The organism is Myroides sp. N17-2 (assembly GCF_002286775.1).
In the GTDB taxonomy this organism is placed as follows: domain Bacteria; phylum Bacteroidota; class Bacteroidia; order Flavobacteriales; family Flavobacteriaceae; genus Flavobacterium.
This window is the reverse complement of the sequence record NZ_NSGJ01000028.1, coordinates 1-57671: the sequence shown is the minus strand read 5'-3', so window position 1 is coordinate 57671 and position 57671 is coordinate 1. Positions and strand designations below refer to the sequence as shown.

Sequence of the window (57671 nt, the reverse complement as noted above, 5' to 3'; positions counted from 1 at the left end):
AAGGATGAAGATCTTGTAAAATCTGTGGATCGATTGCGATAAACCTAACATCTTAGTTTATTAGTGCGTTAAAAAAGCCGAACTTATAGTTCGGCTTTTTTGTTTTTAGACCATTCTATAACTTCCATATCTTTTATATTTCCATTATCTATCGTAAAGCGAATCATCGTTCTCACCTGATGAAATCCACTGATACCCGCTGCTCCTGGGTTAATATGCAATACATTCATCTCCTGATCAAACTGTACTTTAAGGATATGTGAGTGCCCACAGATATAAATATTAGGTTTCTCTCTGCGAATTCTATCCCTAACTATCGTTCTATACTTACCTGGATATCCGCCGATATGTATCATATACACCTTCATCCCTTCACATTCAAATACTATCTCTTCAGGAAATTCAAGCCTCGCCTCATTCCCATCTATATTGCCATATACTGCTTTAAGTGGTTTTAAAGATTTAATGGTATCTGTCACCACTAAATCTCCGATATCTCCAGCATGCCACACTTCATCTGCTTGGCGCACATACTTCAAGATAGACTCATCTATACAACTGTGTGTATCTGATAACAATAATATTTTCTTCATTTCTTTTTCTATCTTTAAAAAGAAGAGCCTCCCAAAAATGAAAGGCTCTACTTACTTTATTTTGTATAGAACAAAATTAACTCTTCTACTGCATTCTGACAAACTGGACAGAACTCAGGATATTGATTAGTCTTCATTCTACAATCTAATGTTCCTTTATATACCTTACGTCCTTCTAGTCCTTCATACGCTCCCACAGGATATTTCTTACTATCCTTTGCTAACGTTGGAATAGGAGTTCCTTTTTTCAACATCTTTTTCCACTTGCTATCGAAATCTACTAACGTAGTGATATTCTGTTCCCACGGCTCAGTCTGATTAGATATCAAGTCACTCAACACATCATTAGGATAAAAATACTCATCTGCTAATCCTGCGAAACTATGCCCAAACTCGTGTACCACCACTGGTTTAAAATCTTTATGCCCTGTAGTCGTTAACGTATAAGAGTTATAAATACCTCCTCCACCATATACATCTGTATTGGCTAAGATAATAATATGCTCATAAGGAATACCTGCTAATACATCATGTAGTTTCTTAATTCTATTGGTAGTCAAATAGCGCTCTGAGTAGAACGTATCGAAGTTAGACTCTACAGCTGTCTTCTTCCATTCTCCAGTACGTGGAACGCTCACTCCAGAATCTTTAGAAGCACTCTCCACTGCGATGAAGTTAAAGTTATCAGCAAATTTATCAAATGGCTTATGTGCTAATATCTCTTGTATAGACACCTTAACTGCATCTGTAAACTTACCCATCTCTTCTTCTTTAAATCCCTCTGCTACGAACACTACATTAATTGCTTTAGCATTGTCTTTAGCTTTATGTACATACGAGTGTTTCGTCACATCCTTAGTTCCCTTAGCATGTATTAAGATATCTTTAGGATCTACCTGGTGTACTAATTTATCTTTCTCTTTTCCATTTTCGTCAAATAACACTAGCTCTATACGCACTTTCTCTTTTGGGAAAGGCACTAAGAACACATTCTCAAAACTCTTCGTATGATTCTTAGCCTCATCTGTAGACAGCCACTCTTGGAACAGTGTACTAAAGCTATTCGTGTAAATCAGCACATTTGTTTGCTGATCATATACTTTCACTTGTCCATTTCCCTTTAAGGCATTCTCCCCAAGGTTATGCGTACGCCCAGCCCAAGTAGGTAAAGAGACTAGCTCATCTAGTAGAATAAATTGTCTATCGTTAGTTCCTCCGAACACATAATCTAGACGCAACGTCTTATTCTCAAAATACTGATTAAAGTCCTGTGCCTGAACCCACGTGCTCACACACAAGCTTAGCAATACTAGTAATTTCTTCATTTTTAATATAGTTAGGTTTATTGGTTAGTCTTTGCTTATAATCACAAAGTCGTAAAAATAGACATTTTGAATTACTCTGATAAACAATGCATCTTTTAAATCTCTATTAAATTAGCTTCAACTCCTCTCCTTTTTCTCCTAATTTCCCTTCCGAATCCAATCACCTTCCCAAAACAGCACAATAAAACAGGTATTCTTGAGAAGGATTTAAGAGTAAATACATTTTTAGGGTAATTATAAAAATATAACCTCCTCTTGCTGATAGTTGCTAAAAAAGTGCAGTTTCACTGCCCAATTCCTGCTCAGGAGGTCTGATTCAGCAAGCGTACCGCATACATACCTCACGCATTGCCCAATAAAATAGTATTCCAAATAACGGAAATAAACCTCTGCTTAAATTTGATAAGGATTATAAAACCTAATTTGCTAGCGCAGATTTGTAATCTGTACCTCCTCCCTTTTCAAATCTTTTGCAAAGATCAGAAGAGTAAAAATGAAATTTTAAGCAAAGGGAAGAAAACGCCACTTTTTACCATTTTTTGCCTAATTTTACTTATGCTGTCTTAAACAGTACATAATTACATAAAACCGTCAATCCCTTATAAACAAAAGGGCGAGAAGGGTACTTTGAAGAGTTTGTTCGGGAGGGATTGTAGAAGGCTTTTGTAGTTCTTCGGAAAACAGCCCCTCTTTCCGAACAATTGTTGGATTCTTCCGCAGCCCTTCCGAAGAAAAGGGTGCACCAATATTAACAAAATACTACAAATCAACACATTATATTATTACTAAATGCCCTTTTAGGCAAAAAGTGGTCTTTTTCGGTCTTTTTTGCCCAAAAGTTCCTTCCTATCAAAAAAAGAAATTCTGTAAGCGTAGTTTTGTCATGTAGTTAAATGTAGTAATAATTTTTTACTTCCTAAAAATTGAAACACCCCATAATAGAATTACAATGAACGAAAACTCATCACCCATTATCGATTACTAATTCCTAATTTTATAATAACATAATCTGCCTAATGGCGTTTTTAAAGTATATTTGCCTTTTACAAAACAAAGAGAATTACATTGAGATATTTTTTAGAATTTGCATATAATGGAACGCATTATCACGGATGGCAGTTACAACCAGATGCTATATCAGTACAGGAAGTCCTTACGAAGGCTATTTCCACCCTACTGCGCACCCCTATAGAACTTGTAGGAGCAGGTAGAACTGATGCTGGAGTACACGCTAGACAGATGTATGCACACTTCGATTACGATATGCCCTTTGACAAGGATTCTTTAATCAAGCGAATGAATTCTTATTTACCTGAAGACATTGCTGTTTTTGATATACACCTTGTGGCAGATGATGCACACGCACGTTTTGATGCTACAGCACGTACTTATGATTATCACATACACCAGTATAAAGATGCTTTCTGCAATGCCGGAAGCTACTATCACTTCAGACCTCTTAATGTAGAACTGATGAATCAGGCTGCCCAAATCTTATTTGAGTACGAAGATTTCGAATGTTTCTCTAAGACGCATACTGATGTGTTTACTTTTAACTGTACCATATATAAAGCCCACTGGACAGTACTACCTGATAATAAACTTGTCTTCACAGTCTCTGCTAACAGATTCTTGCGAAACATGGTTAGAGCTATCGTCGGTACTTTAGTCAGTGTAGGCTTAGAAAAAATAACATTAGATGACTTCAGAACAATAATAGAGAGCAAAGACAGAGGCCAAGCTGGCTTCTCTGTTCCTGGAAAAGGCCTTTATTTAACTCAAGTTAGTTACCCTTACTTATGAAACCATTAAAATCTATATCACTCCAAAAAATATTAGACTACGCAAAGCCTTATAAAAGTCGCTTTAATTGGGTAGTCGCATTCGCTATATCCCTTTCTATCTTTGCGGCTATACGTCCTTATATGCTAAAAATAACAGTAGATGAGTATGTACAGAAACAAGATAAAACAGGGCTGTTAGTCTATATCGGATTAATGGGATTAGTCCTGTTATTCGAAGTGTTATCTCAATTCTTCTTTACCTACTGGGCGAACTGGCTTGGGCAAGATATCGTAAAGGATATGCGTGAGAAGCTATTCGATAAGATTATCAACTTCAGAATGCGTTACTTCGATAACGAACCTGTGGGTAAACTGGTAACTCGTGCTGTATCAGATATCGAATCTATAGCAAGTATCTTTAGTCAAGGGTTATTTATGATTGTCAGTGACTTGCTTAAGATGTTCGTGGTACTGTGTATTATGTTCTATATGAACTGGAAACTGAGTTGTATTGTATTAATAGCGATGCCTATCTTACTTTATGCAACACGTGTATTCCAAATGCATATGAAAACAGCGTTCCAAGAAGTGCGTACACAGATTTCTAATTTAAACACCTTCGTACAAGAGCGTTTGACAGGAATGAAGATCGTACAGCTATTCTCTAGAGAAGAAATAGAATATGAGAAGTTTAAAGAGATAAACAACAAGCACAATGTCGCTTGGTTAAAGAATATCTTATATAACTCTATCTTCTTCCCTATCGCAGATATCGTGTCATCACTGACATTGGGGTTTGTGATATGGTATGGGGGAATGTCTATCGTACAGGGAGATAACCTAACTTCTTTTGGAGATTTGTTTGCTTATACGATGTTGATTACGATGTTATTCAACCCACTGAGACAGATAGCAGATAAGTTTAACGTGATGCAGATGGGAATAATCGCTGCAGAACGTGTATTCGATGTATTAGAAACAGAAGAACAGATCAACGATAGCGGAACAATAGAAGCGCCTCAGTTCAAAGGAAAAATAGAACTAAAGGATGTGAGATTTAGTTATATCGAAGATCACGAAGTACTAAAGGGAATCAACCTTAATATAGAATCTGGTAGTACGATAGCTATCGTCGGTAGCTCTGGTGCTGGTAAATCTACAATCATTAATCTACTAAATAGATTCTATGACATAGACAGCGGATCTATCTGTATAGACGGAACAGACATCAATGAATATAAACTAGCTACACTGCGCAAACAAGTAGCAGTGGTACTTCAAGATGTGTTCTTATTTAGTGATACCATCTATAACAACATTACACTACACGATCCTGCTATATCAAGAGAGACTGTCATCGAAGCTGCTAAAAAGATAGGTATTCACGACTTTATCTTACAGTTACCAGGAGGATATGACTACAACGTAAAAGAGCGTGGTGTGATGCTGTCTTCAGGACAACGTCAGCTTATCGCCTTCTTACGTGCGTATGTAAGTAATCCGAGTATCCTAATCTTAGATGAAGCTACTTCGTCTATCGATACGCACTCAGAAGAATTGTTACAAAAAGCTACTGAATATCTAACAAAGGATAGAACGTCTATCATCATCGCACACCGATTAGCAACAATCGTTAATGCAGATCAAATCATCGTGATGGATAAAGGTCAGATAGTAGAAAAAGGAACACATAAAGACTTGTTAGAATTAGAAGGAGGTTATTATAAAAACCTGTATGATTCTCAATTCGGCAAAGAAGTTGAAAATATATAATCCTTCAAAAGGATAACTCTTAAAGCGATAGGCATTTCACCTATCGCTTTTTTTTGTACTCTTTCTTGTAAGTAATTATAGTCTATTCCCTTATATTTCTTTTATATTACTTCACAATTTTTAAAATACTCAATATTTTTTCCTTTCTATATAGCGCGTACTTTTTTAGAAGATTATCAATAAATATATCTATTTGATAGTAAATGTCAGTATACATTAGCCAAATAAGCTTCCTACCTTACAAATCCCTTACTCACAAGGTATCAACTTTTCAGAGTGAAACTTTCAATAACAGAAATAAATGATTATTTTCGTAGCATAAAATATAGAAATATATACATATATGAAATTCGATATTATTGTTTTAGGAAGTGGCCCTGGAGGTTACGTTACTGCGATTAGAGCTTCTCAGCTAGGTTTTAAAGTTGCAGTTGTTGAAAAAGAAAATTTAGGAGGTATCTGCTTAAACTGGGGATGTATCCCAACGAAAGCACTTCTTAAATCGGCACAGGTGTTTGAGTACCTTAAACACGCTTCTGACTACGGATTGACTATTAGTGGTGAAGTAGATAAAGATTTTGATGCTGTTATTGCACGTTCTCGTAGCGTAGCTGATGGAATGAGCAAAGGTGTTCAATTCTTAATGAAAAAGAACAAAATCGAAGTTATCGACGGATTCGGAAAAGTAAAACCAGGTAAGAAAGTTGACGTTACTGATAAAGATGGTAAGGTTACTGAACTTTCTGCTGATCATATTATTATCGCTACAGGTGCTCGTTCTAGAGAATTACCTAACTTACCACAAGATGGTAAAAAAGTAATCGGATATAGACAAGCATTAACATTACCTCAACAACCTAAGAAAATGATTGTTGTTGGTTCTGGAGCTATTGGAGTTGAGTTCGCTTACTTCTATAAATCTATGGGTACTGATGTTACTATCGTAGAGTTTATGCCTAACATCGTTCCTGTGGAAGATGAGGATATCTCAAAACAATTTGAGCGTTCTTTAAAGAAAACAGGTATCAACATTATGACTAACTCTTCTGTAGAGCGTATAGACACTACAGGTGAAGGAGTAAAAGCTTATGTTAAGACTGCTAAAGGTGAAGAAGTATTAGAAGCTGATGTTTTATTATCTGCTGTAGGTATCAAAACTAATATCGAGAACATCGGATTAGAAGAAGTGGGTATCGCTACGGATAGAGATAAAATCTTAGTAAACGATTTCTACCAAACTAATGTACCTGGATACTACGCTATCGGAGATGTAGTACCTGGACAGTCATTAGCACACGTAGCTTCTGCTGAAGGTATCTTATGTGTTGAGAAAATAGCTGGACACCATGTAGAGCCATTAGACTATGGTAATATCCCTGGATGTACATATGCTACTCCTGAGATCGCGTCTGTAGGTATGACTGAAGCAAAAGCAATCGAGGCTGGATACGAAATCAAAGTTGGTAAATTCCCATTCTCTGCATCTGGTAAAGCGAAAGCTGCTGGTACTCCTGATGGATTCGTTAAAGTTATCTTTGACGCTAAATACGGTGAGTGGTTAGGATGCCATATGATCGGAGCTGGTGTTACAGATATGATTGCTGAGGCAGTTGTAGCTCGTAAGTTAGAAACTACTGGATACGAAATCCTTAAAGCTGTTCATCCACACCCTACTATGAGTGAGGCTGTGATGGAAGCTGTAGCGATGGCTTATGGTGAAGTAATCCACTTATAAGAAATCACTAGATTTAAATATACTAAAAAGGCTACTCGAGGGTAGCCTTTTTTTATACATTTAATACAGATTAAGAGCAAATCTACTTTTAAACTAATAATAACCATATGAAAAAACTTTACCTATTTTTAATTTCTATTTTATGCTTAGCAATATTTAGCTCTTGTTCTTCTAATGATGATATCTCTCAAAGTCAATACAACTTAAAACTACAAAACACAGAGTGGGAGTTGACAAACATAGAGATAAATAAAGAAAGTAAAAATCCAGCAGCTATATGTCCAGAAAAAATAATCTTCAAAACAGATAATGTTACTTTTGACTTCTCATCAGCTGACATTAAAGAGTGGGATAACAACACAGGATGTATTCCTCGAAAAGGATTTTCTAACACGTATAAAATAAAAAAAAACAAGTTGATCTTAATTGATAGTGATAGTGAGCATGAAATAATTTCTTTAACAAAAAACAAACTGATTTTAAAAAATTCACTACACATTTTTATATCTACAGGTTCTGGAGAGTCTATAGATACAGAAGTTTTAAAAACATATAAATTAATAAAAAGAGAAATTCATTAACTCTTTGTCAAATAACAAAAGCCTCCCAAATGAGAGGCTTTTCTTATTATATTATCAACTGTATACTAATTACAGAATATCTACTCCTAAGTAATTAGCTGGTGTGATCGCTTTAAGTTCTGCTTTAATTGCATCAGATACATTTAATGTTTCAATGAAGTTGTGCATTGCTTCTTTATTAATCACAGTATTCGTTCTAGTCAAATCTTTTAATGCTTCATACGGGTTAGGGTATGCTTCTCTTCTTAAGATAGTCTGGATAGCCTCAGCTACTACAGCCCAATTATTCTCAAGGTCTTGAGCAAACTTGTCAGCATTAAGCAATAACTTACTTAATCCCTTTAACGTAGATTCAAAAGCGATAAGTGTATGTCCAAATGGCACTCCTACATTACGAAGTACTGTACTGTCTGTCAAGTCACGTTGAAGACGAGATAATGGTAGCTTAGCGGCTAAGTGCTCGAAGATTGCATTTGCGATACCTAAGTTCCCCTCTGAGTTCTCAAAGTCAATAGGGTTAACCTTATGTGGCATAGCTGAAGAACCTATCTCTCCTGCTTTAATCTTTTGCTTGAAGTAATCCATTGACACATACGTCCAGATATCTCTGTCTAGGTCAATAAGAATAGTATTGATGCGTTTTAATCCGTCAAAGAAAGCTGCGAAGTGATCATAGTGCTCGATCTGAGTCGTAGGGAATGAATGCTTTAACCCTAAAGTTAATTCTACGAAATTAGTACCAAACTGTTTCCAGTCTTGTTTTGGATATGCTACATGGTGTGCATTAAAGTTCCCTGTAGCTCCACCAAACTTAGCTGCGAAAGGTACTTGCTCTAATAAAGCTAACTGTTGTTCTAGACGCTCTACGAATACGTATATCTCTTTTCCTAAACGAGTAGGAGAAGCAGGTTGTCCGTGTGTACGAGCTAACATAGGTACATCTTTCCACTCTTGGCTAAGTTCTTTTAATCTATCTATAACAGATAATAAAGATGGCTTATATACATCATCATAAGCTTCTTTCGTCAATAGAGGAATAGAAGTATTATTAATATCTTGAGAAGTAAGTCCGAAGTGGATAAACTCCTTATACTCTTCTAATTTTAAAATATCGAATGCGCTTTTCAGAAAGTATTCCACTGCTTTCACATCGTGATTCGTAGTTTTCTCCATTTCCTTAATCCACAGGGCGTCTTCTGTAGAAAACTCTTGGTAAATCTTACGCAACTCAGGAAAAACTGAAGCGGGTACATTAGCTAATTGAGGTACATTGTGCTCACATAGAGAGATAAAATATTCTACTTCTACTAGTACACGGTATTTAATTAATGCCTCTTCTGAGAAATAATTAGCTAGTGCATTGGTCTTACCTCTATAACGTCCATCGATAGGCGAAATAGCATTTAATTCTGTTAGCATATTTTAGATTGTGTTGTTAAGGCACAAAGATAAAGTATTCAAAATAGAATCGGAAAAACTTAAATAAAAAAATGGTTGATAGTGGTTTTGTTTTTTTGTGATGGTGTGAAGTTCTTTTTTTGTTGTTTGCCTTCGGCATAGGGTAACAAGAATTGGGGATATATACAGTTTACAGCTTCACGACTCGAGACCTCCGCATAAGGTACAGACGCATTATTATGTGTGTCACCCACGACACCACCGTAATAAAAAAAGATAGCCCATAAGGACTATCTTTCTTTATATATTTAGCTATAAGCATCCAATAATCAGTATTTTAAGTACAATCTTAATTCCTAATTAATTACTTGCTCCACTCTCTGATAGCATCTTTATTAATCTTGATATAGTCAAGGTTATTCGCTTTTTCAGCTAAGTCTAAAGCCCATTTAGCAGTATCTACAGCTGCTAATTTATCTCCTGCTTTAGCTTGGATCTGAGATTTAAGGCGTACAAAATAATATGGTACTTTATCCGCAGACTTCTCTATTGCTTTATTTACCCAGTTTAAAGCTTTTGCAAGATCTTTTGACGTTAAATAGTAATATTCAGCTGCTCCATAATAATCAACGATAGTTGGTCCTTCAAAAGTCTCATCAATACTCTGCATCGCTAATTGATCTGTAGGAACAGTAACGCGAATAGGTACAATAGTCTTCTCCCACATAATCTCTAAATCAGCACAATCAATATTCACATTATTGATCGCCACAGTAAGTGTTTCAAACTTGCGGTCTGAACCAACAGGCTTAACTTTAGTAGATAATGCTATTTTACTCTCATCCCACTTCTCTGGTAATCCCCAGTTATTCGTATCTGCATAGAAGATAATCTCCCATTCCTCTACTTTGGGAATTGAGTATAACGCATAAGAACCTTTCTTTAATTTCTTACCCCCAATCTCTACATCATTACCAAAAGTAACAATGGTATTCATATTCGCTCCTGTTCTCCAAAGTCTTCCATAAGGAACCAGATCACCGAATACTAAACGACCTCTCATATTAGGTCTTGAGTAATCAATCTTCATATCTGTAAGACCTACTACTTGATGTACCTCAGACTTCGTACTAGTCGGCGGGGTATGTACTTGTGCTTGTGTGCAAAGAGCAAACATAGCAAATGATAATGCAACTAAACTTCTTTTCATTTTTCTTAGCTTATTTTTAATCTAATAATAGCTTGCAACTATATGCTGAATTAGACAACTATATATGATGATTAATACTAATTTATTTTCCTACATAAGGAGGTTATCAAATGTATTAACTTTCTTCTTAAAATTTTCTCAAAAGGACTGTGTTTTTTTATCCTAGAATACGCGATAGACCTATTAACAAGAGTAAATTATACAAAACAGCTCTGAATTTATGAAAAAAGCATACTATAGCATGGTTTTAGAAGAAATGAAAGAGGTGTAAAGTAGAATTTATTCGCAGTATTGGGCGAGTGCGGAATCTGGGTTTATCTTACCTACTTAATGTCATCTCTATAAACAATAAAAAAAGCCACGTGAAGTTCACGTGGCTTGTCTTTAAATATACTAGTAAATATTATTTTACTTTATTAATTCCGCTTTCTAACCAAGTCTTATACTCAGCTACATCAGGAGTATATCCTACTGCTTCGTTAAGACGGTTACCCTCTTTATCTAATACGATATAGTAAGGCTGAGCGTTAGCGTGGTAATGCTTCATTTGGAAATCACTCCATTTGTTACCTACTGTTTTTACTTTCTTACCTGTAGTCTCAGAGATGTATTGTTCATTCTCTGGCAACTCTTTTTTATCATCTACATAAAGAGAAATAAGTACAATATCATTCTTTAAGATTGATAATACAGAAGGATCTGACCACACATAATCTTCCATCTTACGACAGTTCACACATGCATATCCAGTAAAGTCAAGTAATACAGGTTTATTTACTGACTTCGCATACGCCATCCCTTTTTCATAATCAGTAAAAGCAATGATATCATGTGCCCCTAATTTAGCTCCATCAGGTAACGCTCCTAGATCAACAGATGCTCCACTACCTCCTTTTCCTCCTACTCCATACGGACTTTCAGAATAAGTCATTGGCGGTGGGAAACCTGAGATAATCTTAAGCGGTGCTCCCCATAAACCAGGAATCATATAAACCGTAAATATAGATACAAACAACGCCATAAATAATCTACCTACTGATATACTGTCTGTAGGGCTATCATGTGGTAATCTGATTTTACCTAATAAATATAGTGCCCATGCTCCGAAGATTACTATCCAGATCGCTAAGAACACTTCTCTCTCTAACCAATGCGCTTGTAATACAAGGTCAGCATTAGATAAGAATTTGAATGCTAAAGCTAGCTCTAAAAACCCTAAAGATACCTTCACTGTATTTAACCATCCTCCTGAACGTGGCATAGAATTTAACCACCCTGGGAACATAGCGAATAACATAAATGGCAACGCTAATGCTAATGAGAATCCTAACATTCCTACGATAGGCGCTATTCCTCCCTTAGATGCTGCCTCTACTAATAGTGTTCCTACGATAGGTCCTGTACATGAGAATGACACAATAGCTAGTGCTAATGCCATAAATAATATACCTACCATACCACCTCTATCTGCCTGTGAGTCTACTTTATTAGCCCACGAGTTAGGTAACATAATCTCAAATGCTCCTAGGAATGAAGTAGCGAATATCACTAATAACAAGAAGAAGATAATATTAAAATACACATTCGTAGAAAGTGCATTTAATGAATCTGCACCAAATACGGCAGTCACTATCGTTCCTAATATCACATAGATAAGGATAATAGAAAGTCCATATATAATGGCATTCTTAATTCCCTTAGCTCTAGTCTTAGACTGTTTAGTAAAGAAACTTACAGTCATAGGAATCATAGGGAATACACATGGTGTAAGTAAGGCTGCAAATCCAGATAAGAATGCCAAGAAGAATATTGTGAATAAACCTTTCTTCTCTTCTTTATTAACAGGAGTTGCTGTTGCTTTTACTTCTCCTGAAGTATCCTCTGTAGCCTTAGTATCTACTGTTGTAGTTGCTAAATCCTCGAAGTTCTTTACTTCTTTTGTAGTAAGTGTTTTTAAGTCATATACAAAAAAGTTGCTCTGACTGATACACATCTCATCACACACCTGAAAAGCAACCTCTACTTGGATATTCTCTGTTGTTCCCTTCGTTATCTTAACGTTCTGAACAAGTCTTGCTGTATCTACAAAGTAAATCTCATCTACTCCAAATACGTCATTAAATGAAGTCTTTGTTTCACTTTCCTTTGCTTTACCATTTAACGTATAATTCCCTTCTAGGTTATTATAGATAAACTCTAACGGTAGAGATCCTCCTTCTGGATTATACTGTGAGTATAAGTGCCAGTTTTTCTCTATCACAGCATCCCATGTGATCGTATATTCTGTGTCAGACTTTTTCTCTATTTTAGATTGCCATTTAACTGGATCAGCATTTAACTGCGCTTGAACCGATATAAATGACAATAAAAAAAGTAGCAAATAAGCTAATTTTCTCATAGTTTAATTTGAATTTTAATAATGTTTGTTGTTGTATCTTTTACCTTAAATCGTTCATCCATTCGACTACCGATAACCCATACAATATTCTCATTAGTGCACAAAAGCCAAGTGTTCTCTTTGTCAAATTGACTAAACTTTTCGTCTTTAAAGAACTTACTCACTTTCTTCGTGCCATGCATCCCAAAAGGGATAAACTTATCACCACTTCTATATTTGCGTATTATCAATGGAAATTCTAATAGATCTCCATCTACATAAATAATCGAAGTATCTGTTATTAACTCTTTCTCTTCATAAGGTGTCGTACTGATCGTTAGTGGTTGGGTTAATGTTTGTTTGTTCTCTAAATAATATATTTGTTCTTTATTCTCTTTTTCTACAGAACGAGGTTTTACTATAAACTCTCCTCTGTTCTTTAACAACACATGCGTAGGTGAATAAATCATCTTCCCTGAGGTAGCCTCTATCAACTCTACTATGTCTTGCCATGCTGTAAATCCCAATGGTGATAACCACTTATATAAATAAGCTTTAGGATTAGACAGTGCTTTTAATTTCTCTAAGTCTATACTTAGCTCTCCACCTCCCTTCTCTGTGATTACCTGACTATAATAATATTTACTCGCATCTTCGCTTAAATCTACTGACTGCTGTAAATACTCCATCGTCTGCATAAACGATTGGTTAAAATGTGCATTTGTATCCTTAAGCAAAGGCAATATATTCTTGCGAATCTTGTTGCGCAAATATTTAGTTTGACTATTGGTAATATCTTCCCTCCAGCCTATCTGATGTTCACTTTCATAATTAACAATATCCTCTCTCGTAAATGGCAATAGCGGTCTTCTGATATACCCATTCCTTGCAGGTATTCCTAACAACCCTTCTATTCCAGTCCCCCTAGATAAGTTGATTAAGAATGTCTCCATCGAATCATCTAAGTGATGCGCTGTCAGTAAATAGGATTTATTCTCCTGCTCAGCTAACTCCTTAAACCAGTTATAACGCAATTCACGTGCTGCTATCTGTATAGAGACTTTATGCTTTTCGGCATACTGTTCTGTATCAAACTCTGCTACGAAAACAGGAACACCTAATTGAGCTCCAAACTCTTCTACGAACTTTTGATCGCCATTACTATCTTCTCCTCTCAAATGAAAGTTACAATGTGCAATAGTTATATCTAGTCCTAATCTATGACATAAATGTACTAAGACTATACTATCTATTCCCCCACTGACAGCTAATAACAATGGATGATCTAATAACTCTGCGAAGTTATTCTCTACGTGCTCTTTAAATTGATTAAACATTTTATCCTAAAGTCAACAAAGTAACTAAAATAATTTAATTACTCTTCCCTATTTTATATTTTTTTAACCCAGAATAAGACTATCTACAACATTTTAGAATAGATTTTACAATACAATAGTTTGAATTGTATAAAAACAAAAATAGCCTCATCGTCTGATGAGGCTATTTTTGTTTGTATTCCTTAAATATGTATTACACATATAAAGAGTAAATTACATATTATCTACTTTGTTACCGAAGTTAGAAGCTTGCGCATACGTTCTCCATTTCTCGATACACTCTACCATATCTGTAGGTACTTCAGAGTTAAATGTCATTCTCTCTTTAGTAATAGGGTGTGTAAATCCAAGTGTTTTAGCATGTAGAGCCTGTCTCGGTAATACAGAGAAACAATTATCTACAAACTGCTTATACTTAGTAAATGTAGTTCCTTTCAAGATCATATTCCCTCCATAACGCTCATCATTAAATAAGGTATGTCCGATGTATTTCATATGAACACGAATCTGATGTGTACGTCCTGTCTCTAATCTACATGATACTAATGTCACATATCCTAGGCGCTCTAATACCTTATAGTGCGTTACAGCCCATTTACCCATACTCTCATCTTCGAAAGCAGCCATCTGCATTCTATCCTTAACGTGACGTCCGATGTAGCTTTCTATAGTTCCTTCTTCCTCTTCTACGTTACCCCATACCATCGCTACATACTCACGCTCTGATGTCTTCTCAGCAAATTGCTTTTGAAGTTCTGTCATCGCCCATTCTGTCTTCGCTACTACTAATAGTCCACTTGTATCTTTATCGATACGGTGTACTAATCCTGGTCTCTCACTACTGTTAAGTGGTAAGTTCTCGAAGTGGTATGCTAGCGCATTCACTAACGTTCCAGTATAGTTACCATGTCCTGGATGAACTACTAGTCCTGCAGGTTTATTCACCACTAATAACGAATCATCTTCATATACGATATCTAATGGAATATTCTCAGGTATAATGATATTCTCGAATGGTGGTTGTTTCATCAACACACGCACTACATCATTTGCCTTCACTTTATGGTTAGACTTTACCGGCTCTTCATTCACGAATATATTACCATTCGCAGCAGCTTGTTGGATCTTATTACGAGTAGCATTCTCTACTAAATTCATAAGGAACTTATCTACTCGTAAAGGTGCTTGTCCTTTACCTGCTTCAAATCTATGATGTTCAAACAACTCATTCTCTAAGTCATCGAACATCTCTACATTATCTTCTTGCATTAATCTTATTTAAATCTTTTTAAAAATCAAACTCATTAGAGCTATTAGAGCTGCTATTAGAATCATCTACTGCTGGAGCTTCATCAAGTTCTTCTTCTGACATTCCAGCTCTACCATCACCTAGTACGAAGTCTATTCTAGAATCCTTTGCCACTTTATCACCTTCGTTTAAAACTCTACCATTCTGGTACACTTTTAATACAACATCCTTGCCAATAAAAGTTTGGTACGTAATAGTTCCTTCTTTTAGCCCTAGTGCCTGAATAGTAGATAATGCCTGACGATGTGTCAACTCTTCTAGTCTAGGTAACTTCACACTACCATAACCAGAGGCATTTATCTTTACATATATTTTTCTATTTGTCTTAACTCCTGTCTTAGGTGCAGGATCTTGTTCAATGATGCTCAATGGAGGAAAATCCTTATCGTAGTCCAATGTATCCAAGATCACCATATCTAAATCGTTCTTCTGTAACAACTGTATTGCTTGGTCTGTATCTAATTTTATCAAGTTAGGAACCTCTATCTTTTCTCCGTGGTTAGTAGTGTGTGCTAACCATTTAAGTGTTAAAAACACACCTAGTATCACGATAATAAGTGCCGCAGCTAGAGAGACGAAAAAAGGTTTACTTTTTAAAAAATCAGTTAATTTCATATCTATTAATTTTGAGCAAAGATATAAAATCGAAAACATTTTTTGTTTCTATGTTTTATTATAAATTTGTTTTAAACAAATACAACGTACCAAAACGTAGTAAAGTATTAAAATTTAGCTCTATATGAAGCACGTAGCAGTAATAATGGGAGGATATTCTAGTGAGTATAAAATCTCATTAAATAGTGGTAAAGTAGTATGCAGTACACTTGACCGTTCTAAGTACATCCCTTACCCTATCCATATATTTGAAGATAAATGGGTATATGTAGATGAAAACAATGAAGAGTTCGCTATCGATAAGAATGATTTCTCTGTACAATACAAGGGAAACAAAATAACTTTTGATGTCGTATTTAATGCAATACACGGTACTCCAGGTGAAGATGGACTAATGCAAGCTTACTTTGCATTAATTAATATGCCTCACACTTCTTGTGATTATTACCAAGCAGCCCTTACAATGAACAAAAGAGATATGCTATCGGTATTAAAACCTTTTGGGATCAAAACAGCTATTTCATATTACTTAAACCAAGGTGATGTTATCAATACAGAAGATATTATTCAACGTGTAGGATTACCTTGTTTCGTAAAGCCAAACCGTTCAGGTTCTAGTTTCGGAATCTCTAAAGCAAAATCTACTGAAGAACTTCTTACTGCTATAGAAGTAGCTTATAAAGAAGACAACGAGATTATTATCGAAAGCTTCTTAAACGGAACAGAAGTATCTGTTGGTGTGATTAATTACAAAGGAGAAATCAAAGTATTACCGATGACGGAAATAGTATCTGAGAATGACTTCTTTGATTACGAAGCAAAATACTTAGGTAAGTCTCAAGAGATCACTCCTGCTAGAATAGACGATACCACTAGAGATGCCATAGCTGAAATAGCGGGTAGAATATACAGAATACTTAATATGTCAGGATTCTCTCGTAGTGAGTTTATCATCGTAGATGGCGTACCATTCTTATTAGAGATGAATACAGTACCTGGACTTACGAATGAAAGTATCTTACCTCAACAGTCAAAAGCAGCTGATATCCCATTAGCAGATTTGTTTGACAATGCAATTGTTTTAGCTTTACAGAAGCAAACTAAATAATATAGTATTATGAGAAGAGCAGTCTTACCAGGTTCGTTTGATCCTATTACTAACGGACACTGTGATATAATAAGAAGAGCTATCCCACTATTTGACGAAATCATCGTCGCTATAGGTGTTAACTCTGATAAGAAATATATGTTCACTCTAGAAGAGAGAAAGAAGTTTATCGAAGATACTTTTAAAGATGAACCGAAGATTAAAGTGGCTACATATGAGGGATTGACTACTGACTTCTGCTTTAAAGTTGATGCACAGTTTATCCTTAGAGGACTAAGAAATCCTGCAGACTTTGAGTTCGAGAAGGCGATAGCACATACTAATCGATTTTTAACGAAGTTAGAGACCGTATTCTTACTTACAGCGGCTAGTACTTCATTTATTAGCTCAAGTATCGTTAGAGATGTTATACGAAACAAAGGCGACTATTCTAAATTAGTCCCTTCTACAGTAAAATTATAACCCAAAATATCAAAAAAGCCTATCTATTTTAAAGTAGATAGGCTTTTTTGATTTATGACACTAAAATCTGTGGTCATTCAAATTTATTGCACAATAGCTGCAGATTACTTGATGTTTACTACCCAGACAAGTACTTTTCAGCAAGAATACCTCTAGTATTGGGCAAGTATACTTCTATATAATTCAAAATGGATTGATTATATCGATTATATGCTCTAATCTAAAATACCCAACTCATCTACTAGCAATTTAATATTCTCATAAGAGTTATTCATTGCTTCTCTGATTTGCTCTTTATTTAACCAAGCTACTTGCTCTATATCTTCTTCTATCTGCCCTACTAATGGACCATCGAAGTCAGAAGTCATCTCATACCAAGTGGTAATCTTAAGCCTATATTTGCCATTTCTTTTAAAGATGTGATAGGTCTTAGGTAGCTTACGCACTATCTTTAATTGAGATACCCTAGTTTCTTCTTCCACTTCACGGATAGCAGTTTCTTCCATCTCTTCGTGTTTCTCGATACCACCTTTAGGCAGATCCCATTTACCACTGCGAAGAATAAATAATACTTCTCCCTTAGGATTAAACACAACTCCTCCTCCTGCTTTCTGTACTGGAATCTTCTCTTTTATCTTTTTTAGAATCTCTTTTTCGTCTGGATGATATAAAAAAGCCTTATCAATTTTATTTTGAAAATATTTAATGATAATTTTGTCAATATCGACGCTATCTAATAAGAACAGTTGAAAATCGGTTTCTTTCTCGATTTTATCTGTTAAGAACAATGGTTTGTCGTTTACAAAAACTTTATACATTTGTATTATGATTTTTAATAAAGAAACAGCACACAAAACTGCCGAGTCACTTCTGCAAATTAACGCAATTAAATTAAATCCTAAAAATCCTTTTACATGGGCTTCAGGATGGAAATCTCCAATTTATTGTGATAACCGTATTACATTGTCTTATCCTGAGATTAGAAAATTCTTACAAAAAGAGTTTGCTGAGAACATTGTAGCCAAATATGGCAAGCCAGATGTTATCGCTGGTGTAGCTACTGGAGCTATCGGTATCGGATTATTAGTAGCAGAAGCTTTAGAATTACCTTTCGTATATGTACGCCCTGAACCTAAAAAACACGGTAGACAAAACCAAATCGAAGGACAATTAGAAGCTGGTAAATCAGTAATCGTCATCGAAGACCTTATCAGTACTGGTAAAAGTAGCTTACAAGCTGTAGAAGCATTAAAAGAAAATGGAGCGAATATCTTAGGAATGGCTGCTATCTTCACATACGAATTTCAAGTAGCGGAAGACAACTTTAAACATGCTGGTGTAGAACTTACTACACTAAGTAACTATACTTCTTTATTAGAAAATGCAGTAAACCAAAAATACATTTCAGACAGTGATCTTGAAACTCTACAGGAGTGGAGAAAGAATCCTGCTGAATGGAACCAATAATAATATCCTAAAAACAGAATATATGAACTTAGAAAGCCCAAAAGTAAACGTAGCTAAATCAGCTGAATATATCTTTAATGCGTTGACTGATGTTAAAAACTTCGAGAAGTTAATGCCTGAGTCTATTGCTAAATTTGAAGTAACTGGTGATGATTCTTTTATATTCGCACTTAAAGGAATGCCTGAAATCAAATTAAAGCAAAAAGAACAAACTCCTAACTCTAAAGTTGTTTTAGGTGCTGCTAGTGAAAAACTTCCTTTTACGTTAACTGGGAATATCACTGAAGTAGATGCTAATAATTCGGAAGTACAACTTACTTTTGAAGGTAGCTTTAACCCGATGATGGCGATGATGGTAAAAGGACCTATCGGTAAATTTATCGAAGCTTTAGCTGGAAATATGAATAAACTATAGTTATCTAGTTTAACCTAATAGAAAAGAGCTGTCTCTAATTTAGATGACAGCTCTTTTTATTTTTACATAGGTCTAAGTTCTACTTAAACTCTACTTGATATTCTAATACCTTAGGATTAGCAGCTATCTCCGTCATAGAGAAAGTCTTTTCAAACGATTTATTATCGCTACTTATCTTAGCATCTTTAATAGACACAGATTTGATAGGTTTGTCAAAGCTTACTTTTAGCACATAGCTAAACATACCCGCCATAGCTCCTAACTCTCCCATATCTTTTGTCTTATCCTCTCCTTTAGTCACTACTTTACGCTCAAATTGCTTAGAGCTAAGACTGTATTTACTTTCAACTAGTAAAGGAGGTTGCTTCTTACTGTCCTTTTTCTTATCGAACTCATTAGACTTCTCCGTAATCTTATTAATGTTAATCAATGATTGGTTTAGATCAGCGATATCTTTTGCATTAACCTTCATATTAAAATCAGCTAGAGAATCCTTCATGTTAACCATAAAACGGACATTTTTCGTATTGTCAAACAGCTCTTTATTGGCTTTGATAATACTATCTTTCTTAAAGGCACCATTCTTCTCCTTAAGCATTGCGAAGTCTAATATCTGATCGATACTTAGTTCTTGACCACTAATTAGGGCTATCTTATCCGCATCTCCTTTAAAAATAGCGTTCTTATCAGGCACACTCTGAAGTAACTCCTTAAAGTCCATCTTAAACGTATAATCTATTGCTCCATTATCTTTTACATATAATTCTTCTTTCGTCACACATGACTGAAGCGATAAGGTCAATCCTAATAAAAATAAATAAATCTTTTTCATCTTTCTAATTTTTAAACAAATATACTAGATTTATTAAAAACAATTTCAAATCATAAATTCACTCTAAAATAAAATTAGCCAAAATTATTTGCATAATCCAAATCTTTTATGCAACATTTGCAACGAATTAAGGTTTAACCATTTAAAAACGAAGAACAATGTTTGTACTAAATTATACTTCTACATCATTCACATCAGCAGGAATTGCTGGGGTGTGTCTTCGCGCTACTCTTATTTAAAATATCACAATTTTACATATAATAGAAAAGCCCGAAGATTGATTCGGGCTTTTTTTGTTTATTCCGGACCCTTAACAAAATCAAACTTAGAATCCGCATAGCCATCGACTACTAGCTAGTTCTACTTCACAGATCTTTCACTTGTTCTAAAACCATACTTCAGTATGTTTTTTGGACTAATTAAGAGCTATCCTGTATAACTAACTATTATTACGATATCGAGTGCATATTCTTAGTTTGCCCGAATTGACTGATAGATGCTAAAGATCATCAGTAAAAATTAAATCAATTGTAGTATATACAATTGATCATATTAGTCAATTTAAATTTTACATCATGGGAAGGAAACTTTCTGGGAAAGACTTTATTAAAATAGGTTTTCCTCAAAACAATACAATAAACATCGCCTTAGGGCAAGTAAATAGATACAAGAAAAAAGAGAATAAAAACAACATACTAGAAGAAGCTAAATTAGTACTACAGAACCCCGAGTCCTATATGGGAGACGGTATCTGGGGCAAAGTAGCAGAGAGTATGATAAAGCAAGTAGAAGTCAAAAAACATCAACTCAATACCAATAGAGTACCATTCTCTATCTATGGGGAAGATGCAATAGACGAACAGACTAAGTATCAACTGTATACTGCTTTAAAACTACCTGTAGCAGTACAGGGTGCATTAATGCCTGACGCTCATTATGGTTATGGTCTACCTATCGGAGGTGTACTAGCTACTGATAATGCGGTCATTCCTTACGGAGTAGGTGTAGATATAGGCTGTCGAATGAGTCTATCGGTATTTAATCTACCTGCCAACTTTCTAAAAGGAAAAGACCATCAGTTGCTAAACATCTTATCAGAACACACAAAGTTCGGTATGTATGACACACATAAGATTAAAGCGGACCATGAAGTCTTTAGTAGAGAGGAGTTTAAGAACATTCCTTTTGTCAAGAGTTTATTAGATAAGGCATATAAACAATTAGGAACATCTGGTGGAGGTAACCACTTCGTAGAGTTTGGTATCGTTAGATTAACAGAGACTAAACCTGAGTGGAAACTAGAACCGGGAGAATATATTGCAGTTCTTTCACATAGTGGATCGAGAGGTTTAGGGGCTAATATTGCTAAGCACTATACATATTTAGCGACCAAGCAATGTCCTCTACCAAGTAATGCACAGCATCTAGCTTGGTTAGACCTCAACACACATGATGGCCAAGAGTATTGGTTAGCGATGAATCTAGCGGGTGATTACGCAAAGGCATGTCACGATGACATCCATCGTCGTATCGCAAAAGCTTTAGGTAAGCACATTGCTTTTACCATAGAAAACCATCATAACTTCGCTTGGAAAGAGGTGATAGATAATAAAGAACTAATCGTTCACCGCAAAGGAGCTACTCCTGCAGCGAAAGGACAATTGGGAATTATACCTGGATCGATGACTACGAATGGCTTTATAGTCGAAGGTCTAGGGAATACAGAGAGCTTAAATTCAGCTTCTCATGGTGTAGGACGCTTACACTCTCGTGCGGCATGTAAACAAAGGTTTACAAAGAGTGATATTAAGAAAGAGCTTAGCTCTTCTGGCGTTCAGCTCATCGGAGGGGGTATTGATGAAGCCCCAATGGCTTATAAAGACATCAATGCTGTGATGCAAGCTCAAAGTGAATTAGTAAAAGTATTGGGAAGTTTTACTCCTAAGTTTGTAAGAATGGATAAGTAGTTATGGCAAGATTTATTCAGATTACAGCAGGTAGAGGTCCCAAGGAGTGTGATTTTGCCGTTGAGAAGATCGCACAACTTTTTATAGACGACGCAGTCAAATCCAATATTAAAGTTGATCCAATACAGGATGATACCGACGCACATGGCGCGTCGGTCATTATCCAAATCGTCGAAACGTCTAAAGAAGTTGAAACTTTTTTGAGTACATGGTTAGGTACTATACAATGGATTTGTGAAAGTCCATTTAGACCTAAACACAAAAGGAAGAATTGGTACATCGGTATCTTTGAAAGCACTAGAACAAATGATGCTATCATCCGTGACAGTGATATTCAATACCAAGCTGTACGCAGTTCGGGAGCTGGCGGACAAAATGTCAATAAAGTTAGCTCAGCTGTGAGAGCTACTCACCTACCTACAGGTATTACTGTACTAGCAATGGATAGCAGATCTCAGCACCAAAACAAAAAATTAGCTACCGAAAGAATACTAGAAAAACTTCAGAATATGGCATTAAATGAAGTCAAACTAGAAGAAAAGAATACGTGGCTAAACCAAACGAAAGTAGAAAGGGGTAACCCTACTCGTACTTTCATTGGTCTAAAGTTTAAAAACAAATAATTACCCTAAAGGGCTATCTTAAACCGATAGCCCTTTTATATTTTAACAGATCTCCACACTAGAGTTATGCTAATCACATGATACTACACCCTGTATATTAAACATTTAATATAAATATCGTATCTTGCACTCATCTAATTAATTCTATTCTATTAGAAATAATTCACTTGTATTATAAAGGATAAAATTCTAATATCAACCTTATATACATAGAAAGACATTATCCCTACGATTACATCTTACCAAAAAATCTTACACTATCTCTTTTAATAAGCATTCATTCTTAATGAAGTTGCTATTTGCTTTTATATGAATGTATATTGACTGCATAGTAAATACATAGTGACTCCATTAAAAAGCTTATTTCAATGGAGTCACTATGGACTCATTATGGACTCACTATGGACTCACTCAAAACAAAACACAAAAAAAACAGGTTATTTCCATTGGGAAACAACCTGTTTTATATAATTTTCAAAATACTCCTTTTTTTTTAAGTATTTTCACTAATCTACTTACATAATCTCAGCGCTCAGACCTGCGTCTAGCAACTGTAAACATTGAGATTTAAGTTTTTTAAACTCTCCCGTTTTCACTGTGCACTTACCTGTATAATGTACTAGCATTGCACATTGTTCGGCCTGTTCTGATGTATGATCACATACACGGATAAGAGTTTCAATAACGTGATCAAATGTATTAACATCATCATTGTATAGAATAATTTCACTATTTCCATTCAATAACTCCGCTACATCTACCTTCTCTTGAATCTGTTCTTGTGTACTCATAATATATATCTAATAATGTTTTAAAAAAATTAAGCCTTTATGAACTTCAAAGATACCCAATTATTCTTTTCAAAATTGTTTTCAAAAACTAAACCATTCTTATCTGCGCAATTTTTAATTGCATTCATATCTTCAGTATAGAATCCACTGAAGTATATCGCTCCACCTTTATGTAAACTAGCAACATACTTATCCATATCGTTTAATAAGATATTTCTATTAATATTCGCTAAGATTACATCATACTTAGGTGTAGTCGTAATAATAGAAGCATCTCCTTCGAACACGTCTATATTAGTACAGTTATTTCTACTTGCGTTCTCTATAGAGTTTTGATAACACCAATTGTCAATATCGATAGCATCTACATGTTTAGCACCACGCATAGCAGCTAGTATAGCCAAAATAGCTGTACCACATCCCATATCTAATACCTCCTTATCTTGCATATCATTATTTAAGATTTGGCGTATCATCATAAATGTTGTCTCGTGATGTCCTGTACCGAAGCTCATTTTAGGTTCGATTACGATATCATACTGAGCGCTTGTTTTCTCATGAAAAGGAGCTCTTACATAACATATACCTTCTACATCAATAGGATCAAAGTTTTTCTCCCACTCTTCATTCCAATTTACCTGTTCGATATCTTCTTTTCTATAGGTAATAGTAAACTGATCAGACTGCAAGATAAATATATCTTCTAATATTTCTTCAGTCCACATTCCTTTCTGTACATAAGCACTTACTCCTGTAGCAGTCTCTTCAAAACTTTCAAATGCTTTCTCTCCTAACTCCGCTATAAGTATTTCTGTACCTAAATCTCTTGGCTCTATATTAAAATGATACCCTATATATTCCATATTCTTCTATTAATTTCCTATTACTTAACCTTTTGGTAACATTAATTTTACACTTAAGTAACTGTGCTACTTATCCAATTGCAAAACTAATGCTATTTTTGCTAATTAAATACAACACACTATGAAAAAACTATTACACCTTTTATTTTTGCTTTTGCCGACGTTAATGATAGCGCAGGATTTAAAGCTTGATACAAAAAGTAATGAATTAAAATTAGAACAACTTCCTTATTACAGCTATGGTAAGGGGTTAGGAATGACTTCAGCTGATAGTATATTCCAACTAAACATTCGCTTCAGAATGCAAAACCGATTAACGTTTAATAATAATGAAGACGAAAAGAGTACTTATGAAGGAGAAATCCGAAGACTTCGTTTGCGATTAGATGGTTTTGTGGGGAACCCAAAGTTCCTATATGTTATCCAACTATCATTTGCTCCTAAAGATATGGGAACAACTAAAGAGGGCGAACCTATTAATATCATACGTGATGCTGCATTAACTTATCGTCCTAACGAACATTGGAACTTTATCTTCGGACAAACTAAACTACCTGGTAACAGACAACGTATTAACTCTTCTGGAGCACTTCAGTTGACTGACCGCTCTATTAACAATGCTAAGTTTAATATAGACCGTGACTTTGGTATTCAGGCTTACTATCTACAAGAAAAGAAAAATGCTTTCGGATATAATATTAAGACAGCTGTATCTACAGGTAGAGGGCGTAACTTCTCAGGGAGTGAAAGTGATAGTTATGCATTAACAGGTAGAGTAGAACTATTTCCTTTAGGTAGTTTCTCTAAGAATGGAGCATTCTTTGAAGGAGATTTAGCGAGAGAACAAACACCTAAACTAATGTTATCAGGTACATTCCACCGCAATAACAAAGCACAGAATTCTCAAGGGCAAACAGGTAGTAAACTAGTAGAACCAAAATCATTTAACTCTCTGATGCTAGATGGTATCGTGAAATATAATGGATGGGCGGGGATGATCTCGTATATGAACAGAACACTAGACGATGCTTTATCTCTAAAAGATTTAGAAAATACTGCTAGTGGATATAACTATGTATTTGCTGGTCAAGGAATGGATTACCAATTAAGTTACTTATTCCCGAGCAACTATGAAGTTATTGGTCGTGTATCAACACAAAAGATGAAAGACCAATTATACGAACACACTGACTTTAAATTACCAAATACGACACAATTCTCTTTAGGTGCAAACAAGTATTTATGGGAACATACCTTTAAATTACAAGCTGAGATAACGTATGACAAACAAAGCTTTTATCAAGGGTCTACTAAGGACAACTGGTACTTCCGTTTACAGTTCGAAATAGGAATTTAATCAAAAAAAAGCTAAAAACTTACACTATTTAAAATCATTATCTGTAAATAATTAACGATTATTTATCAGTATACCCAACCTACTATAACCTAACTTTAAGTACTTATTGATTACTTTTGACCCATAGTCTAAAGCTAAAATCAAATGAGTATGAAAAAGATAGTCGTTGTAGTGGGTTTTATTTTTGCTTTCATATCAATGGGTTGTGGAAATAATACTGCTACTGCAGGTAATACACCTATAGATGCACCTAACTTATTAACGTCAATGACTGCAGAGGATAGGGAATTCAAAATAATCAATCAAGAAGAGATCAATACTCTTAACAAATCTATCATAGATCACAAATTAAACTCTATAGAAATGGTTATGCAAGAGTATGCTCCTGAAGATGTAGATGCAGAAGGAAACTATACTTATATCATCACTACTGCTAGTACTACTGATCCGAATAAATGTACATTGACTTTATTAGAAGATGGTATTAATGATGATTCTCTTAAAGCACTAAAAGTCATCATGACTGTTGAGAAAAAGAAAGACTCTTTTAGAGTTATAGATATTAAAGAGAGTTACCAATGTTGGAAAAACAGAGGGCATCAAGATTGGGGGGCAGACTACTGCCATTAATCTAATACTACACGTTAATTTGCTCACAAGACATTTAAATCCATAAAAAAAGCCAATCAATCGATTGGCTTTTTTATTATGCTTCTACTTGCTCTGTTTGAGCTTCTCCTTCTTCTCCTTCTTTTCTTCCAATGTTCATATTTGGAAATTTCTTTTGAATAGATTTTAAAGCGAATTCATTGATCTCATTCATTGCTTCTGGTGAAGGCAATTTCATTGTTTCAGAATTGTGTTTTAAAACTTCTTCTAATAAAATTTGTGTTCTTAATAATTGAAAGTTTAAATCAATTAATTCTCCTGCTACATCGATGTCTCCTAATGTCATTACTAGTATTTTTAAAATTTATAATTTCTTTTGTTCGAAATCAAATTTAACAAACTATTCTTAATATGAAACTATTTCGTGTGTTATTCTTTGAAAAAATATTGCAACTCTTGTCTTAAGTTATAACGTGACGACATTACTTCTCCGTAAGCACCTGCCGATCGGACAGCGATAAGATCACCTCTCTTTAACTTAGGTAATATAATATCTTTACCAAAGCAGTCACTACTCTCACAGATAGGCCCTACTACATCATACCTTACCTCTTCTTTAGCTGTAGTGTCTTCTGTATGTTTATCAGATAATAATTCTACTTTGTGATATGCTTGATATAGTGCAGGTCTAAGAAGCTCTGTCATACCTGCATCTAGGATAGCGAAGTTCTTCTTGATTCCCTCTTTGATATACAATACTCGGCTAACTAATGTACCACTATTAGCAATAATAGAACGTCCTAACTCAAAGTGTATCTGCTGATGCGCTCTAACTTCTAAGAATTCGTGAAACAAATAAAAGAAATTAGAGAAGTTAACAATCGCTTCTTCATCAGGCTCCATATAGTTTATTCCTAAACCACCACCTAGGTTTAACACAGGCACATCATATCCACGCTCATAAAACCAAGTATTCCATTCGTTCACCTTTAAACATAAACTCTTAAATACATTAAGGTCCGTAATCTGAGAACCTACGTGAAAGTGAAGTCCTATCAACTCTAAGTACTCATTCGCATTGATAATCTCTATACAGCTCATCAACTCATGCTTCATAATACCGAACTTATTCTCATCAAGTCCTGTAGTAATATAGTGATGTGTCTTAGCATCTACATTGGGATTAATACGCAATGCTATACGTCCTTTTAACTGATGTTTAGCTGCCAACTCTCCTATCACTTCTAACTCCTGTACTGACTCAACGTTAAAAGACATAATCTGATTTTCTAATCCGATTAGTATCTCTCTATCTGTCTTCCCTACACCTGCGAATACTACATCTGACGCTGAGAAACCATTAGCGATAGAACGCTCTATCTCTAATCCACTCACACAGTCAGCTCCATACCCGTGAGCACTTACCTCTCTTAGGATACGCGGATTATTATTCGCTTTAATAGCGTAGTGTATATGGTATCCGAATCGGTCAGCAGCACTCTTAGCTACAGATAAAGTCTCTCTTAGTAGAGGTAAATCATAGTAATAAAGAGGAGTCTCTAGTCCCTCTAATTCTTTAATTATATCTTGTGTCATCATGATTACATCCTTAGTTAAAACAATCTATTGTGTAGTGATCTCATCGCTTCTAATTTGTGATTAGCAGGAACTAATATTGAGATATTATGCTCACTTCCACCATATGATATCATACGTACTGGCAGATGCTTTACTGCCTCTGATACGATCGTAGCATGCCCTAATTTATTGTTCCTAAAATCTCCAACAATACATAAAATAGCTTGATCTGTGTCTACCTCAACGTTACCAAAGTAGTTTAGTTCTTCTATAATCTCTTTTAAATGCTGTGTATTATCTATTGTCAACGATACTGCTACTTCTGAAGTAGTAATCATATCTATAGGTGTTTTATATCGTTCGAATACCTCAAATACTCGTCTTAAGAATCCATAAGCTAATAACATACGTGATGAATGAATACGTATAGCCGTAATACCGTCTTTAGCAGCTATCGCTACAATCTGATCATTACTCTGCGTATGATCAGAGATTAGAGTACCTGGAGCACTAAGTTCCATCGTATCTAATAGACGTACAGGTACATTAAAACGCTTAGCAGGGAATACACTCTGTGGGTGTAATATCTTCGCGCCGAAGTATGCTAACTCAGCTGCCTCATCAAAACTTAGATTAGCAATAGGCTTAGTATTCGGTACATAACGAGGGTCGTTATTATGGAAGCCATCTATATCTGTCCATATCTGAATCTCCTCTACCTGAAGTACAGCTCCTATAAGCGAGGCTGTATAATCAGAACCTCCACGTCTTAAGTTATCTATCTCACCGAAAGCGTTGCGACAGATATATCCTTGAGTAATAAATAATACCTCATCAGCGTGCTGTTCTAATAATGCAGTAGCCTGTGTACGGATATACTCTAAGTTAGGCTCTTGCTCTTCGTCTATACGCATAAAATCAAGTGCAGGAAGAAGTACAGAACTCACTCCTATCTCTTTTAGATAAAAATGAAATAGCGTAGTAGATAGTAATTCACCTTGTGCTAAAGTGATGCGCTCCTCTACTGAAGTAAATAAATCGTTGCTAAATGACGTTAACAAATTAAAGTGATGATCTATTACGTCTGTCGCCATCCGCAGTCCATCCTCTGTTTTAAATAATTGCTTTATGAAAGTTTTATAAGTAGCGTATAGGTTATCGATTAGTGTTTTTGCCTCCTCCTTTTTGCCATTAGTATAAGCATCAGCTATACCTACTAAAGCATTAGTAGTACCTGATACTGCAGATAAAACTACTAAATGACGATCACTCTGCTGTGAATTAATAATCGGCAACAACTGTTGCATCCTTTCTGGACTTCCTACTGAAGTACCACCAAATTTTAAAACTTTCATATAAAATTAATTTGTTAATAATTAAACCAAAAAAAAGGGGCTTGTCGTGATGACAAGCCCCTTTAGTATATTTTAGTTGATATCCATAGGAAGACTGCTCACGATGTTGGACGTAAGTACTGTTTCTTCCCCTTCTTTATGATAGATATAAACATTTTGTTCATTGATTTGCGACAAATATAAATACTTTATTTAATAATCCTCATCTTTTATAACTTTTTTTGAATTAAAAATAACTGGATCATATTATTAATCATCAATAAAATAGCTATCACTAATTATCAGCCCTCAAGTTTTAAGTTAATCTTCACTCTTAAAAATACAGCTCGTCAAAATCTTTAATCTTAGACAGCTTTAAAAGTTGTGATAAGTCAATAGTTGACCACTTATCCACAAACTTCTCCTCCATATCATCTCCTTTATCTGCATTAATATTCTCTCTATCTAATCTCTTCTTAGTAGAGAAGTTAATACTCCTCTCAGACTGAACTATCGGTCCATGATGACTAGCACTATCATAACCTATTAATTCCATATCACCATTCTGATATCTAAATACATATCCCCAATGACCATAGCGCCCATGAGCATAGTTTATATAGAGTACATTCTTTGCTATACTAATATATAATTCGGGTGCGTAATACACCCCTCCATCTTCATTCTCTGATGAAAAACACGAATAATTCCTAACGGCTACTTCATAACTATCTCCTTTTTTAAAGAGAATAATAATACCTCTTCTATTCTTATCTACGATATCAGTATCCCATTGATTTGGCAGCAACATATCTTTATCAGTCCCCTTTATAATCAAGACAACATCCTCTACACCATCTTTATTTAAGTCCCCCTTGATTACCTCATTTAAGCTATATCCCTTAGGGACATACTTCTTAAAAGAGTTATCTATCTTAGTCTGTGCTGATACTATTATTGTAGATAGTATCACTACTATTGTTAGTATTTTATTCATTGTCATCATTTTACATAGCTAATTTACATATAATTACACTTACTTGTATATTCATAACTGTACACATCTGTACAGTTCAGTTCACTCCATAAAAAAAGACAAGAACGAATATATCCGCCTTGTCTTCTCTAGTCATATTTATGGAAAACTAATTATTTCTTCGCTAAGATATAGTCACCTGACTCATTCTCATTTACTACATCACCCTCACTGTCTAAGAAGTGTAGCTTATCGCCTTTTATAAGGAATGCCTTAGCAGCACTGTATTTATCTTCTCTCAAGTATAATCTATCACCTTCTAATTCCCATTCACCCGTTTCATTATGTTCACTATCTTCTGTCACTACCTTATACGTATACACATTACCATCTTTAATGACAGTAGTGATGTTAAGCACCTGCATATTCTGACCTTCTTCTTCCCAAGGATATACTCCCTGATAAGTACCTAAGAAGGCTATTTGAGTAGGTTCTTCTTGAACAGGCTCTCCTTTTGGTGTGATAGTAGTATCAACAGATTCATTAGTAATTGACTCTTGATTATCCTTACATTGAGCCATGAATACACCTAATAAAATCAATGATAAAACAGCAATACCTTTTTTCATAATTCTATATTGTTAAGAGTACAAAAGTGAAATAAATATATGTAATGCTAAAATATATTTCTATTACTCTGCACTATCTTTCTCTGCTCTACGATCTGCTTCAGATGCAGACTCTGCTTTACCGAACTTCCAGTACGAGTATGCATAAAGTTCATCCTTCGTCCACTTCAATTCTTTGCGTAGGAAGTTTCTCAACTCTTTTACTGTATCAAACTCTGTAGCTACATATCCAAACTTAGATACCTCAGCACTGTGGTCTGCTACTATCTCACGTACTCTCTTAGCAACAGTAGAGTTTTGTCCAGAAGTAGGATTAATAATCCACTCTATATTCATCTGTGCTTTAGTATAAAGCTCTTGAATATCCTCAGCACTCTCTACTTCTATTACCACATTCACTCTCGCTTCAGTAGGTAATGTCTCAAGTATAGACCCCAATACAGGAATAGCTGTACCGTCCCCTACTAACATATACCAGTCTGCAGTAGGATATAGCTCACTAGGATCACAGCCCATCGCTACACCTAATGAATCTCCTATCTGTGCGTTAATCGCCCAGTTAGACGCAGGACCTTCATCTCCATGAGCAACGAAGTCTATGTATAGTTCGTTCTTCTCTAAGTCAATCCCTCTGTGAGTGTATGTACGGACATAAGGTTTGATAGACTCTTCCATCGGCTTCCAAGCCCCTTTTTCGAAGTCAAACTCTGGTAAGTGTACCTCTGTGCATCCCTCTGGTGCGATGAATATCTTATTATTTACTCCAATAGTTGTGTCTTTAAAGTCAGACACATCATTTCCACTTAATGTGATACGAATATAATGAGGAGTGATATACTCTCTATTTTTTAACGTAAATACCTTGCGTTGTATGTTACCTTTCTTTGCCATATTGTTTTTTATTCTTTTATTCTAAGTCTGACAAATATAGCTTATTTATTTAGATTCAATATAAACTAAGTAGTTAATCACTTAATTATCCAATACAGACCACGCATTGTCCAATCATGGCAACTTCAAAAAAAGATTCTTAAGATATTCTGATATGGTATTCCGTTAAAAGCCCAATCTATTTAAATAATTCCAACTAAAAACAAACACCCTATAAACTACAATGTAGTATTATTTGATTTCATTTGCTATTTTAAGCATTTGCAAGGAGTGATTTATAACAACCTATTAAACTAAGCCAAGTACACATCATAGATATGCCTTAAAACGTCATTAAACTTTTGATAATAAAAGCTAAAAAAGAGTCATTCCTTAAAAAATGTTTCTATGCAAGATTATTAATTTATACTTTTGCTAAAAATATATTACAACATGCTTATTATAGGAATTGCAGGAGGTACAGGAAGTGGTAAAACAACAGTAGTTCACCAGATTATGACTGAATTACCAGAGACAGAAGTCGGTGTTATATCACAAGATTCATACTACAAGGCTACTGATAATCTTTCGTTAGAGGAGAGATTATTAATCAACTTTGACCATCCACGTTCAATAGACTTTGAATTATTGGTTCAGCACCTAAAAGAATTAAAACAAGGTGACAGTATAAACCAACCTGTTTATTCATTCGTAAAACACAATCGCACTGATGATTATGTATTAACGCATCCTCGAAAAGTAATGATCGTTGAGGGAATTCTTATCTTATGTCACCCTGAGTTACGTGAGTTATGTGATATCAAAATATTCGTACACGCTGATTCTGATGAACGTCTTATCCGTAGATTAAAAAGAGATATCGCTGACAGAGGTAGAGATATGATGGAGGTAGTCAACAGATATCAGACGACTCTAAAGCCTATGCATGATCAATTTATCGAGCCATCTAAGGCATTCGCTGACATCATTATCCCTAATGATACTTATAATACTGTAGCAATCGATATTGTTCGTACAGTTATTAATGAAAAAATCGGTTAATTTACTATCTTTAGACTATGAAAATAGTTGATACACTAAAAAACTACAATTACATAAGCCTACTAAAAAATCCTTTTTTTTTAGTAGGTATTTTATTTGTAATTTGGATAACTTTCTTTGATAGTTCTTCTTATCTTGAACAGCAAGTTATTAATGCAGAAATAGACAAGCTCGAAGACAATAAAAAATACTTCGAAAAAGAAATAGAAAAGGACAAAAAAGCAATCAAAGGATTAAAAAGTGGTGACGCTACTGAAAAATATGCTCGTGAGAATTATTATATGAAACGCGAGAATGAGGATGTGTTCATCATAGAGTTTGATTCATTGCCTGCGAAATAAGTTTCACTACCAACCAAAAATTATGACTAACCAATTATTTGAAGAATTTGATAAAGTTTCTTCTAAAGCGTGGAAAAATCAAATACAATTTGAGCTAAAAGGCGCTGACTATAATGAAACACTTGTTTGGGAAAGTCTTGAAGGTATCAAGGTTAAGCCGTTCTATCACAACGATGCGGATAATAGACCATTGCCTATAGAGACTCATACAAGCGAATTCAATATAGTACAACGTATCTACGTTTTTGATATTGAGAAATCAATAGCTAAGACTATTGACACTCTTAATAGAGGAGCTGAAGTAATCTATTTCACAATAGACAATCCTTCATTAGATGCTACTACCCTATTAAATGCACTACCTAAGACTCACCGTTATCTATTCGTATGTAACTTCTTAGATACTGCATATACTCGTCATCTATCTACTTATGCTAGTAGTAATGGATATGAAATATCTATACTATTAGACCCTATACATCGTTTGACTACTGATGGTAACTGGTATACTAACCTAAACAGTGACTTCAGTATAGTAAACGAGTGTGTGAAGATCACTAATAATATCGCTATTCACGTAGATGCTACTGTGTATCAAAATGCTGGAGCTAATATGATTCAGCAACTAGCGTATGCTTTATCTCATCTAAATGAATACTATAATCGTATCGAACTCAAGCAGACTCCTCTATTTATAGAAGTAGCTGTAGGTACTAACTATTTCTTTGAGATAGCAAAGTTACGTGCTCTACGCTTAATAATAGACACGCTTAATAAAGAGTACAATATCGAAACGAAAGTACAGATCATTGCAATCCCTACTAAACGCAACAAGACATTATATGACTATAATGTAAATATGCTACGTACTACTACAGAGTGTATGAGTGCTGTACTAGGAGGTGCTGACTATGTGAGTAACCTAGCGTATGATGCTATTTATCATAAAGAAAACGAATTTGGTGATCGTATATCACGCAATCAATTGTTGATACTAAAACAAGAGAGCTACTTCGATACGGTAGATAATCCTGCTGAAGGTGCTTACTATATCGAGACACTTACTGCTCAGTTAGCAGAGAAAGCACTTGAGTTATTTAAAACTATCGAGAAAGCTGACGGATTAATTACATCACTAATCGAAGGTAGTATTCAGAAAAAAATAGTTGAAAGTGCTCTTAAAGAACAAGAGCTTTTCAACAATGGTAAAGAAGTCTTATTAGGTACTAATAAGTATCCTAATCCTCAAGACGTGATGAGTCACGAGCTTGAGCTATTCCCTTTTGTTAAACAGAATCCTCGCAAGACTCTTATTATCCCGATAATAGAGAAACGCCTAGCTGAAAGCTATGAGCAAAAAAGATTAGAGGAAGAAAAAACAGCTAAACAATAAGGTATGAAAAGAAAGGACTTACAACACTTGACTATAAAAACCTCTTTTGCGAGAACTGAATCTGTAACATCAGACTTCACTACTGCAGAGGGTATTGATATAAATAAAGTCTACAGTGAAGCTGACTTAGATAAAGTAGAACACATTGGGTTTGGCGCAGGATTTGCACCTAACCTACGTGGGCCTTACGCTACGATGTACGTAAGACGTCCATGGACTATCCGTCAGTATGCAGGGTTCTCTACTGCTGAGGAAAGTAATGCGTTCTATAGACGTAACCTAGCTGCAGGACAGAAAGGGCTATCTGTAGCATTCGACTTAGCTACTCACCGTGGCTATGACTCAGATCACGAGCGTGTGGTAGGAGACGTAGGTAAGGCTGGTGTAGCGATAGATAGCGTGGAAGACATGAAGATCCTATTTGATCAGATCCCTCTAGATGAGATGTCTGTATCAATGACTATGAATGGAGCAGTACTCCCTATCCTAGCATTCTACATCGTAGCGGCTATGGAACAAGGAGTAGATAAAAAACTCTTATCAGGTACAATACAGAACGATATATTAAAAGAGTTTATGGTGCGTAATACGTATATCTACCCACCTACTCCGTCTATGAAGATTATCGCTGATATATTTGATTATACAAGTAGTAATATGCCTAAGTTTAACTCTATATCTATCTCTGGATACCACATGCAAGAAGCAGGTGCTACAGCAGACATTGAGTTAGCCTATACTTTAGCAGATGGACTTGAATATATCCGTACAGGGCTTAACGCTGGTATGAAGATAGATGACTTCGCACCTCGCTTATCGTTCTTCTGGGCGATAGGTATGAATCACTTTATGGAGATAGCGAAGATGCGTGCAGGACGTATGTTATGGGCGAAGCTGTTAAAGCAGTTTGAACCTAAATCAGACAAGTCACTTGCATTGCGTACACACTGTCAGACTTCTGGATGGAGCCTTACAGAACAAGACCCGTTTAATAACGTAGCTCGTACAGCTATAGAGGCTTCGGCAGCTGCATTCGGAGGAACACAGTCTCTACACACAAATGCACTAGATGAGGCTATCGCTCTTCCTACTGACTTCTCAGCGCGTATCGCACGTAATACACAGATCTTCTTACAGGAAGAGACTAAGATATGCAAGACTGTTGACCCATGGGCTGGTAGTTATTATGTAGAGAGTCTGACGAAAGAGATAGCTGATAAAGCGTGGGCACTAATCGAGGAGGTAGAGGAACTAGGAGGTATGACTAAAGCCATCGAAGCTGGTATTCCTAAACTTCGCATCGAAGAAGCGGCTGCTCGTAAACAAGCTCGTATAGATAGTGGACAAGATACTATCGTAGGGGTTAACAAGTATCGATTAGAGAAAGAAGACCCATTACATATATTAGAAGTAGATAATCAGACTGTGCGTAAGGCTCAGATAGATCGTCTTAATCATATCAAAGCTACACGTGATAATGCGAAAGTAGCTGAGGCTTTAGCAGCATTAACAGAATCTGCTAAATCTGGTGAAGGTAACCTATTAGCGTTAGCAGTAGAAGCTGCTACACTTAGAGCTACTCTAGGAGAGATTAGTGACGCCTTAGAAAGCGTATTCGGAAGATTTAAAGCACAAATACAATCTGTAAGCGGTGTGTATAGCAAAGAAATAAAAGATGATAAGAGCTTTAAGAAAGCTAAAGACCTAGCTGATAAGTTCGCTGAGATAGAAGGACGTCGTCCTCGTATTATGATCGCTAAGATGGGACAGGATGGTCATGACCGCGGTGCTAAGGTAGTTGCTACTGGATATGCAGATGTAGGTTTTGACGTGGATATAGGTCCTTTATTCCAAACTCCTGCTGAAGCTGCCAAACAGGCTGTAGAGAATGACGTGCACGCTTTAGGAGTATCTTCTCTAGCAGCAGGTCATAAGACTTTAGTCCCTCAAGTAATCGAGGAGTTAAAGAAATACGGTAGAGATGATATTATGGTTATCGTAGGTGGAGTTATTCCTGCTCAGGATTACCAATTCTTATTCGATGCAGGTGCTGTAGCTGTCTTCGGTCCTGGTACTAAGATTAGTGAAGCTGCTATAACGATGTTAGAAATATTAATAGGTGACGAAGCATAATCGTTACAATGGTTTATAAAATAAAGAGCTCCGTAGTCATACTGCGGAGCTTTTATTTTATACAGAAAGAAATCTTTCTTGTTAGAAAAACAGTCTGATGACTATATCTAAAGACAACATTATACTTAACTAAACAGACTTCCTATAGTACCTATAATGCTATACTGACTAAGAACATAAGCAAAAGCACATACTATAATACCACTAAGAATATAGATTAACGTAAGTAATGCTCCTGTATTATCTCCCACAGACTCTTTAAAGGTAAATACTGTCGGTCTCTCTCTATCATAAGTAATCTCATATACCTCTCCTACTGGGTTAAAGTCTCTAAAGGCTATGAACTTCTCGTTATAAGGATACTCAAAGTCTGTATCTTCTAACTCTGGCACATTGATATCATACTCTATTGGTTGCCCCTTAATAATTTTATTATCTTTAGTTAAGAACTCCATAACAAGTATTTCTTTTTTGACATCTCCTCTTCGACTAGTAGCAAGATCTTCATCAAAATTTAGATAAGACTCATACTCTACTATTTTAGCTTTAGTTGTTATTCCTTTATACTTTAAGCGAAACGTAATAGTATACTTTTTAATACAAGCTAATAACATTAACACAGGTATAAACAATAATAAGTAAAGCATATCATTTATAGCTGCTATTATTACCACAAAAATCATAAAGATGGCTAAAGGGTAATACATTCTTTCAAGTTGTCGGATCATAATAAGGTAATTAATAAACCAATTTAACTATCTTTTTTTGAATAAAGAAGTAGTAATACTATTATTTCGATAATAATGTCATTTAATATCATCTAATAATAAGACACACTCTACTGTTCAATTCATATAACATTGAATAAAAATAAATGAAGTACCTTTGTACCAATTAACAGATGAAGTATATGACTTTCGAAGACTTACAATTAAACAAAAATATATTACGTGCCATAGAGGAACTAGGGTATAAAGAACCTACTCCTATTCAGCAAAAAGCAATTCCTCTTATCTTAGCAGAAAAAGATGTGATAGGATGTGCACAGACTGGTACGGGTAAAACAGCTGCCTTTGCGATGCCGATTATTCACTATTTACATAAAATAGGAAATACGAAGAAAGCAAAGAAAGCCAAAGTATTAATTGTAACTCCTACTCGTGAATTAGCTGTACAGATAGGTGAGAACTTTGAGAAATATGCAAAGTACACTAATGTTACTCACGCTATCATATATGGTGGTATGTCTATCAAACCTCAAATAGAGCAGTTAACGAAAGGGGCTGATGTGATCATCGGTACGCCTGGACGCTTACTAGACTTACATAAACAGAAACACCTAGATCTAGATCACCTACATTACTTAGTGTTAGATGAAGCTGACCTAATGTTAGATATGGGATTCATAGATGAAGTAAAAAAACTAATACAGCTAACTCCTACTAATAGACAGACTCTATTATTCTCTGCTACGATGCCTCTACCGATCAGAGAGTTAGCGCACGAGTTTTTACAGAAGCCGGAGTATGTAGCTGTAGACCCTATCTCATCTACTGCACAAAATGTAAAACACAAAATATACTTTGTAGAGAAAGGAGATAAGAAAAAACTACTTTATCATATCATCCGAAATGAAAAAATGTCTGATGTACTTGTATTTACACGTACTAAAGCAGGGGCTGATACTGTAGTAGAATCTCTAAAAAAGAATGGTATAAATGCAGAGTCTTTTCACGGAGATAAATCACAGACTGCAAGACAGGAAGCATTAGATAGCTTTAAGAATAAAGAAACTAAAGTATTAGTGGCAACAGATATTGCAGCACGTGGTATTGATATTGATTCATTGCCTATTGTTATTAACTATGATTTGCCTAATATTCCTGAGACTTTCGTTCACCGTATCGGACGTACAGGTAGAGCAGGTAATGATGGTCTAGCAATCTCGTTCTGTGACAAATCAGAAAAGACATACTGGGAAGCTATCTGCAAGTTTGGAAGACTTCAACCAAAGATAGTGTCAGACCACCCATTCCCATGGAAAGAGAATGACAACAAAGAGGGGCAAAAGAAAGATTACAGAAAACAAGCTAATCAAAGCAACTCACGCAAATCAGAGAACTCTAAAAAGAATAAAAAACGTTGGTATTAGTACTAACGTTTTTTTTGCTATATATTTGATTGTATAATTGCTAGTTACTACTAAATGAAAAAGATATTTAAGTATGGATTATATTTACTATCCATTATCATATTGATTACTTGGTTCGCTAATTATAGAGTAACCAAAACAACCAAGGAGCAACTCCATAACTCTGTTGAGCAGATACCACATAATAAGGTAGGTGTGGTCTTAGGAACCACTAAGTTACTAGCAAGTGGAAATGTCAACTACTATTTTACGTATCGAATAGAAGCTACTGCTGCCTTATATAAAGCAGGTAAGATAGATTATATAGTAGTGAGTGGTGATCACAGTAAAAATGATTATAATGAGCCAAAAGACATGGAACAAGCCTTAATAGAACACGGTGTTCCTAAAGAGAAGATATACTTAGATTACGCGGGGCTACGTACGCTAGATTCGGTCTATCGTATGAAGGAGATCTTCGGCCAAGAGAGTTTTACGATTATTTCTCAACCCTTTCACAATGAACGTGCAGTATACATCGCTAATCACTTAGACTTAAATACTGTAGCATTTAATGCACAAGATGTATCACGCAACTTTGGATTCAAAACAATGCTTAGAGAGAAATTTGCTAGAGTAAAAGTCTTACTCGATAATCTAATTAATAAAAAACCAAAGTACCTAGGTCAACCTGTTAGCATAGGAGAAGGTATAGTACAAGAAAGAGCTCAGGACAAATAACCTTGAGCTCTTTCTCGTTATACCTTATAAAAGCAAAACCCTGAGTAAACTCAAGGGTCATGCATGCAAAAAAATATTAATAAAATACTTCTGTATTAATCGATTTGTCTAATTAACATACCTGGGTAAATATTCTTAGCACTTCCAGAGAAAGTAGTTGCTTTGATTTTTTGTACTTCCCCTGATTTATTAGCAGCATTCTCTGCTTGCTCTACATCTGCATCAAAACGGTTATCCCATATTTTGTTTTTCTCTGCTTTAATAGTTGTAACTCTTTTGTATTTAGTAATTTTAGTTTCTGGATCCTCAGTTTTCTCTAAAACTTCAAATTTATCACCAGCTTCTACGTCCTCTTTCATACCGATAAACGCAGTAATACTAGGGTCTGTAGTTGCAAGTGGAGTTTTAGTACGGAAAGGCTCATACTTACGTTGTAACTTAGCGATTACGTTATCAACTGCACGAACTGTAGCACGAGCTACTAATTCTTTCTCAGATACCTTAGAGATAGTAGTAGACTGTACATCTGCCCAAGAAGTTTCTGTACCAACTAATTTTAATTTAAACAATCCTGATTTTAAGAACTCTTTAGAGTCTTTAGCAAAATAGTATTTTGTGTAGAAAGTAGCTGCAGCTTCTTCATCCCATACTAATTGGAATAAGAATGCAGTAGTTTTGATCACATACCCTCTACCAGCTACAGATGCAGCTTGTCCTAATAAACTATTACTACCAGCACCTAATGCCTTAGCCATATCCTCTTTATTCACATAGTTAAAACGAAGTCCTACTACGAATGTATTTCCTACTAAGTTCTCACCAGCATCCTCTAACATTGCTTTTCCTCTAGTCGATTTCTCAGCAATATCTTTGTCAAATGCAGAAGCATTATATAAACCACGCTCTTTAATCAACTCCATATTATATGGAGATTTAGTAGTTGCATTATACTTTCCATCATTAAACCATTTAGCAACTAGCTTATCACCAATATTATTTTGATTTAAGAATTTAATAAATTGTGCAGTTACTTTATCTGTATTAGTAGTGTCTACTACACCAGCAGTAGTCTCACTAGCTACGCTCTTACCGAACTTTCCTAATGATTTACCTAAACCACCTTTTTTAGCACCAGAGTCATCTTTACCTTTCACAGCTGCTATCTCAGCCTCAGTTACTTTGTAAGCGCTTGGTTTAAAAGAACGCAAAGCTGTCTCTAAGTTGTGGTCATTAAACTTCTCAGGAAGTGGAGTCTTATAGAATGTTTCTTTAATAAAAGCACCCTTTGCATTACCATCACCATTGATACCATGGTCATCTACGATAATTGTGTACAAAGAACTACGCATATAATCATTTGCAATTTGCTTCTTATCTTGTGCAAACGAAGCTATTGATGAAGCTACTAATGAAGCAGCTAGCATAAAAGTTAATTTATTCATATCTGTATTTTTTTTTTGAGTAATTATTTTAAGCTTATTTTCTTAAGACCACATAAGTATCTCCTTTTCTCTTAGCAAAAGCAGTTCCTACTGCTTTCCATGCCTCGATTCTTTGTTGTTCAAGACTTACTGCATCATTATACATCTTAACTTCGAAGTCTAAGTCCGCTTTTACCTGAGCTTTCATTTCACGTTGTAACGCTACGGCAGCTGAATAACATTTAGACTCAGGGAATATTTCTACTAAATACTGACCTGCTTCATGTGCTCCATAAGCATCCTGTTGTGCATTCCATGCTGCTTTAGCTTTATTAAAGTTTTCCATACAAGCATGATCTACATATAATTGATAAACTCTTTCAGCAGCTTTCATACCTGCGTCATATCCTTTACTACAGTCAGGAATAGCTGTTAGTAAAAACATCGCTTCCTCGAAGTTCTTTTGATTAGCTAAAGTCTCTGCTTTCTTGATAATAGTATTGTAATTACCATCATAGTAAGCGATAATCTTCTTTTTACTTTCTTCTATAAAAGCAGCTACTTCCTTATTCTTAGGGTTTAACTTCTTAAACGCATTGATATATGCCTTCGTTTCACTTTCTCCTACTCCTTTTAAATTAACAGTAGTAGATGCAAAAACCTTCTGACCAAAAGCATCTCCGATAAACAAAGTCATATCTATATCTAAAACAAATGATCGTGGAGGCCCTGGCAGAATACTCTTTTCTAGTACATTAAACTCCGGAGTAATAGCGAACTGCGCATAATCTTCAGATGAACCAAGTCCACTAGAAGATATGATACTCTTTAATTTAGTCTTTAACTGTCCTTCTGCACCTGAATAAAGACCATCAGTCTGCTCTGGTATATAAGACATAAAAGCTATTTCACACTTACCTTCCTGTCCATAGCTAACTAAACTAGTTAACAGTACTAATAAGGCTGATACTCTTCCTATAATTTTCTTCATGATTAGTCTATTTATTACTTCTCACCGATTACTAAAGCAGCTCTACCTAATCCTCTGTTCACGATTTTCACTTCTAAGTTATAAGGTGCCTTTTTTAAGAAACTTCTTAACTCACGTGCAAAACCATCAGTGTCTTGAGCCATTCCATTCGCTTTGTATAACGGGATACGCACTCCCTCATATAAAGCCATTGTCTCAGTACCATCTGATTTGCTGAAACGGTGATTAACTGTATTCTGTGCCATCCAGTTATCAATACCTTCTATAAGTTCTGATCCTCCGAACTCTGTCTCTAAATCAACTCCAGAACCATTATCAAACACTAATAAATCAAGAGTTACCTCTCTACCATTAGTTAATAAATCATCAAAGTGAGCTTGCAATTGATTAACGAAACTATCCATATTCACTAATACTGCCTCTTCTAATAATACAGCCACTTCCGCTGAGAATGATGGAGCACCTGTCCCTTGAGCACCTGCTACTTGTTTACTAGTATAAGCATCTAATGCTCTTAAGTTATAAGTAATAGATTTTTTAGGACCAGTAGATTTTACTTGCCAATCCACTTCTAAGATAATATCAGACTTAGCTGCACGTCTAATACGGTCTAATGGGCTTTCTGCTAATGCTGCACCAGAAGTTTTACTAGTCATTTGGCTATTTTCTGCATTCACCTTGTTGATTGATTTCATCGTAGCAGACAAATCTTTAAGAGGGAATCCTCTATCTGCCATTAAGATGTTTATCTTAGAGATTACATTCATTAAATCTCCGTGTAATAATGCTAATTTATAATCCGGAATATATTCTTCTACTCCTTGATTATAATATACTTCCATCACTCGGTTACTAGTACACCATGAGTCTGATGGTACTACCATTAATGAAGGTTTTTTTGCTTGTGCGAATAGTGCTGCACTGAACAGACACAAACAAACAGTTAAGATTTTATTTTTCATAGCTATTAAATTTTATTATTTTTTCTTTTGCAAGTCTTTTTTCTATTTCCTTACGGTTAACTGTAACTTCTACACTATAAGATTCATAAGTAATCCCATGTTTAACTACATTGCTTTGAAAGGCCACTCTTCTAACAGAAGTGTATTTTCTGTTCTTACCACCTTTTTTAAAGAACTTATCGAAGTATTTTTTATATCGCTCTTCTGCATTTGCTTCTTTAACGATTGGTTTTACAGAACACTCCTTCTTATCACTGACAATACCTCTAAACATGATTGTCTTGATCGCTTCTTCTTTTGCCTCAGCTATAGCTGTACTTCTATTTCGACCTGTTGCGAATACCTGTACAACTTCATTGCCATACATATCAGCACTCACACAGTCTATTTTCTTATCTGTATAAAAACTAGCCATCGTATTAGTAGGCTTACTCTTACATGAAGCCAACGTTACTACTAATAGCAAAAAAGATATACGCAGTACTTTATTAATCATATCATTATTTTTTAGAGTAAATACAGGATAGTTACTTGTTAGAATCCTGCTGATAAACCTTTAACAACACCTGCTGCCTCAAGGTCTTTACGAAGTAAATCTTTAGATACAGTAACTACATAGCCTACTTTAAACTCTTTTTTACTGATTTTTACTACTTCTGGAACAGAAGAAGATATAGAGGCATATTTTAAATATGCGCTTTCTTTACCAAAGAAAGCATCGAAGTAATCAGCTTTGTCGTGTTGAACAGAAGCGTCTTTAATAAGTGGACGTTGAGATACACATCCTATCCCATTAGCTGCAAAACCACGGAACAATACTCCATGTACAGCATTTTTCTTAGCTTCTTCGTTAGGGATAACAGCTTTTTTACTATATGTCCACACTTTTACCAAGAACGTTCCTTCATTACCAGTACCCGCACATTCAATATCATATTTCCACTGAGCAGCCTCCTTTTTAGGATCACCAGCAAAAGAGAATTGTGCAGATAAAGCGAACACCGCACATACTAAAACAAGTAAATATTTTTTCATTTTTTATTAATTTATGTTACACAAATAATATTATTATATATTTTTAACACAAATTTACTTCAAAACAATAAACTCTTTTAAAAAATAAGATATACAAAACAAACATAGCTCGCTCAGCTCAATAAAACCATTAAAAAAAGGGCGAAACCGTTGTTTTTTTGAGTAAAACCACCTATTTATCAGTAATTTAATGGTATTATTCAACTAATATATGTAACTATTCATTCTATGATTTTTTTGAATTATTTGATTTTATTCATTTTACAAACAGCATTCTTCTTAAAACAGTCTAAAGTCACAATTAGGAGCATCAAAAATCACATATCGTGAAACTATTTAAAGAAGTAGTACAAATAGCCTCCACTAATAGCCATAAATAATAAACAAAATGGCATAAAAAAAACGCTGCCTTGCATAATACAAGGCAGCGTTATAATGCTATAATTATTTCTAAAATACTCTACGCAAATAAATACCAGATTTGAGCTACAACAAAACACACTATTACTCCAAATAACACAGGTAATAAGGAAGCTACTGTAGTCCACTTCACACTATTCGTTTCTTTATAAATAGTATAAATCGTAGTACTACATGGGTTGTGCAATAAACTAAACAACATCAAGTTAACCCCAGTTAAAGTAGTCCAACCTGCCATATGTAGAATATTAGCTATTTCCCCATCTGATACTTCGAACATTACACCTGCTCCTTCACCAATAGAAGCATCCCCTAATACCATCGCTGTTAACATTAACACAGTAGGGATAACAATCTCATTAGCAGGAATAGCAACAATGTAAGCTAATAAAATCACTCCATTTAAACCTAAAAATACTCCTATAGGATCTAGTCCATGTATCGTCCATAATGCTATACTTTTATCTCCTATAGCAATATTACAAATCAACCAAATCACAGCTCCTGCAGGTGCTGCGAACATTACTGCTCTCCATAATACGATCAGTGTTCTATCTATTAAAGAGGTATAAATAGTCTGTAACACTCTAGGTGGACGATATGGTGGTAACTCTAAGGTAAAGAAAGACGCCTGTCCTTTCAACATGGTCTTAGATAATAGCCATGAAGTAAAGAAAGTAAACGAAATACCTAATACCACAATACCTACTACAGCTAATGTAGATACAGTATGTGACAAATAAGAGGGTACTAGTGCTCCTATAAATATACTTGCCATTAATATCTGTGTAGGCCAACGACCGTTACACAACGAGAAGTTATTCGTAATAATAGCAATTAGCTTCTCTCTAGGACTATTGATAATACGTGTAGCCACTACTCCAGCTGCATTACAGCCAAATCCCATACTCATCGTCAAGGCTTGCTTCCCATGTGCTCCTGCTCCTTTAAATAGTCTATCCAAGTTAAATGCCACACGAGGCAGATAACCGAAGTCCTCTAATAGAGTAAACAAAGGAAAGAATATAGCCATAGGAGGTAGCATTACTGCTATAACCCATGCTGTAGCAAGATACACTCCATCTATTAAGAATCCCGATAACCACCAAGGGAAATGTAGACTCTCTGCTCCACTTCTTAAGATAGGATATAGTTCTTCTAACAATAAATAGGACAATGCACTAGACGGATAGTTAGACCCTATAATAGTCAACCATAGTATCCCTCCTAGCATTAATAACATAATAGGAAAACCAAATGTCTTACTCGTCACTACATTATCTATCATACGATCCACTCTGAACGCACGCTGATTTACATCTGTCTTGACAGTACTCTTTACTGTTTTTGATACTTGAGCAAAAATAGCTCCTGCAACATTATCAGAATAGTCAAAGCCAAGCTTCTCATGGTACTGATTTGCTAAAGTTAGTATCTCTTTTATATTCTCACTGTTAACTTTAGTAGATAACGTTTGATTTACTAACGCAGTCTGAATATTTGTATCTTGCTGTATTAAGCGCATTGCTAACCACGATGGACTAGGCAAATCTGCATCTAATGCTAACAATTTATCAGCTACATCCTGCACTGCATCTCTTGAAGCACCAGATATACCAGTTATTGTTTTATGTTCAGGTACATACTTACCCGTAGCTACTTGATCGATAGCTAATAGTAAGTCATTAATCCCCTCTTTATTTCGAGCAGACGTAGGAATAACAGGCACTCCTAAGTCACGAGATAGTCCTCTCACATCTATTTCTACACCATGACGTGTAGCTTCATCCATTAGATTAAGACAGACTACTACTTTATTCGTAATTTCTTGTATCTGTACTACTAAGCTTAAGTGTCGCTCTAGTCTCCCAGCATCCACCACGACTACAGTCACATCAGGACGTCCGAATAGAATAAAGTCACGAGCTACCTCTTCATCTTCTGAAGTAGACATAAGTGAATAGGTTCCAGGCAAATCAATAATTTTATACTTATTATCCTTAAACTGAAAACTTCCTTCTGCTCGTGTTACTGTTTTCCCTGGCCAGTTACCAGTATGCTGTTTTAACCCTGTTAATGCATTAAATATTGTGCTCTTCCCTGTATTAGGGTTCCCTGCTAAAGCTATCGTATAATCAAACTTACCAGATGTATCACCTAGTTTCTTTAATTCTGCTGTTGCATTTAGATCACATATATCACAGGCTGATTGTGCCATAACTATTTTCTCCTTCTCTTTTTTTAGTTAACTAAAGTCACTAATACTCTCACTGCATCTTCTCGACGGAGTGATATAATCGTATTGTAAATAGAATAAGCTACTGGATCTTTTAATGGACTGATATTATGCACATAAATTTCTGCTCCAGGTACAAAACCTAAATCCAAAAAACGCTGATGTACCTCTGCAGGACAATCGCGTTCTATCCCCTTTATGATAGCTTTCTCCCCTATTACCAAGTTTGATAATTTCATATTACTATTCTTTAGATTGGTAAAATTACAAAATTAGACTAGCCTAACAATTAATTTAGTGTTAAAACATCTATATAAAAACATTCTAAGTTAGGGCTTTGAGGAGATTTAATACGTTAAAATGAAAATCCATTTCTTAACAACTCTCATTCAACCTCACTAATTTTCAATTAAATCAGGTATTCTAAGTCCAAAATAAACATTGTCTATCTCCTTTAATTCAAAAACAAGTGTACAGATAGAATTAGGATTATACATCATATCACTTTTCTCAAGAAAAAAAGAAACTACCTTATTTATCAATACCTATTTATGAAGTTTCTACCTGCTTTCATATGAATGCAAATTGACAGCATCGTGTATCCATAGTGACTCCATTAAAAAAGCTATTTTAATGGAGTCACTATGGACTCATTATGGACTCACTATGGACTCAGTCGAACCAAGTCTGCATAAAAATGGTTCTTTTTTACTATTAACGTATGTTTCGGTTATTTTTAAATAATAGCCTCGAAGATTGGCCTAAAAAAAGTTATTGAATATTAATATTCAATACTTTGCAAAGATATATAATAAAAAACAAGCTTTTTGCTACATCCTTGTTTTTTGTTTTAACCTTAATGCTGTAATTACCATTTACTACAATTGAATTCCATTTAAAATAGCTATAATTCGCTCTAAAACTACACTACAGTGTACTTTAATCACTAATCTTGATCTGTTTTTGTACAATTCATTCTCATTTAAACTTTATCTACAGCTTTAAGGCATAAAATAAATTTATAAAATCACGATGGTTTTAATCTCTTTTATTTTCAACCGTTAAGGTTATATCTTATTTAAACAGCTTTAAATGCATTCTCAAAAGGGACACGATGTACTAAACTACGTCCTAATGTCACTTCATCAGCATACTGTAATTCGTCTCCTACTGCGATACCTCTAGCAATAGTAGAAGTAATCACATCATAATCTTTTACTTGTTTATAGATATAAAAGTTGGTTGTATCCCCTTCCATAGTTGAACTAAGTGCAAAAATAATTTCTTTTACCTCTCCTGCTTTCGCCTTTTCTACTAATGATTGGATATTTAACTGACTAGGTCCGACTCCATCTATAGGAGATATTTTCCCTCCTAATACGTGATAAATTCCCTTAAAAATTTGTGTATTCTCAAGTGCCATTACATCACGTACATCCTCTACCACACAGATCGTACTATGATCACGTGCATCATTAGCACAGATATCACATATCTCTAAATCTGATATATTATGACAGCTCTTACAAAAGATAATTTCTTTTCTAAGTTTCATCAATGCTTCTGCCAAATGAAGTGTTTGTTCTTCTGGTTGTTTTAAAATATGCAACATCAAACGCAATGCGGTACGCTTACCTATTCCTGGTAATTGCGATACTTCTTCTACAGCTTTTTCTAATAATTTTGAAGGAAATTCCATAGGTGCAAAGATAAAAAATAAACTATTCAAATAAAGGTTTTTAGCAGAAGGCAATCTACATATTTTGTTGCTATAAGCTATATCATTGCCCCCAATCAACTGCATTTCAAATTCAATATAAAAATTACCAAAAAAGAATTACTTTTGACCTCATACCTAAAAATAGAAACAACTACTATGACTCCAATAACCATTATATCTATTATCATTATATACTTCGGGATATTAATAGCCATATCTCATTACATCAGTAGAAAAGATAGTAGTAACGATGCATTCTTTAGTGCTAATAAAAATGCTAAATGGTATCTAGTAGCATTCGGGATGATAGGTACAGCCTTATCAGGAGTGACATTTATATCTGTACCCGGAGAAGTAGGGTCTCCTAACGGCGAGCAGTTTAAGTACTTTCAGTTTGTATTAGGTAACGCTGTTGGATTCTTACTTACAGCATCTATTCTACTGCCATTATATTATAAGTACAATCTAGTCTCTATCTATACGTACATAGAGAAAAAACTAGGTCATTATAGTTATAAGTCAGCAGCATCTATCTTCTTATTAAGTAGAACTATAGGCTCAGCATTTAGACTATATCTAGTGGTAATCGTACTACAGAGATATGTATTTGATTACTTTGGTATTCCATTCTTTGCTACAGTTTTGATAGCATTACTTCTGATCTATGCTTATACTTATAAAGGAGGACTAAAGACAATCATCGTAACAGATACCTTACAAACATTCTTCTTAGTAGCGTCTGTTATTTTTACCATTATATTTATCTGCCATAGCCTAGATCTATCAGCTGTAGAAGCATTTGAAACGATAAAAAACAGCAACTACTCAAAGATATTCTTCTTTGAAGACTTTATCACTTCTAAATATCACTTCTTAAAACAGTTCATAGGAGGTATATTCGTCACACTAGCAATGGTAGGACTAGACCAAGATCTAATGCAAAAAAACTTGAGTTGTAAGAATATTAAAGAGGCTCAGAAGAATATGTATTCCTTCACGGCTATCTTTATAGTGATCAACTTATTCTTCTTGGGCGTAGGTGCATTATTATATATCTATGCTGAGAAATATGGAATACAAGTACCATTAGACTTAGCATCAGGTAAGCCACGTACAGATTTACTATTTCCTGAAATTGCTTTTAATTACTTAAGCGCTATACCTGCTATAGTTTTCTTACTAGGATTAACAGCTGCAACATTTGCTACTACAGACTCAGCACTGACAGCACTGACAACATCATTCTGTATTGATTTTCTACAGATGGATAAAAAGAAAGATGACAACTCAAATGTTTGGAAGCGAAAACTAGTACACCTAGCTTTCTCTTTATTGATGTTCCTTGTTATTATACTATTCAATGCCATTAACGACGCTTCTGTAGTCAGTATGATCTTTAAGATAGCATCTTATACGTATGGACCACTATTAGGTCTGTTTGCCTTTGCTATTCTTTTTGGTAACAGAACAGTAAAAGATAAACTAGTACCTATAATATGTATTTTATCACCGTTACTAACACTGCTAATTAGCAATAACTCTGCTGCTTTACTAGGTGGATATATTTTCGATAATGAACTAATATTAGTGAATGGATTAATCACCGTAATACTTCTATTATCTACAAGTACAAAAAGAACGATAGCCATTACAGAATAGCTACATCCTATCATACATATAAAGAGCGAGGTCTTAAGTAATATTACTTAAGACCTCGCTCTTTTACATTAATCCTAGAATATGCGATAGACATATAAACGAAAAGTAATTATACAAAATAGGTCTGAATTAGTGATTTCAGCATACTATAGTATGGTTATAGAGCTAATGAAAGAACTATGAAGTAGAATTGCTTTGTAGTATTTGGCTAACGCTGATTCAGGGTTAATATTGATTAGTTCGTAATAATACTAATGTACACGCTTCTTCTGACTTAATGTGATGAGTAGAAAGCAACTTCATAAACTCTTCATTTTCTGTACCCGGATTAAAAATAACTCTACGAGGATTTAATTTTACAATGTCTTCATATAACTCTTCCTGACGTGCAGGATTAAGATATAACGTAATAGTATCAATGTCTGTATAATTCTTCCATTCTTTCAAAATATTAACATCTACTACTACCCCCTCTTTTAATCCATAAGCCACGACCTGATGCTCATACTCTCTAAGCATCTTAATTGCTTTATTTGAATATCTTTCTTCGTTCAACGAAGCACCTATAACTAATGTTTTCATAATTTTTATTATTTTAACAAATTAAACACAATTAACCTTTAATATAAATAACGATACATCAATATACAACATTTTAAGAACCAAAACAGTTCATTTCAATAAATAATATTCTTATAAATTAGGTAATAATTAAGTACTTTTTGTAATAATTTTTAGATAAATGATAAAAGTCATATTTCTGATACAAATTTAACAGTAATTTTACTTTAGAAATTTAAAATCTCAATTATGAAAAAGTTACTACTTTCAATTTTAGGAGCTGCATTATTTGTGAGCGGTTCTGCATTCGCACAAGAAACAACTAGTGCACCTGAAAAAACAGATTATAAATGGCAAGTACGTCTACGTGGAGTAGGTGTTATTCCTCATAACAGAGCAGATATCGGTATTATCGGTGGTCAAATCGATGTAGATAATAACTTCATACCTGAACTAGACTTTACTTACTTCTTCACAGAAAACTTAGCAGCTGAATTAATCTTAGGTACTACAAGACACAATGTAGGTACAATAGGATCAAGCTTAGACAACCCTATCACACAAGGTCCAGGTACTGCTAATGTAGACTTAGGAAGTGTTTACTTACTACCTCCAACATTAATGTTCCAATACCACCACAAATTCGGTGAAGTATTTAAACCATACGTAGGGGTTGGAGTTAACTATACTATTTTCTACAATGAAAAATCAGGTGTAGCAAAAGATATTTCTTACGACAATAAATTCGGATGGGGATACCAATTCGGTTTTGATATTGACATCACAGAGAAATTCTTTATCAACGTAGACTTCAAAAAATTATTCTTAAAAACAGATGTTACTGTTGATGCTACAAACCTAATTGCTCCAGGAGTACAAGGTGTTGATCAATTAAACATCCCTGCAAAAGTAAAACTAGATCCAATGTTAATTGGTTTTGGTGTAGGAATGCGTTTTTAATTATTTAATGAGACATTTTTTTTTACCACCCTTATCTGTACCACAGGTAAGGGTGGTTTTTTATTGTCTGTTTTTTAATCGACCTTTGCATTTCTTAAAGAGATTATCAGAACAATGCAAACCAAAATAAGTTTTACAGATATTAATAAACTAGCTATACCTGCGATATTCGCAGGGGTATCAGAATCATTAATCTCGTTAACTGACATCGCTATAGTAGGTAATCTAAAAGAAAATAGCGTAGAAGCCTTAGGTGCTGTGGGATTAGTAGGGTCTTTCTTATCAGCCATTATCTGGATAGTAGCTCAAACTAAAACGTCTATATCAGCTACTGTATCTCAACATTTAGGTGCTAATCGCATCTTTGCAGTAAAGACTTTGGTTCCACAAGCAATCTTGTTCAACTTTCTCTTAAGTGTATTACTGTTTATATTTACAACTTTATTTGTCAATGAAATATTCACTGCTTATAATGCCGAGGGTTTATTGCTAACCTATGCTAAAGATTACTATCTCATAAGAGTTTGGGGATTTCCCCTTACATTGATAACATTCGCGCTATACGGTGTATTTAGAGGGCTACAAAATACAATGTGGGCAATGAAATGTAGTCTGACAGGTGCTATCATAAACGTTATACTAACCTATTATTTTGTTTTTGGAATAGAAGGGATATTACCTGCTATGCATATTAAAGGTGCAGCTTACGCAAGTGTAATCGCTCAGACAGTGATGCTCATAATGGCATTCTACTATTTCTTTAAGTACACTCCCTTTAGTTTAAAAATACGCAAAACAATTAATCCTTCCTTAAAGCCATTAATTATAATGAGCTTTAACTTCATTATCCGTACTGCTACACTAAACTTAGCAATATATTTAGCGAATGCTTATGCTACTGGATATGGCAAAGAATACATCGCTGCACAAAGTATACTGATGAATATATGGTTATTCTTTTCATTCTTTATAGATGGGTATGCTAGTGCAGGTAATGCATTATCAGGCAAATTAGTGGGTCAGAAGAATTATAAAACGATGTGGACCATGAGCAAAGATATCAGTAAATATGCTATTATAATCTCACTGATACTTATCGCTATTTGTGCCCTATTCTATAAATCAATTGGTTTATTGTTTAACCAAGATCCTGAAGTTATTACGGTCTTCGTAAGTATCTTTTGGCTCGTACTGTTTATGCAACCTATCAACTCATTGGCTTATATCTTTGACGGAATATTCAAAGGAATGGGAGATGCTAAAGTATTGCGCAACAATCTACTATTCGCTACATTCTGTGGTTTTATACCTACTCTACTAATCTTAGACTACTTTGACTTCAAACTGTATAGTATATGGATCGCTTTTGGGGTATGGATGTGCTGTAGAAGTTTTCCGTTAATGTACTTGTTCAAGAAGAATTATGTCGATTAACAGTTAATGCAACAGCATTGCAAACATAGTTTGAGATTATTTATAATGATTATATGTTAGTACATTTGTTATAAATAAAACAAAAGTATTATGTGTCAAGAACATTCAAATCATAATCACTCTCATAACGATAAACATACTCACGATCACTCTCATGATCATAATGATGACAATGATCACGACCACGATCACGACCACAGCCACGGAGGTGAGAACACAAAACTCTTTGTTGGGTTTAGTTTAGCTATGCTATTTATAGGTGTTATTTTAGCCTATGTTTTAAAAGCAGAATGGTTCATTAATAATAACACGCTAAGGTTAGTATGGTATGGAGTTGCTTTTCTACCTGTTGCATTTCCTGTTCTTAAAGAAGCCGTAAAATTAGGTGCTAAAGGTGACTTCTTTAATGAATTCTCTTTAATGGGAATCGCTACTATAGGGGCCTTCTTTATAGGAGAATATCCTGAAGGTGTGGCAGTAATGATCTTCTATACGATAGGAGAAATGTTTCAAGAAAGTGCTGTTAACAAAGCCAAAGGAAATATTAAGGCATTACTTGATATACGTCCAAATGAGGCTACTGTCTTTAGGAATAATCAATATACTGTAGTCAATCCTGAGGAAGTACAAATCGGTGAGATAATCCAAGTTAAAGTAGGTGAAAAGATTCCTCTAGATGGTGAAATGCTAACAGATAAAGGTAGCTTTAATACCTCTGCCTTAACTGGTGAAAGTAAACCGAATACATACCAAAAAGGAGAAACTGTACTTACAGGAATGATTAACTTACAAAATGTTGTAGAGATCAAGACTACTAAATTATATCAAGATAGTTCTCTTGCTAAGATCCTTCAAATGGTACAAGAGGCAAGTGCTCGAAAAGCAACAACAGAACTATACATACGCAAGTTCGCTAAGGTATATACACCTATTGTATTCTTCTTAGCAGTAGCATTAACGATAATACCATATTTCGTACTAGGAAGTGAATACGTATTCCAAACTTGGCTAGGTAGAGCATTAGTATTCTTAGTAATTTCTTGTCCTTGTGCATTAGTTATTTCAGTTCCATTAGGATACTTCGGTGGTATCGGAGCAGCTTCTAAGAATGGTATTCTTTTTAAAGGATCTAACTATCTAGAGCTTATGGCTAAGTTAGACATCGTCGTGATGGATAAGACAGGAACACTGACTGAAGGTGTTTTTAAAGTACAAAAAGTAGAAACTAGTCTTGAACAAAATGACTTCGTAAATATTGTATCTGCTATAGAGAAACAATCTACTCACCCTATCGCTAAAGCCATCGTAGAAGCTTATCCTACTGATAAAGTAGCAGAAGAGGTACACGAGATATCAGGTAAAGGATTAATGGGTAAAGTAGATAATAAAGAAGTTTTAGTAGGTAATGCGGCTCTTTTAAGCCACTATAACATAGCGTACCCTACATTGATAGATGATATAGTAGAAAGTATCGTAGTCGTAGCTATAAACAAAGAATATGTGGGATATATCACTATCGCAGATCAAATAAAGGCGGATTCTAAAGATGCTATCGCTTTAATGAAATCAATGGGAGTGAAAAAGACTGTAATGCTAAGTGGTGATAAAAATACCATTACACAGAAGGTCGCTAAAGAAACAAATATTGATTTGGCTATAGGTGGATTACTTCCTGAAGGTAAAGTGGAGCAAGTAGAAAAACTGAAAAAAGAGTACCCTAATATGTCTATAGCATTTGTTGGTGATGGTATTAATGACGCACCTGTTTTAGCGCTTAGTGATGTTGGTATAGCTATGGGGGCTTTAGGAAGTGATGCTGCTATCGAAACTGCAGACGTTGTGATTCAAACGGATCAACCTTCTAAGATCGCTACTGCTATGCATATCGGTAGGGAAACACGTAAGATAGTAATACAGAATATTGCATTAGCTCTAATCGTTAAGATCATTGTACTTATACTAGGTGCAGGTGGTGTAGCTACTATGTGGGAGGCAGTATTCGCAGATGTAGGTGTAGCACTATTAGCTATCTTAAATGCTGTACGTATACAGAAGATGAAATTTATCTAACTATATAAAACTTAAAATCCCGATAGCTATCGGGATTTTTTTATTCTTGTTCCGTAAACAATTCTAAGGTATTCTCTATCTGTATTAGATATTGTCCATAAAGCTTGCTTATCCATATCTTTAATAACACATAAATAAAGCCTAACATAATCACTGAAGCTATTCCCAGTTTAATCAGTGAAGTTATATCTCCTCTAAGAATACTATCTAATGTGTTAGAAGAAGTAACTGCTAATAACAATAAAATACCAAAGGGAATAAGCGAATAGGAAAAGCTCTCATACAACTGAATATAAAGCTTGAGACTATAATAACTCTCATACACACTATCCTTGCTATTCAAGTTTAAAGAGGCAGATCTCTTATAAAAGATGTACATCTTAAAAATGTAATACCCACATATCAAAACAAACAAAATATAAAACAGATAAAATCCACCGATACGAGATGCATTAAGTTTCAATAACTGTGGGGTAAAAGCAACCAAAATAACAGATAAAACTTGTACCCAAATCTCCTTCTTTACATTCTTTCTAACCTTCTCTAATGGCAAATGACTAACCTGTGCACCTAAATCATTAGAAATACTAACAGAATCTTCGATACTCTGTTCTTGCCACGATTTCTTTAAATCATCAAAATTCATATCCTTGACTTTTTATAATTTCTTGTAACTTATTCTTTGTTCTATTCAATTTTACTCTAGCATTTCCTTCAGAGATACCGAGGTTTACTCCAATTTCTTGATGAGAAAAACCCTCCAAATACAAAAATATCAAGGCTTTCTCTACATCATTTAACTGGTAAATAGCTTTATATAAATAATCTATTTGTCCTTCAACTACATTATCACTTTCTAAGCTCCGTAATTTTAATTCACTGTCACCTAACCTACTTATCTGATCAGTAACTTTCTTATCTTTCTTAAAGTAAGTAATTGCCGTATTTACAGCTACGCGATACATCCAAGTAGAGAATTGACTACTCCCTTGAAAATTGGAATAAGACTTCCATAACTGCAAAACAATCTCTTGATACAAATCTTCCTGGTCACTTTGCCTGTCCATATACATACGGGAGACTTTATACAATATGCCTTTATGGGTGTCTATTTTAAGTAGAAACTCTTTCTCTATAGCTTTATCCACTACACAAATAAATTTAGTTAAATACAGGATTAACAGTATACCCCTTAAGTCTCAGCAAATTCAATACCCCTAATTCACCTGCTAAGTGAGCACTTCCGACAGCAAATAAAGTTGACTTATCACTCATCATTTTAGGCATTTGATCCACCCAATTAATGTTACGGCTATCTAATAAAAATCGCTTATTCTCTGTAGTCATAAATTGTGGATCAGTTCCATATTGATACAATAACTCAATATCTTCAGAAATAAAGGCTTGTTTCATCTCTTCAAAATTCCCTGTATATTCAGATACTTGCTTTAACTGTACTATAAGTTCCTTAGCAGTATACATTCCATTTAAAAGTTCTACTTGATCTTTTAAATGCTCCAATCCTAAAATAGTTTTCCCCTCTTGCATTGCTAAAGCAAGTACTTCCATATCATAACCCTTCGCAGAACAAGTAATTGTTTTTGCTATCATCAGACTCATCAATCCCATTGTTGACATATTATCCACCTCCACTAATTCTCTTCCATATTCATTTTTTAAGACAGTCTTTAGTTCTTGTATTTCCTCTTTATTCAATTGATCAGACCAGAGTTTATCCGAAATCATTAAGGATTGAATATCTTTCAATTCACTAGGATCACTTAAATTCACTTCTAATGCAAGCTGTTTAGTTGAGCTTATAGCACGCTGTACTTTATCACTTATACGTAAATCCTCCTCACAAAGAATATGAAATGTACCCAAAACATAGGAAGACTGTGCTAATCCATTACCACTTATCTCCCAAAGAATCGATTTATTAGGTAATGATTGTGCAAAACTTAGTGCAATAGTAAAAAAAGAAAGAAAATAAATAAAAGATAAACGCTTCATAATTCTAATGGTAGTTTGTTTTATACATAGTAAGTATAACAAATTACAAAACGTTACAGAGAAAAGTGAACTATTTTAAAAAAAATCTCTTTACAATAGGAGAAACTATACAAAACAAAAAATCCCCAACCTCATACGAGATTGGGGATTCTAAAGAAAGGCGGCGACATACTCTCCCACTGGTTAGCAGTACCATCTGCGCTAGCGGGCTTAACTTCTCTGTTCGAAATGGATAGAGGTGAGCCCCGCTGCAATAACCACCTTAAATCGGTTGTTACTAAAACGTAACTAATATTTTTGAACTATATTGATATATCTTAACTATTTGTTAGACTTTTTTGAATACAAATATTTATGTTTTAGAAAGTTTCCCTCCCCTTGTATTAAACAAGGGGAGTACACATAAGCTTACGGGTTATTAGTACTACTCGACTCTGACATTACTGCCTTTACATCTATAGCCTATCAAC

54 protein-coding genes and 1 rRNA gene (1 of these 55 running past the window's edge) are annotated in these 57671 nt (G+C 34.9%); 23 read left to right on the top strand and 32 right to left on the bottom strand.

The features are described from left to right. Window positions 1-42, top strand: partial view of a DUF4293 domain-containing protein gene (locus tag CF599_RS12500; RefSeq protein ID WP_121966357.1) — the 3' portion only. It extends 375 nt beyond the left edge of the window; only the last 42 of its 417 coding nucleotides appear in the window; the start codon falls outside the window, past its left edge; the stop codon is at window positions 40-42. 41 nt (window positions 43-83) lie between these two features. Here CF599_RS12500 and CF599_RS12495 read toward each other — a convergent pair whose 3' ends face one another. Then, entirely contained in the window at window positions 84-593 is a 510-nt protein-coding gene (locus tag CF599_RS12495) for a metallophosphoesterase (protein ID WP_121966356.1), read from the bottom strand. A 56-nt stretch (window positions 594-649) separates the two neighbouring features. Next, window positions 650-1918, bottom strand: coding sequence for a M64 family metallopeptidase (locus CF599_RS12490; RefSeq protein ID WP_121966355.1), 1269 nt, complete (start codon window positions 1916-1918; stop codon window positions 650-652). A 1065-nt stretch (window positions 1919-2983) separates the two neighbouring features. Between CF599_RS12490 and truA the strand changes: the two genes are divergently transcribed. The 4 genes from truA to CF599_RS12470 all read left to right on the top strand — a co-directional run bounded on the left by truA (window position 2984) and on the right by CF599_RS12470 (window position 7791). Beyond that, window positions 2984-3721, top strand: a complete 738-nt coding sequence (gene truA / locus CF599_RS12485; protein WP_121966354.1) for a tRNA pseudouridine(38-40) synthase TruA — start codon at window positions 2984-2986, stop codon at window positions 3719-3721. Further along, the gene (locus tag CF599_RS12480; RefSeq protein ID WP_121966353.1) at window positions 3718-5475 is read left to right on the top strand and encodes an ABC transporter ATP-binding protein; all 1758 of its coding nucleotides are present in this window, start codon (window positions 3718-3720) and stop codon (window positions 5473-5475) included. The genes truA and CF599_RS12480 overlap by 4 nt, the downstream gene beginning before the upstream one ends. A 343-nt stretch (window positions 5476-5818) precedes the next feature. After that, complete coding sequence (gene lpdA, locus CF599_RS12475; protein ID WP_121966352.1) at window positions 5819-7210, top strand: dihydrolipoyl dehydrogenase; 1392 nt, start codon at window positions 5819-5821, stop codon at window positions 7208-7210. Window positions 7211-7317: 107 nt separating this feature from the next. Continuing rightward, window positions 7318-7791 (top strand): lipocalin family protein, encoded by a 474-nt coding sequence (locus CF599_RS12470; RefSeq protein WP_121966351.1) that lies wholly within the window; start codon window positions 7318-7320, stop codon window positions 7789-7791. 69 nt (window positions 7792-7860) lie between these two features. On the opposite strand, the gene purB is transcribed toward CF599_RS12470, so the two are convergent. From purB to CF599_RS12440, 6 genes are all read right to left on the bottom strand, one after another. Then, a complete protein-coding gene (gene purB, locus CF599_RS12465) occupies window positions 7861-9210 on the bottom strand; it encodes an adenylosuccinate lyase (protein WP_121966350.1) in 1350 nt (449 codons plus the stop codon). Between the two features lie 343 nt (window positions 9211-9553). After that, complete coding sequence (locus tag CF599_RS12460; RefSeq protein ID WP_121966349.1) at window positions 9554-10399, bottom strand: DUF2911 domain-containing protein; 846 nt, start codon at window positions 10397-10399, stop codon at window positions 9554-9556. A gap of 403 nt (window positions 10400-10802) precedes the next feature. Beyond that, window positions 10803-12797, bottom strand: a complete 1995-nt coding sequence (locus CF599_RS12455; RefSeq protein ID WP_121966348.1) for a protein-disulfide reductase DsbD — start codon at window positions 12795-12797, stop codon at window positions 10803-10805. Next, a complete protein-coding gene (gene tilS, locus CF599_RS12450; protein ID WP_121966347.1) occupies window positions 12794-14113 on the bottom strand; it encodes a tRNA lysidine(34) synthetase TilS in 1320 nt (439 codons plus the stop codon). Before tilS ends, CF599_RS12455 begins: the two co-directional genes overlap by 4 nt. A gap of 213 nt (window positions 14114-14326) precedes the next feature. Next, window positions 14327-15382 (bottom strand): RluA family pseudouridine synthase, encoded by a 1056-nt coding sequence (locus tag CF599_RS12445; protein ID WP_121966346.1) that lies wholly within the window; start codon window positions 15380-15382, stop codon window positions 14327-14329. Window positions 15383-15401: 19 nt separating this feature from the next. Beyond that, window positions 15402-16037 carry a PASTA domain-containing protein gene (locus CF599_RS12440; RefSeq protein WP_121966345.1) on the bottom strand — a complete coding sequence of 212 codons (636 nt, stop codon included), beginning with the start codon at window positions 16035-16037 and terminating at the stop codon, window positions 15402-15404. A gap of 124 nt (window positions 16038-16161) precedes the next feature. Between CF599_RS12440 and CF599_RS12435 the strand changes: the two genes are divergently transcribed. Beyond that, window positions 16162-17145 (top strand): D-alanine--D-alanine ligase, encoded by a 984-nt coding sequence (locus tag CF599_RS12435; RefSeq protein WP_121966344.1) that lies wholly within the window; start codon window positions 16162-16164, stop codon window positions 17143-17145. 9 nt (window positions 17146-17154) lie between these two features. Beyond that, window positions 17155-17607, top strand: coding sequence for a pantetheine-phosphate adenylyltransferase (coaD, locus tag CF599_RS12430; RefSeq protein WP_121966343.1), 453 nt, complete (start codon window positions 17155-17157; stop codon window positions 17605-17607). Between the two features lie 215 nt (window positions 17608-17822). Here coaD and CF599_RS12425 read toward each other — a convergent pair whose 3' ends face one another. Next, a complete protein-coding gene (locus CF599_RS12425) occupies window positions 17823-18425 on the bottom strand; it encodes an NUDIX hydrolase (protein WP_121966342.1) in 603 nt (200 codons plus the stop codon). A 7-nt stretch (window positions 18426-18432) separates the two neighbouring features. On the opposite strand from CF599_RS12425, the gene pyrE reads away from it, so the two are divergent. Together pyrE and CF599_RS12415 are read left to right on the top strand one after the other, a co-directional pair. Beyond that, the gene (pyrE, locus tag CF599_RS12420) at window positions 18433-19074 is read left to right on the top strand and encodes an orotate phosphoribosyltransferase (protein ID WP_121966341.1); all 642 of its coding nucleotides are present in this window, start codon (window positions 18433-18435) and stop codon (window positions 19072-19074) included. 22 nt (window positions 19075-19096) lie between these two features. After that, a complete protein-coding gene (locus CF599_RS12415) occupies window positions 19097-19489 on the top strand; it encodes an SRPBCC family protein (protein WP_121966340.1) in 393 nt (130 codons plus the stop codon). A gap of 79 nt (window positions 19490-19568) precedes the next feature. Here CF599_RS12415 and CF599_RS12410 read toward each other — a convergent pair whose 3' ends face one another. Beyond that, window positions 19569-20321 carry a hypothetical protein gene (locus CF599_RS12410; protein WP_121966339.1) on the bottom strand — a complete coding sequence of 251 codons (753 nt, stop codon included), beginning with the start codon at window positions 20319-20321 and terminating at the stop codon, window positions 19569-19571. A 575-nt stretch (window positions 20322-20896) separates the two neighbouring features. Between CF599_RS12410 and CF599_RS12405 the strand changes: the two genes are divergently transcribed. Next, entirely contained in the window at window positions 20897-22288 is a 1392-nt protein-coding gene (locus CF599_RS12405) for an RtcB family protein (protein ID WP_121966338.1), read from the top strand. 2 nt (window positions 22289-22290) lie between these two features. Then, on the top strand, window positions 22291-22911 hold the full coding sequence (prfH, locus tag CF599_RS12400; protein ID WP_121966337.1) for a peptide chain release factor H: 621 nt from the start codon (window positions 22291-22293) through the stop codon (window positions 22909-22911). 515 nt (window positions 22912-23426) lie between these two features. On the opposite strand, the gene CF599_RS12395 is transcribed toward prfH, so the two are convergent. Both CF599_RS12395 and prmA read right to left on the bottom strand, forming a co-directional pair. After that, entirely contained in the window at window positions 23427-23702 is a 276-nt protein-coding gene (locus tag CF599_RS12395) for an ATP-dependent Clp protease adaptor ClpS (RefSeq protein WP_121966336.1), read from the bottom strand. A 29-nt stretch (window positions 23703-23731) separates the two neighbouring features. After that, on the bottom strand, window positions 23732-24565 hold the full coding sequence (gene prmA, locus CF599_RS12390) for a 50S ribosomal protein L11 methyltransferase (RefSeq protein WP_121966335.1): 834 nt from the start codon (window positions 24563-24565) through the stop codon (window positions 23732-23734). 121 nt (window positions 24566-24686) lie between these two features. Between prmA and CF599_RS12385 the strand changes: the two genes are divergently transcribed. Together CF599_RS12385 and CF599_RS12380 are read left to right on the top strand one after the other, a co-directional pair. Beyond that, the gene (locus CF599_RS12385; RefSeq protein ID WP_121966334.1) at window positions 24687-25922 is read left to right on the top strand and encodes a porin; all 1236 of its coding nucleotides are present in this window, start codon (window positions 24687-24689) and stop codon (window positions 25920-25922) included. Between the two features lie 150 nt (window positions 25923-26072). Continuing rightward, window positions 26073-26552, top strand: a complete 480-nt coding sequence (locus CF599_RS12380; protein WP_121966366.1) for a hypothetical protein — start codon at window positions 26073-26075, stop codon at window positions 26550-26552. A gap of 76 nt (window positions 26553-26628) precedes the next feature. Here CF599_RS12380 and CF599_RS12375 read toward each other — a convergent pair whose 3' ends face one another. From CF599_RS12375 to CF599_RS12350, 6 genes are all read right to left on the bottom strand, one after another. Beyond that, entirely contained in the window at window positions 26629-26877 is a 249-nt protein-coding gene (locus CF599_RS12375) for a hypothetical protein (RefSeq protein ID WP_121966333.1), read from the bottom strand. 83 nt (window positions 26878-26960) lie between these two features. After that, a complete protein-coding gene (gene lysA, locus CF599_RS12370; RefSeq protein WP_121966365.1) occupies window positions 26961-28127 on the bottom strand; it encodes a diaminopimelate decarboxylase in 1167 nt (388 codons plus the stop codon). 17 nt (window positions 28128-28144) lie between these two features. Continuing rightward, window positions 28145-29464, bottom strand: coding sequence for an aspartate kinase (locus CF599_RS12365; RefSeq protein WP_121966332.1), 1320 nt, complete (start codon window positions 29462-29464; stop codon window positions 28145-28147). Window positions 29465-29777: 313 nt separating this feature from the next. Beyond that, window positions 29778-30440: a hypothetical protein gene (locus tag CF599_RS12360; RefSeq protein ID WP_121966331.1), complete on the bottom strand. Its 663-nt coding sequence runs from the start codon at window positions 30438-30440 to the stop codon at window positions 29778-29780. Between the two features lie 152 nt (window positions 30441-30592). Then, window positions 30593-31048 (bottom strand): hypothetical protein, encoded by a 456-nt coding sequence (locus tag CF599_RS12355; RefSeq protein ID WP_121966330.1) that lies wholly within the window; start codon window positions 31046-31048, stop codon window positions 30593-30595. Window positions 31049-31111: 63 nt separating this feature from the next. Further along, a complete protein-coding gene (locus CF599_RS12350) occupies window positions 31112-31939 on the bottom strand; it encodes a siderophore-interacting protein (RefSeq protein ID WP_121966329.1) in 828 nt (275 codons plus the stop codon). Between the two features lie 432 nt (window positions 31940-32371). Here CF599_RS12350 and udk point away from each other — a divergent pair, with 432 nt between their 5' ends. The 4 genes from udk to scpA are packed head-to-tail and all read left to right on the top strand — an operon-like array spanning window position 32372 to window position 36847. After that, window positions 32372-32980 carry a uridine kinase gene (gene udk, locus CF599_RS12345; protein ID WP_121966328.1) on the top strand — a complete coding sequence of 203 codons (609 nt, stop codon included), beginning with the start codon at window positions 32372-32374 and terminating at the stop codon, window positions 32978-32980. A 17-nt stretch (window positions 32981-32997) separates the two neighbouring features. Further along, complete coding sequence (locus CF599_RS12340; RefSeq protein ID WP_121966327.1) at window positions 32998-33321, top strand: septum formation initiator family protein; 324 nt, start codon at window positions 32998-33000, stop codon at window positions 33319-33321. A gap of 22 nt (window positions 33322-33343) precedes the next feature. Further along, window positions 33344-34714, top strand: coding sequence for a methylmalonyl-CoA mutase subunit beta (locus tag CF599_RS12335; RefSeq protein WP_121966326.1), 1371 nt, complete (start codon window positions 33344-33346; stop codon window positions 34712-34714). Between the two features lie 3 nt (window positions 34715-34717). Then, window positions 34718-36847: a methylmalonyl-CoA mutase gene (gene scpA, locus CF599_RS12330; RefSeq protein ID WP_121966325.1), complete on the top strand. Its 2130-nt coding sequence runs from the start codon at window positions 34718-34720 to the stop codon at window positions 36845-36847. A 125-nt stretch (window positions 36848-36972) separates the two neighbouring features. On the opposite strand, the gene CF599_RS12325 is transcribed toward scpA, so the two are convergent. Next, entirely contained in the window at window positions 36973-37575 is a 603-nt protein-coding gene (locus CF599_RS12325) for a hypothetical protein (protein ID WP_121966324.1), read from the bottom strand. Between the two features lie 182 nt (window positions 37576-37757). On the opposite strand from CF599_RS12325, the gene CF599_RS12320 reads away from it, so the two are divergent. Beyond that, window positions 37758-38999 carry a DEAD/DEAH box helicase gene (locus CF599_RS12320; RefSeq protein WP_121966323.1) on the top strand — a complete coding sequence of 414 codons (1242 nt, stop codon included), beginning with the start codon at window positions 37758-37760 and terminating at the stop codon, window positions 38997-38999. Between the two features lie 54 nt (window positions 39000-39053). Continuing rightward, window positions 39054-39719: a vancomycin high temperature exclusion protein gene (locus tag CF599_RS12315; RefSeq protein ID WP_121966322.1), complete on the top strand. Its 666-nt coding sequence runs from the start codon at window positions 39054-39056 to the stop codon at window positions 39717-39719. A 95-nt stretch (window positions 39720-39814) separates the two neighbouring features. Here the strand turns inward: CF599_RS12315 and CF599_RS12310 are convergent, their stop codons facing one another. From CF599_RS12310 to recR, 8 genes are all read right to left on the bottom strand, one after another. Beyond that, a complete protein-coding gene (locus CF599_RS12310) occupies window positions 39815-41161 on the bottom strand; it encodes a hypothetical protein (protein ID WP_121966321.1) in 1347 nt (448 codons plus the stop codon). 34 nt (window positions 41162-41195) lie between these two features. Then, entirely contained in the window at window positions 41196-42131 is a 936-nt protein-coding gene (locus CF599_RS12305) for a hypothetical protein (RefSeq protein ID WP_121966320.1), read from the bottom strand. A gap of 14 nt (window positions 42132-42145) precedes the next feature. After that, the gene (locus tag CF599_RS12300; RefSeq protein WP_121966319.1) at window positions 42146-43093 is read right to left on the bottom strand and encodes a DUF6175 family protein; all 948 of its coding nucleotides are present in this window, start codon (window positions 43091-43093) and stop codon (window positions 42146-42148) included. After that, window positions 43083-43589 (bottom strand): hypothetical protein, encoded by a 507-nt coding sequence (locus tag CF599_RS12295; RefSeq protein WP_121966318.1) that lies wholly within the window; start codon window positions 43587-43589, stop codon window positions 43083-43085. The genes CF599_RS12300 and CF599_RS12295 overlap by 11 nt, the downstream gene beginning before the upstream one ends. A 38-nt stretch (window positions 43590-43627) precedes the next feature. After that, a complete protein-coding gene (locus tag CF599_RS12290) occupies window positions 43628-44128 on the bottom strand; it encodes a hypothetical protein (protein WP_121966317.1) in 501 nt (166 codons plus the stop codon). Window positions 44129-44588: 460 nt separating this feature from the next. Further along, window positions 44589-46766 (bottom strand): ferrous iron transport protein B, encoded by a 2178-nt coding sequence (feoB, locus tag CF599_RS12285; protein ID WP_121966316.1) that lies wholly within the window; start codon window positions 46764-46766, stop codon window positions 44589-44591. A 23-nt stretch (window positions 46767-46789) separates the two neighbouring features. Beyond that, window positions 46790-47023 carry a FeoA family protein gene (locus CF599_RS12280; protein WP_121966315.1) on the bottom strand — a complete coding sequence of 78 codons (234 nt, stop codon included), beginning with the start codon at window positions 47021-47023 and terminating at the stop codon, window positions 46790-46792. Between the two features lie 839 nt (window positions 47024-47862). After that, the gene (gene recR, locus CF599_RS12275; RefSeq protein ID WP_121966364.1) at window positions 47863-48483 is read right to left on the bottom strand and encodes a recombination mediator RecR; all 621 of its coding nucleotides are present in this window, start codon (window positions 48481-48483) and stop codon (window positions 47863-47865) included. A gap of 177 nt (window positions 48484-48660) precedes the next feature. Here recR and CF599_RS12270 point away from each other — a divergent pair, with 177 nt between their 5' ends. Next, window positions 48661-50163, top strand: coding sequence for a sodium:solute symporter (locus CF599_RS12270; protein ID WP_121966314.1), 1503 nt, complete (start codon window positions 48661-48663; stop codon window positions 50161-50163). 225 nt (window positions 50164-50388) lie between these two features. Here the strand turns inward: CF599_RS12270 and CF599_RS12260 are convergent, their stop codons facing one another. Then, entirely contained in the window at window positions 50389-50745 is a 357-nt protein-coding gene (locus CF599_RS12260) for a CoA-binding protein (RefSeq protein ID WP_121966313.1), read from the bottom strand. Between the two features lie 228 nt (window positions 50746-50973). Here CF599_RS12260 and CF599_RS12255 point away from each other — a divergent pair, with 228 nt between their 5' ends. The 3 genes from CF599_RS12255 (at window position 50974) to CF599_RS12245 (ending at window position 55188) form a co-directional block, all read left to right on the top strand. After that, the gene (locus tag CF599_RS12255; protein ID WP_121966312.1) at window positions 50974-51684 is read left to right on the top strand and encodes an OmpW family protein; all 711 of its coding nucleotides are present in this window, start codon (window positions 50974-50976) and stop codon (window positions 51682-51684) included. A gap of 114 nt (window positions 51685-51798) precedes the next feature. Then, a complete protein-coding gene (locus CF599_RS12250) occupies window positions 51799-53118 on the top strand; it encodes an MATE family efflux transporter (protein WP_121966311.1) in 1320 nt (439 codons plus the stop codon). 90 nt (window positions 53119-53208) lie between these two features. Next, window positions 53209-55188 carry a heavy metal translocating P-type ATPase gene (locus CF599_RS12245; RefSeq protein WP_121966310.1) on the top strand — a complete coding sequence of 660 codons (1980 nt, stop codon included), beginning with the start codon at window positions 53209-53211 and terminating at the stop codon, window positions 55186-55188. A 40-nt stretch (window positions 55189-55228) separates the two neighbouring features. Here the strand turns inward: CF599_RS12245 and CF599_RS12240 are convergent, their stop codons facing one another. The 4 genes from CF599_RS12240 to rrf all read right to left on the bottom strand — a co-directional run bounded on the left by CF599_RS12240 (window position 55229) and on the right by rrf (window position 57466). After that, entirely contained in the window at window positions 55229-55834 is a 606-nt protein-coding gene (locus tag CF599_RS12240) for a hypothetical protein (RefSeq protein WP_121966309.1), read from the bottom strand. Beyond that, window positions 55824-56261, bottom strand: coding sequence for a sigma-70 family RNA polymerase sigma factor (locus tag CF599_RS12235; RefSeq protein ID WP_254050299.1), 438 nt, complete (start codon window positions 56259-56261; stop codon window positions 55824-55826). The genes CF599_RS12240 and CF599_RS12235 overlap by 11 nt, the downstream gene beginning before the upstream one ends. An 88-nt stretch (window positions 56262-56349) precedes the next feature. Then, window positions 56350-57201: a TraB/GumN family protein gene (locus tag CF599_RS12230; RefSeq protein ID WP_121966307.1), complete on the bottom strand. Its 852-nt coding sequence runs from the start codon at window positions 57199-57201 to the stop codon at window positions 56350-56352. A gap of 155 nt (window positions 57202-57356) precedes the next feature. Beyond that, window positions 57357-57466: ribosomal RNA gene (rrf, locus tag CF599_RS12225) — 5S ribosomal RNA — on the bottom strand. Window positions 57467-57671 lie beyond the last annotated feature (205 nt).

Coding starts and splice junctions, on each gene's coding strand:
- CF599_RS12305 (WP_121966320.1), bottom strand. CDS start 42,131: ATGAAGAAAATTATAGGAAGAGTATCAGCCTTATTAGTACTGTTAACT.
- CF599_RS12435 (WP_121966344.1), top strand. CDS start 16,162: ATGAAGCACGTAGCAGTAATAATGGGAGGATATTCTAGTGAGTATAAA.
- CF599_RS12335 (WP_121966326.1), top strand. CDS start 33,344: ATGACTAACCAATTATTTGAAGAATTTGATAAAGTTTCTTCTAAAGCG.
- lpdA (WP_121966352.1), top strand. CDS start 5,819: ATGAAATTCGATATTATTGTTTTAGGAAGTGGCCCTGGAGGTTACGTT.
- recR (WP_121966364.1), bottom strand. CDS start 48,483: ATGGAATTTCCTTCAAAATTATTAGAAAAAGCTGTAGAAGAAGTATCG.
- CF599_RS12365 (WP_121966332.1), bottom strand. CDS start 29,464: ATGAAAGTTTTAAAATTTGGTGGTACTTCAGTAGGAAGTCCAGAAAGG.
- CF599_RS12340 (WP_121966327.1), top strand. CDS start 32,998: ATGAAAATAGTTGATACACTAAAAAACTACAATTACATAAGCCTACTA.
- CF599_RS12375 (WP_121966333.1), bottom strand. CDS start 26,877: ATGACATTAGGAGACATCGATGTAGCAGGAGAATTAATTGATTTAAAC.
- CF599_RS12295 (WP_121966318.1), bottom strand. CDS start 43,589: ATGATTAATAAAGTACTGCGTATATCTTTTTTGCTATTAGTAGTAACG.
- prfH (WP_121966337.1), top strand. CDS start 22,291: ATGGCAAGATTTATTCAGATTACAGCAGGTAGAGGTCCCAAGGAGTGT.
- CF599_RS12300 (WP_121966319.1), bottom strand. CDS start 43,093: ATGAAAAATAAAATCTTAACTGTTTGTTTGTGTCTGTTCAGTGCAGCA.
- CF599_RS12360 (WP_121966331.1), bottom strand. CDS start 30,440: ATGAATAAAATACTAACAATAGTAGTGATACTATCTACAATAATAGTA.
- CF599_RS12255 (WP_121966312.1), top strand. CDS start 50,974: ATGAAAAAGTTACTACTTTCAATTTTAGGAGCTGCATTATTTGTGAGC.
- CF599_RS12245 (WP_121966310.1), top strand. CDS start 53,209: ATGTGTCAAGAACATTCAAATCATAATCACTCTCATAACGATAAACAT.
- CF599_RS12325 (WP_121966324.1), bottom strand. CDS start 37,575: ATGATCCGACAACTTGAAAGAATGTATTACCCTTTAGCCATCTTTATG.
- CF599_RS12270 (WP_121966314.1), top strand. CDS start 48,661: ATGACTCCAATAACCATTATATCTATTATCATTATATACTTCGGGATA.
- CF599_RS12480 (WP_121966353.1), top strand. CDS start 3,718: ATGAAACCATTAAAATCTATATCACTCCAAAAAATATTAGACTACGCA.
- CF599_RS12460 (WP_121966349.1), bottom strand. CDS start 10,399: ATGAAAAGAAGTTTAGTTGCATTATCATTTGCTATGTTTGCTCTTTGC.
- CF599_RS12235 (WP_254050299.1), bottom strand. CDS start 56,261: ATGTATATGGACAGGCAAAGTGACCAGGAAGATTTGTATCAAGAGATT.
- purB (WP_121966350.1), bottom strand. CDS start 9,210: ATGCTAACAGAATTAAATGCTATTTCGCCTATCGATGGACGTTATAGA.
- lysA (WP_121966365.1), bottom strand. CDS start 28,127: ATGACACAAGATATAATTAAAGAATTAGAGGGACTAGAGACTCCTCTT.
- CF599_RS12455 (WP_121966348.1), bottom strand. CDS start 12,797: ATGAGAAAATTAGCTTATTTGCTACTTTTTTTATTGTCATTTATATCG.
- tilS (WP_121966347.1), bottom strand. CDS start 14,113: ATGTTTAATCAATTTAAAGAGCACGTAGAGAATAACTTCGCAGAGTTA.
- CF599_RS12385 (WP_121966334.1), top strand. CDS start 24,687: ATGAAAAAACTATTACACCTTTTATTTTTGCTTTTGCCGACGTTAATG.
- udk (WP_121966328.1), top strand. CDS start 32,372: ATGCTTATTATAGGAATTGCAGGAGGTACAGGAAGTGGTAAAACAACA.
- CF599_RS12250 (WP_121966311.1), top strand. CDS start 51,799: ATGCAAACCAAAATAAGTTTTACAGATATTAATAAACTAGCTATACCT.
- CF599_RS12405 (WP_121966338.1), top strand. CDS start 20,897: ATGGGAAGGAAACTTTCTGGGAAAGACTTTATTAAAATAGGTTTTCCT.
- CF599_RS12490 (WP_121966355.1), bottom strand. CDS start 1,918: ATGAAGAAATTACTAGTATTGCTAAGCTTGTGTGTGAGCACGTGGGTT.
- feoB (WP_121966316.1), bottom strand. CDS start 46,766: ATGGCACAATCAGCCTGTGATATATGTGATCTAAATGCAACAGCAGAA.
- CF599_RS12440 (WP_121966345.1), bottom strand. CDS start 16,037: ATGAAATTAACTGATTTTTTAAAAAGTAAACCTTTTTTCGTCTCTCTA.
- CF599_RS12355 (WP_121966330.1), bottom strand. CDS start 31,048: ATGAAAAAAGGTATTGCTGTTTTATCATTGATTTTATTAGGTGTATTC.
- CF599_RS12380 (WP_121966366.1), top strand. CDS start 26,073: ATGAAAAAGATAGTCGTTGTAGTGGGTTTTATTTTTGCTTTCATATCA.
- CF599_RS12350 (WP_121966329.1), bottom strand. CDS start 31,939: ATGGCAAAGAAAGGTAACATACAACGCAAGGTATTTACGTTAAAAAAT.
- CF599_RS12425 (WP_121966342.1), bottom strand. CDS start 18,425: ATGTATAAAGTTTTTGTAAACGACAAACCATTGTTCTTAACAGATAAA.
- CF599_RS12470 (WP_121966351.1), top strand. CDS start 7,318: ATGAAAAAACTTTACCTATTTTTAATTTCTATTTTATGCTTAGCAATA.
- coaD (WP_121966343.1), top strand. CDS start 17,155: ATGAGAAGAGCAGTCTTACCAGGTTCGTTTGATCCTATTACTAACGGA.
- prmA (WP_121966335.1), bottom strand. CDS start 24,565: ATGGAATATATAGGGTATCATTTTAATATAGAGCCAAGAGATTTAGGT.
- CF599_RS12280 (WP_121966315.1), bottom strand. CDS start 47,023: ATGAAATTATCAAACTTGGTAATAGGGGAGAAAGCTATCATAAAGGGG.
- CF599_RS12415 (WP_121966340.1), top strand. CDS start 19,097: ATGAACTTAGAAAGCCCAAAAGTAAACGTAGCTAAATCAGCTGAATAT.
- CF599_RS12290 (WP_121966317.1), bottom strand. CDS start 44,128: ATGAAAAAATATTTACTTGTTTTAGTATGTGCGGTGTTCGCTTTATCT.
- CF599_RS12310 (WP_121966321.1), bottom strand. CDS start 41,161: ATGAATAAATTAACTTTTATGCTAGCTGCTTCATTAGTAGCTTCATCA.
- CF599_RS12320 (WP_121966323.1), top strand. CDS start 37,758: ATGACTTTCGAAGACTTACAATTAAACAAAAATATATTACGTGCCATA.
- pyrE (WP_121966341.1), top strand. CDS start 18,433: ATGATTTTTAATAAAGAAACAGCACACAAAACTGCCGAGTCACTTCTG.
- CF599_RS12260 (WP_121966313.1), bottom strand. CDS start 50,745: ATGAAAACATTAGTTATAGGTGCTTCGTTGAACGAAGAAAGATATTCA.
- CF599_RS12410 (WP_121966339.1), bottom strand. CDS start 20,321: ATGAAAAAGATTTATTTATTTTTATTAGGATTGACCTTATCGCTTCAG.
- CF599_RS12230 (WP_121966307.1), bottom strand. CDS start 57,201: ATGAAGCGTTTATCTTTTATTTATTTTCTTTCTTTTTTTACTATTGCA.
- CF599_RS12495 (WP_121966356.1), bottom strand. CDS start 593: ATGAAGAAAATATTATTGTTATCAGATACACACAGTTGTATAGATGAG.
- CF599_RS12240 (WP_121966309.1), bottom strand. CDS start 55,834: ATGAATTTTGATGATTTAAAGAAATCGTGGCAAGAACAGAGTATCGAA.
- CF599_RS12445 (WP_121966346.1), bottom strand. CDS start 15,382: ATGCAAGAAGATAATGTAGAGATGTTCGATGACTTAGAGAATGAGTTG.
- CF599_RS12315 (WP_121966322.1), top strand. CDS start 39,054: ATGAAAAAGATATTTAAGTATGGATTATATTTACTATCCATTATCATA.
- CF599_RS12395 (WP_121966336.1), bottom strand. CDS start 23,702: ATGAGTACACAAGAACAGATTCAAGAGAAGGTAGATGTAGCGGAGTTA.
- scpA (WP_121966325.1), top strand. CDS start 34,718: ATGAAAAGAAAGGACTTACAACACTTGACTATAAAAACCTCTTTTGCG.